The 56,436-nt window shown below is 30.8% G+C and carries 49 protein-coding genes and 8 tRNA genes; 52 read left to right on the top strand and 5 right to left on the bottom strand.

The genetic code is table 11. The features are described from left to right. Window positions 1-203: 203 nt before the first annotated feature. Window positions 204-1,379: a class I SAM-dependent rRNA methyltransferase gene (locus LQK79_RS14325; RefSeq protein ID WP_053241315.1), complete on the bottom strand. Its 1,176-nt coding sequence runs from the start codon at window positions 1,377-1,379 to the stop codon at window positions 204-206. 415 nt (window positions 1,380-1,794) lie between these two features. Between LQK79_RS14325 and LQK79_RS14330 the strand changes: the two genes are divergently transcribed. The 11 genes from LQK79_RS14330 to LQK79_RS14380 all read left to right on the top strand — a co-directional run bounded on the left by LQK79_RS14330 (window position 1,795) and on the right by LQK79_RS14380 (window position 10,729). Beyond that, on the top strand, window positions 1,795-3,351 hold the full coding sequence (locus tag LQK79_RS14330) for an ABC-F family ATP-binding cassette domain-containing protein (RefSeq protein ID WP_231017002.1): 1,557 nt from the start codon (window positions 1,795-1,797) through the stop codon (window positions 3,349-3,351). Between the two features lie 121 nt (window positions 3,352-3,472). Next, window positions 3,473-4,000, top strand: coding sequence for a hypothetical protein (locus LQK79_RS14335; RefSeq protein WP_053241317.1), 528 nt, complete (start codon window positions 3,473-3,475; stop codon window positions 3,998-4,000). A gap of 40 nt (window positions 4,001-4,040) precedes the next feature. Then, a complete protein-coding gene (locus LQK79_RS14340; protein WP_231017005.1) occupies window positions 4,041-4,247 on the top strand; it encodes a VOC family protein in 207 nt (68 codons plus the stop codon). A 66-nt stretch (window positions 4,248-4,313) separates the two neighbouring features. Beyond that, a complete protein-coding gene (locus LQK79_RS14345; RefSeq protein WP_053241318.1) occupies window positions 4,314-4,565 on the top strand; it encodes a hypothetical protein in 252 nt (83 codons plus the stop codon). Further along, on the top strand, window positions 4,562-4,942 hold the full coding sequence (locus LQK79_RS14350) for a retropepsin-like aspartic protease (RefSeq protein WP_231017006.1): 381 nt from the start codon (window positions 4,562-4,564) through the stop codon (window positions 4,940-4,942). The genes LQK79_RS14345 and LQK79_RS14350 overlap by 4 nt, the downstream gene beginning before the upstream one ends. A gap of 387 nt (window positions 4,943-5,329) precedes the next feature. Continuing rightward, window positions 5,330-7,573 (top strand): RNA polymerase recycling motor HelD, encoded by a 2,244-nt coding sequence (helD, locus tag LQK79_RS14355; protein ID WP_053241320.1) that lies wholly within the window; start codon window positions 5,330-5,332, stop codon window positions 7,571-7,573. Window positions 7,574-7,812: 239 nt separating this feature from the next. Beyond that, complete coding sequence (locus tag LQK79_RS14360; protein ID WP_053241321.1) at window positions 7,813-9,060, top strand: serine/threonine-protein kinase; 1,248 nt, start codon at window positions 7,813-7,815, stop codon at window positions 9,058-9,060. Window positions 9,061-9,198: 138 nt separating this feature from the next. Continuing rightward, window positions 9,199-9,516 carry a hypothetical protein gene (locus LQK79_RS14365; protein ID WP_053241322.1) on the top strand — a complete coding sequence of 106 codons (318 nt, stop codon included), beginning with the start codon at window positions 9,199-9,201 and terminating at the stop codon, window positions 9,514-9,516. A gap of 154 nt (window positions 9,517-9,670) precedes the next feature. Continuing rightward, window positions 9,671-9,877, top strand: coding sequence for a hypothetical protein (locus LQK79_RS14370; RefSeq protein WP_053241323.1), 207 nt, complete (start codon window positions 9,671-9,673; stop codon window positions 9,875-9,877). Window positions 9,878-9,893: 16 nt separating this feature from the next. Beyond that, the gene (locus tag LQK79_RS14375) at window positions 9,894-10,187 is read left to right on the top strand and encodes a spore coat protein (RefSeq protein ID WP_053241324.1); all 294 of its coding nucleotides are present in this window, start codon (window positions 9,894-9,896) and stop codon (window positions 10,185-10,187) included. Between the two features lie 131 nt (window positions 10,188-10,318). Then, entirely contained in the window at window positions 10,319-10,729 is a 411-nt protein-coding gene (locus tag LQK79_RS14380; protein WP_053241325.1) for a hypothetical protein, read from the top strand. A 164-nt stretch (window positions 10,730-10,893) separates the two neighbouring features. Here LQK79_RS14380 and LQK79_RS14385 read toward each other — a convergent pair whose 3' ends face one another. From LQK79_RS14385 to LQK79_RS14395, 3 genes are all read right to left on the bottom strand, one after another. Further along, a complete protein-coding gene (locus tag LQK79_RS14385) occupies window positions 10,894-11,541 on the bottom strand; it encodes an HAD family hydrolase (RefSeq protein ID WP_053241326.1) in 648 nt (215 codons plus the stop codon). A gap of 35 nt (window positions 11,542-11,576) precedes the next feature. After that, on the bottom strand, window positions 11,577-12,101 hold the full coding sequence (locus LQK79_RS14390; protein ID WP_231017010.1) for a phosphatase PAP2 family protein: 525 nt from the start codon (window positions 12,099-12,101) through the stop codon (window positions 11,577-11,579). Between the two features lie 216 nt (window positions 12,102-12,317). After that, a complete protein-coding gene (locus tag LQK79_RS14395) occupies window positions 12,318-13,670 on the bottom strand; it encodes a [Fe-Fe] hydrogenase large subunit C-terminal domain-containing protein (protein ID WP_053241328.1) in 1,353 nt (450 codons plus the stop codon). A gap of 240 nt (window positions 13,671-13,910) precedes the next feature. Here LQK79_RS14395 and LQK79_RS21090 point away from each other — a divergent pair, with 240 nt between their 5' ends. The 5 genes from LQK79_RS21090 to LQK79_RS14420 all read left to right on the top strand — a co-directional run bounded on the left by LQK79_RS21090 (window position 13,911) and on the right by LQK79_RS14420 (window position 16,861). Further along, the gene (locus tag LQK79_RS21090) at window positions 13,911-15,092 is read left to right on the top strand and encodes an Ig-like domain-containing protein (protein ID WP_053241329.1); all 1,182 of its coding nucleotides are present in this window, start codon (window positions 13,911-13,913) and stop codon (window positions 15,090-15,092) included. A gap of 102 nt (window positions 15,093-15,194) precedes the next feature. Beyond that, window positions 15,195-15,270: transfer RNA gene (locus LQK79_RS14405), tRNA-Pro, on the top strand. Between the two features lie 54 nt (window positions 15,271-15,324). Beyond that, a tRNA-Pro gene (locus tag LQK79_RS14410) sits at window positions 15,325-15,399 on the top strand. Between the two features lie 382 nt (window positions 15,400-15,781). After that, a complete protein-coding gene (locus LQK79_RS14415) occupies window positions 15,782-16,102 on the top strand; it encodes a hypothetical protein (RefSeq protein ID WP_231017012.1) in 321 nt (106 codons plus the stop codon). 327 nt (window positions 16,103-16,429) lie between these two features. Then, window positions 16,430-16,861, top strand: coding sequence for a hypothetical protein (locus LQK79_RS14420; protein WP_231017014.1), 432 nt, complete (start codon window positions 16,430-16,432; stop codon window positions 16,859-16,861). 313 nt (window positions 16,862-17,174) lie between these two features. Here LQK79_RS14420 and murC read toward each other — a convergent pair whose 3' ends face one another. After that, window positions 17,175-18,554 carry a UDP-N-acetylmuramate--L-alanine ligase gene (gene murC / locus LQK79_RS14425; RefSeq protein ID WP_231017015.1) on the bottom strand — a complete coding sequence of 460 codons (1,380 nt, stop codon included), beginning with the start codon at window positions 18,552-18,554 and terminating at the stop codon, window positions 17,175-17,177. A 549-nt stretch (window positions 18,555-19,103) separates the two neighbouring features. Here murC and purR point away from each other — a divergent pair. From purR to murD, 36 genes are all read left to right on the top strand, one after another. After that, the gene (purR, locus tag LQK79_RS14430; RefSeq protein ID WP_053241331.1) at window positions 19,104-19,919 is read left to right on the top strand and encodes a pur operon repressor; all 816 of its coding nucleotides are present in this window, start codon (window positions 19,104-19,106) and stop codon (window positions 19,917-19,919) included. 112 nt (window positions 19,920-20,031) lie between these two features. Further along, window positions 20,032-20,319 carry a septation regulator SpoVG gene (gene spoVG, locus LQK79_RS14435; protein WP_053241332.1) on the top strand — a complete coding sequence of 96 codons (288 nt, stop codon included), beginning with the start codon at window positions 20,032-20,034 and terminating at the stop codon, window positions 20,317-20,319. Window positions 20,320-20,531: 212 nt separating this feature from the next. After that, window positions 20,532-21,902: a bifunctional UDP-N-acetylglucosamine diphosphorylase/glucosamine-1-phosphate N-acetyltransferase GlmU gene (glmU, locus tag LQK79_RS14440; RefSeq protein ID WP_231017016.1), complete on the top strand. Its 1,371-nt coding sequence runs from the start codon at window positions 20,532-20,534 to the stop codon at window positions 21,900-21,902. A gap of 22 nt (window positions 21,903-21,924) precedes the next feature. Beyond that, the gene (locus LQK79_RS14445) at window positions 21,925-22,884 is read left to right on the top strand and encodes a ribose-phosphate diphosphokinase (protein ID WP_231017017.1); all 960 of its coding nucleotides are present in this window, start codon (window positions 21,925-21,927) and stop codon (window positions 22,882-22,884) included. A gap of 279 nt (window positions 22,885-23,163) precedes the next feature. Next, window positions 23,164-23,850, top strand: a complete 687-nt coding sequence (locus LQK79_RS14450) for a response regulator transcription factor (protein WP_053241334.1) — start codon at window positions 23,164-23,166, stop codon at window positions 23,848-23,850. Window position 23,851: 1 nt separating this feature from the next. Beyond that, window positions 23,852-25,276, top strand: a complete 1,425-nt coding sequence (locus LQK79_RS14455) for a sensor histidine kinase (RefSeq protein ID WP_053241335.1) — start codon at window positions 23,852-23,854, stop codon at window positions 25,274-25,276. An 86-nt stretch (window positions 25,277-25,362) separates the two neighbouring features. Continuing rightward, a complete protein-coding gene (locus LQK79_RS14460) occupies window positions 25,363-26,586 on the top strand; it encodes a S1C family serine protease (RefSeq protein WP_231017018.1) in 1,224 nt (407 codons plus the stop codon). A 38-nt stretch (window positions 26,587-26,624) separates the two neighbouring features. Then, window positions 26,625-27,188, top strand: coding sequence for an aminoacyl-tRNA hydrolase (gene pth, locus LQK79_RS14465; protein WP_231017027.1), 564 nt, complete (start codon window positions 26,625-26,627; stop codon window positions 27,186-27,188). A 19-nt stretch (window positions 27,189-27,207) separates the two neighbouring features. After that, the gene (mfd, locus tag LQK79_RS14470; RefSeq protein WP_231017019.1) at window positions 27,208-30,735 is read left to right on the top strand and encodes a transcription-repair coupling factor; all 3,528 of its coding nucleotides are present in this window, start codon (window positions 27,208-27,210) and stop codon (window positions 30,733-30,735) included. Window positions 30,736-30,821: 86 nt separating this feature from the next. Then, a complete protein-coding gene (locus LQK79_RS14475; protein WP_231017020.1) occupies window positions 30,822-31,826 on the top strand; it encodes a peptidylprolyl isomerase in 1,005 nt (334 codons plus the stop codon). A gap of 126 nt (window positions 31,827-31,952) precedes the next feature. Then, window positions 31,953-32,504, top strand: coding sequence for a stage V sporulation protein T (spoVT, locus tag LQK79_RS14480; RefSeq protein ID WP_231017028.1), 552 nt, complete (start codon window positions 31,953-31,955; stop codon window positions 32,502-32,504). A 69-nt stretch (window positions 32,505-32,573) separates the two neighbouring features. Further along, window positions 32,574-34,109 carry a putative polysaccharide biosynthesis protein gene (locus LQK79_RS14485; RefSeq protein WP_231017021.1) on the top strand — a complete coding sequence of 512 codons (1,536 nt, stop codon included), beginning with the start codon at window positions 32,574-32,576 and terminating at the stop codon, window positions 34,107-34,109. Window positions 34,110-34,135: 26 nt separating this feature from the next. Continuing rightward, complete coding sequence (gene yabN, locus LQK79_RS14490) at window positions 34,136-35,596, top strand: bifunctional methyltransferase/pyrophosphohydrolase YabN (RefSeq protein ID WP_231017022.1); 1,461 nt, start codon at window positions 34,136-34,138, stop codon at window positions 35,594-35,596. Between the two features lie 95 nt (window positions 35,597-35,691). Further along, window positions 35,692-35,967, top strand: coding sequence for an HU family DNA-binding protein (locus LQK79_RS14495; protein ID WP_053241336.1), 276 nt, complete (start codon window positions 35,692-35,694; stop codon window positions 35,965-35,967). A gap of 374 nt (window positions 35,968-36,341) precedes the next feature. Next, the gene (locus LQK79_RS14500; protein ID WP_053241337.1) at window positions 36,342-36,596 is read left to right on the top strand and encodes an RNA-binding S4 domain-containing protein; all 255 of its coding nucleotides are present in this window, start codon (window positions 36,342-36,344) and stop codon (window positions 36,594-36,596) included. Window positions 36,597-36,655: 59 nt separating this feature from the next. Then, complete coding sequence (gene yabP / locus LQK79_RS14505; protein ID WP_053241338.1) at window positions 36,656-36,952, top strand: sporulation protein YabP; 297 nt, start codon at window positions 36,656-36,658, stop codon at window positions 36,950-36,952. Between the two features lie 10 nt (window positions 36,953-36,962). Beyond that, a complete protein-coding gene (gene yabQ, locus LQK79_RS14510) occupies window positions 36,963-37,346 on the top strand; it encodes a spore cortex biosynthesis protein YabQ (protein ID WP_231017023.1) in 384 nt (127 codons plus the stop codon). 93 nt (window positions 37,347-37,439) lie between these two features. Next, window positions 37,440-37,721 carry an FtsB family cell division protein gene (locus tag LQK79_RS14515; protein ID WP_053241339.1) on the top strand — a complete coding sequence of 94 codons (282 nt, stop codon included), beginning with the start codon at window positions 37,440-37,442 and terminating at the stop codon, window positions 37,719-37,721. A gap of 56 nt (window positions 37,722-37,777) precedes the next feature. Next, the gene (locus tag LQK79_RS14520) at window positions 37,778-38,188 is read left to right on the top strand and encodes a S1 domain-containing RNA-binding protein (RefSeq protein WP_053241340.1); all 411 of its coding nucleotides are present in this window, start codon (window positions 37,778-37,780) and stop codon (window positions 38,186-38,188) included. Window positions 38,189-38,496: 308 nt separating this feature from the next. After that, window positions 38,497-38,586 (top strand) — tRNA-Leu (locus tag LQK79_RS14525). A 10-nt stretch (window positions 38,587-38,596) separates the two neighbouring features. After that, window positions 38,597-38,672, top strand: a tRNA-Met gene (locus LQK79_RS14530). Window positions 38,673-38,685: 13 nt separating this feature from the next. Beyond that, window positions 38,686-38,775, top strand: a tRNA-Leu gene (locus tag LQK79_RS14535). A gap of 10 nt (window positions 38,776-38,785) precedes the next feature. Further along, a tRNA-Met gene (locus LQK79_RS14540) sits at window positions 38,786-38,861 on the top strand. 4 nt (window positions 38,862-38,865) lie between these two features. Continuing rightward, a tRNA-Met gene (locus LQK79_RS14545) sits at window positions 38,866-38,942 on the top strand. A gap of 646 nt (window positions 38,943-39,588) precedes the next feature. Beyond that, window positions 39,589-41,979, top strand: a complete 2,391-nt coding sequence (gene spoIIE / locus LQK79_RS14550; RefSeq protein ID WP_053241341.1) for a stage II sporulation protein E — start codon at window positions 39,589-39,591, stop codon at window positions 41,977-41,979. 333 nt (window positions 41,980-42,312) lie between these two features. Next, window positions 42,313-43,701, top strand: a complete 1,389-nt coding sequence (gene tilS / locus LQK79_RS14555; protein WP_053241342.1) for a tRNA lysidine(34) synthetase TilS — start codon at window positions 42,313-42,315, stop codon at window positions 43,699-43,701. Further along, entirely contained in the window at window positions 43,701-44,237 is a 537-nt protein-coding gene (gene hpt, locus LQK79_RS14560; RefSeq protein WP_053241343.1) for a hypoxanthine phosphoribosyltransferase, read from the top strand. The genes tilS and hpt overlap by 1 nt, the downstream gene beginning before the upstream one ends. Window positions 44,238-44,320: 83 nt before the next feature. After that, on the top strand, window positions 44,321-46,129 hold the full coding sequence (gene ftsH, locus LQK79_RS14565) for an ATP-dependent zinc metalloprotease FtsH (RefSeq protein WP_053241344.1): 1,809 nt from the start codon (window positions 44,321-44,323) through the stop codon (window positions 46,127-46,129). 347 nt (window positions 46,130-46,476) lie between these two features. Next, window positions 46,477-48,147 carry a formate--tetrahydrofolate ligase gene (locus LQK79_RS14570; RefSeq protein ID WP_053241345.1) on the top strand — a complete coding sequence of 557 codons (1,671 nt, stop codon included), beginning with the start codon at window positions 46,477-46,479 and terminating at the stop codon, window positions 48,145-48,147. Window positions 48,148-48,162: 15 nt separating this feature from the next. Beyond that, window positions 48,163-48,945 (top strand): type III pantothenate kinase, encoded by a 783-nt coding sequence (locus tag LQK79_RS14575; RefSeq protein WP_231017024.1) that lies wholly within the window; start codon window positions 48,163-48,165, stop codon window positions 48,943-48,945. A 4-nt stretch (window positions 48,946-48,949) separates the two neighbouring features. Beyond that, entirely contained in the window at window positions 48,950-49,915 is a 966-nt protein-coding gene (dusB, locus tag LQK79_RS14580) for a tRNA dihydrouridine synthase DusB (protein WP_053243279.1), read from the top strand. Window positions 49,916-50,062: 147 nt separating this feature from the next. Next, the gene (greA, locus tag LQK79_RS14585; RefSeq protein ID WP_231017025.1) at window positions 50,063-50,542 is read left to right on the top strand and encodes a transcription elongation factor GreA; all 480 of its coding nucleotides are present in this window, start codon (window positions 50,063-50,065) and stop codon (window positions 50,540-50,542) included. Between the two features lie 15 nt (window positions 50,543-50,557). Beyond that, window positions 50,558-52,108: a lysine--tRNA ligase gene (lysS, locus tag LQK79_RS14590; RefSeq protein ID WP_231017026.1), complete on the top strand. Its 1,551-nt coding sequence runs from the start codon at window positions 50,558-50,560 to the stop codon at window positions 52,106-52,108. Between the two features lie 162 nt (window positions 52,109-52,270). After that, a tRNA-Asn gene (locus tag LQK79_RS14595) sits at window positions 52,271-52,345 on the top strand. 248 nt (window positions 52,346-52,593) lie between these two features. Next, window positions 52,594-53,985 (top strand): glycine--tRNA ligase, encoded by a 1,392-nt coding sequence (locus LQK79_RS14600; protein ID WP_053241346.1) that lies wholly within the window; start codon window positions 52,594-52,596, stop codon window positions 53,983-53,985. A gap of 580 nt (window positions 53,986-54,565) precedes the next feature. Continuing rightward, window positions 54,566-55,948 carry a UDP-N-acetylmuramoyl-L-alanine--D-glutamate ligase gene (gene murD / locus LQK79_RS14605; RefSeq protein WP_053241347.1) on the top strand — a complete coding sequence of 461 codons (1,383 nt, stop codon included), beginning with the start codon at window positions 54,566-54,568 and terminating at the stop codon, window positions 55,946-55,948. The last annotated feature ends 488 nt before the right edge of the window (window positions 55,949-56,436 follow it).

Consider the following 56,436-nt stretch of genomic DNA (forward strand, 5'->3'; position numbering starts at 1 on the left):
TTTGCTATACACTTTTTTATTTTAAAAATATTTCTAACTTTTTTTCTTTAAACTATTGACTATTACTAGCTGGTCTTTGACAAGCGTAGCTATGTCAAACCCTTCACTTTTCACATAGTGAAAAAGTTAACCTTTTAACGTGCAAAGCATCGTTAAAAACTTTCACTTGAGTTGCTTCGCAACATTTATATATATTGAATTAATTAAATTACCTGGAATATGTAAAATTTAAGATAGTAGGATTCATCATCAGTCCAAAGTATTGGATGATCTGGTGCCTGTGTTCTAAATTCTACCTGTCTTAGAGTTCTTCCAGCATCAAAGGCTGCAGAAGCTATTGCATCTTTAAATAATTCTGGACTCATAAAATGTGAACATGAGCAGGTAACTAAAAATCCGCCTGGTTTAACAAGCTTCATTCCTCTAAGATTAATTTCTTTGTAGCCCTTGGAAGCACTTTTTATAGTAGTCCTTGATTTTGTGAAAGCAGGTGGGTCCAGTATTACAACATCAAAGGTTTTACCTTCATCTGACCATTCTCTAAGTACATCAAAGGCATTATGACATTCAAATTTCACTGTATCAGATAAATTGTTAAGCTCAGCGTTTTTTCTGCAGAAATTAACTGCATGCTGAGATATATCTACACCAAGAACGCTTTTAGCACCGGCAATTCCAGCATTAAGCGCAAATGACCCAGTATGGGTAAAGCAGTCTAGTACAGTACTGTCTTTGCATATTTTATGTATTGCTTTTCTGTTTTCCTTTTGATCAAGGAAGAAACCTGTTTTTTGACCCTCTGCAATGTCAACATAATATCTAACACCATTTTCTGTTATTTGAACCATAGTATTAAAAGGTTCGGATAAAAATCCTTTTGTTTGTTTTAAGCCTTCTTTTTCTCTTACAGCTGCATCGCTTCTTTCATAAATTCCCTTTGCACCGTAATCTTCTTGTAGAATTTTAACGATAGTATCTTTGTATTTATCTATCCCAAGAGCCAAAGATTGAATTACATAATAGTCTTCAAATTTATCTATTATAAGACCAGGTAGAAAATCAGCTTCACCAAAGACAAATCTACAGCTTGAAGTGTCTATAACTTTTTTTCTGTATTCCCATGCAGCTTTAAGCTTTCTTCTAAAAAATTCTTTATCTATTTCTTCATTTATGTCTCTTGTTAAAATTCTTATTGTTATTTTAGAATTGTCATTTACATATCCTTTACCTATAAAATGATTATTATGAGCATATACTTCAACTATGTCACCATTTTCATATGTACCATAGTAGCCTTCTATGTCAGATGAGAACACCCATGGATGACCGAATTCTGCTAAAAGGTTTTTTCTCTTAATTAAATAAAATTTGCACGCCACTCTTACTACCTCCAATAATTTGAATGTATTACCTGGAAACTTTAAATTGACTAAAAGTTTTTGATAACATTTAATTTATGTAAAGTTAGTTCACAGTGCACAATTCACAGTTCACAATGAATGACAATTTTCTTCCGTTTCACTACGGAAAATTTTTAGATTTATCTGACCATAGGAAAGATAAATTATCCTTAACTGTGAACTGTGCATTGTGAATTGTGCACTGAAAAAATATTACTTGTAGAACTAATATTTTCGCTTTTTCAAGTATTACATTTATATTTAAAGTTTATTACCTATAGAATTATACCATACAGTAAAATTATGTGTTAAAAAGAAATAAAAATGCTTTGACTTTCGAGTATTATTAATTTAATATTTTATTATATATTTTAAAAAATTACGGAGGTAAGCGATGAGCATTTTAACAGTTAAAAATGTAAATCATGGTTTTGGGGATAGAGCTATTTTTGAAGATGTATCCTTTAGACTTTTAAAGGGAGAACACGTAGGTCTTATAGGTGCTAATGGTGAAGGTAAGTCTACATTTATGAATATAATTACAGGTAATTTAATGCCAGATGAAGGTACAGTTACCTGGTCAAATAAGGTTAGAGTTGGCTATATGGACCAGCATGCTAAATTAACTAAGGGAATGAGCATTAGAGATGCTTTAAAGGGTGCATTTAAGTATCTTTTTGATATGGAAGCTGAAATGATGCAAATTACGGACAAGATGGCAGAAGCTTCTCCAGAGGAATTGGAAAAACTTATGGAGGATATGGGTACTATCCAGGATACTTTAGATAACAATGGTTTTTACACTATAGACATAAAAATAGAAAGCGTTGCAAAGGGACTTGGACTTACAGGTATAGGCCTTGATAAGGATGTTTCTGATTTAAGTGGTGGACAGAGAACAAAGGTACTTCTGGCAAAATTACTTCTTGAAAATCCTGATATTTTATTACTAGACGAGCCTACAAATTACCTTGATGAAGAGCACATTGAATGGTTAAAAAGATATTTGAAGGATTACGAAAATGCCTTTATTTTAATATCACATGATATACCTTTTTTAAATGAAGTTATAAATCTTATATACCACATTGATAATAGAAGACTTACAAGGTATGTTGGAGATTATGACAATTTTCAGAGAGTTTATGAAGCCAACAAAAAGCAGATTGAAGCTGCATATGAAAGACAGCAGCAGGAAATTTCAAAACTTGAAGACTTTGTTGCAAGAAATAAAGCTAGAGTTGCTACAACAGGTATGGCTAAATCAAGACAAAAGCAGCTTGATAAAATGGAAAGAATAGAATTAGACAAGGAAAAACCAAAGCCAGAATTCAATTTCAAGGAAGCAAGAGCAGCTGGAAAACTTATATTTGAAACAAGGAAACTTGTTATAGGTTATGATGAACCGCTTACAAAACCATTAAATCTTATGATGGAAAGAGGACAAAAAATAGCTTTAGTTGGCGCAAATGGTCTTGGAAAAACTACACTTTTAAAAAGTCTTCTTGGGAAAATTCCTGCCTTATCTGGTGAAGTTGAACTTGGAGATTATCAGTATTTAGGTTACTTTGAACAGGAAATAAAAGAAGCAAACTACAATACTTGTATAGATGAACTTTGGAAAGAGTTCCCTTCCTACAATCAATATGAAATAAGAGCAGCCTTGGCAAAGTGCGGACTTATGACTAAGCATATTGAAAGCAAGATAGCGGTATTAAGTGGAGGGGAGCAGGCTAAAGTAAGGCTTTGTAAACTTATTAATAGAGAAACCAATATATTAATACTAGACGAGCCTACTAACCACTTAGATGTAGATGCTAAAGATGAATTAAAAAGAGCATTGCAAGAATACAGGGGAAGTATATTGCTTGTTTGCCACGAACCTGAATTTTATAGGGACGTTGTTACGGATATTTGGAATTGTGAGGATTGGACAACGAAAATTGTATAATTGATATTGAGTAAAGAAGTCATAAGAAATGGCTTCTTTATTTTTTGTTAATTGTAATAATATACAAAATGTAATAATATATAGAATATAAATGATAATAAATGATGAAAGAGGGAGAATAATGTTTTATCATAAATTTGAGGCAATTGCATCATGGTACGGTTATGATTATCAAGGTATTCTTTCAATATATTATGCTATAAAAAAAATTAACAATTTGATTGATAGTATGTATGATGTCAAAAAAATGGAGATTAAAGATATATATAAGGCAATAGATGGATATAGTATTGAATTGGAGTATATGGAGGATTTTTCGATAAAATTTAATAAGAAATATGTATCAATTCATCAAGTTAAGAGTGGAGAAGGAAGTCTTAAGGAAAGTGATGTAAGAGATACATACTTAAAGCTATTAGAAGAATATAGTGAAGATAATAGAGACATAGTTGGTTATTTTCATGTAAATAAAAGTGGAAAGTTAAATGGTATTAAAGCGACATTACAGAATGGTATAGAGAGTTATTTTAATAGTTTAAAAATAGAGTTATTAGAGTTAAAGAATAAAGAATTAGGTTCAAAGAAGGGTGAAAAAGGTAGTGCAATACAAATTCTAAGATCATATATGGTAGAGAATAATTCTAATTGAGATAGAAGCACTGCATATAGCACCATTTACAGGAATTCACATGTTTAAAGGGAAACCTATTCAAACAATGGTTGGATTTATGCTAGTACAGGGCATTGACCAATTGTATGAGTTTGTGAAAAAAAGTGGATGGAATCAAATTGCAGAGGTTATTACTGAACCATGGGGTGGAAAGACCTGTGAGGTTATTACAATTGATGGGAGTATTCTAAGGTTCTTTGAAATAAATGCGTGCATACAAAAATAAACATGTATTTTTAATATCTTTATGATAATATATATTATATAATTCATCTTAAGGAAGTGATGTTCTATGAATTGGAAAGAAGTTAGAACTTTGTATCCAGAACAATGGGTTAAATTGCATATAGTTAAATCACATAAAGAAAATGACTATTTATATATTGATGAAATGGATGTTATTCAAGCAATTTCAAATGACAAAGATGCTACTCATGAACTTGCTAATTGCAAGGGCAATTATATTGTATTTCATACGAGTCATGATACTATAAGAACTAAAATAATAAATAACATGGGGCTATTTAGGAGGATTCCAAATTGAAGCTTGAATATAAAAACGGATTATTGTATACGTCAATTAAACTCAAATATGGCAGCAAGATAGTTGAAATAAACAATATTGTGGTTGATACAGGAGCTTCATTTTGCATTATTGAACCTTCAGCTATTGAGATGCTTGGAATCACAATAAGTAAAGATGATGAGATTGAAACGTTTTACGGTGTAAATGGTGCTTATAGTTATGTGAAAAGAATAGCTGAGAGTATTATCATAGATAAAGTAACCTTAAATAATGTAGAATTTTATTTAGGAACAATTGATGAAAATATTAATGGATTATTAGGACTTGATGTTTTAATTAAATCTAAGTCTATCATTAATCTCAATAAAATGGAAATTGAGATTAAGTACAACTAAATTACTATTAGGCGTTTAGTTTAATATTTAAATTATTGGATAACGAAAATAGTTTAATGCAGCATAGTTAATAAGATAGCTTAAACAGCAGTGTTTAGGCTATTTTTGTTTTAAATAGATATTTTATTTAAAGAAAATGCCATAATGCAGGAAAAGGTAATAAGAGTTTATTTAAAAATGGCTAAGATATGCATTAACACAAAAAGACACTTGTTCACTGACAAATGTCTCTATATTGACATAACGAAATAAAAATGATACACTAAATTAGAATTACTCACAATACTATATAATATAATCTTACAATTAAATTATACAGTATTGCGATGCTGATGTCAATAGTACTGCGAAAAGTATTTCATTATTTATGAAAATAGGGGGTATATCATGAACAGAAACGATGTTGAATGGAAGCTTGAAAATGAATGGCTGCAGGGGGTTCTTAAAGAAGTTCAAAAACAGTATAATGAAAAACGGGATTTTAAAGAAAAGTTTAAAAAAGACGGTATTGAAACACAAAGGGAACTTTGGCAGGAGATAGGGTCAGTTTCTGTGAGCAATGGACTTGAGCAAATTGTAGACTTTATGCAGTATATTAATACGATGAAAATGGAGAAGAGAAACTATGAGTTCACCAGAAAACTTGAGGAAAAATATGAGAGAATACTTTTATCACCCTATTTTGGAAGAATTGATTTCCTTGAAAAGGGAGATAAGAAAGCTGAAAAGTATTATATTGGAATCTCAAATCTTATTAATGATAATTATGATATTCTCATATATGACTGGCGCGCACCTGTTTCCAGTATGTTTTATGATCACGAAATTGGAGAGGCTAGTTACGAATGTCCCGAAGGAATTGTAGATGGGAAGCTTACAATGAAAAGACAGTATAAAATTAATAATGGTAAGCTTGAGTATATGTTTGACAGCAATCTTAAGATAGACGATGAAGTGCTGCAGGATATCTTGAGTAAAAGCACTGATAGCAAGATGAAGACAATAGTAACAACTATTCAGAAAGAGCAGAATAAAGTGATTCGCAATGAGGAGTACAAAAATCTGATTGTTCAGGGCCCTGCCGGAAGTGGGAAGACCTCTATTGCTCTTCATAGAATTGCCTATCTCTTATATAAACATAAGGATAAAATAAAACCTCAAAATATAGTAATATTCTCTCCAAATAATATTTTTAATGATTATATTTCTAATGTATTGCCGCAGCTTGGAGAAGACAATATGTACCAGACTACTTTTAAGGAATATATGCATGCAGCATTAGGAAATGGTTTTATAAAGGAAAATTATTGCGAGATGATGGAATATATCCTTGTCTCTAAGAAGCAAGATTCTTACCAAAAGAGGATTAGCAGTATAAAGTTTAAGTCTTCCATGGAATTTGTAGATATACTAAAACGATATGTATCCTATTTGGGAAATATGGATATAAATTTTAGAGATATCATTTTTAGAGGTAATTTGATAATTTCCTCTAAGGATATACAAGAATTATTTTTTAAAGATTATGCACAGCTTCCATTGAAAAGGAGGCTTGAAAAGATAAGGAAAAGAATTTTGTTCCTTTTAGAGTCTTATAAAGAACTACGGATAGAAGAAGTGGCTAGCGACCTTAAGGATTCAGATTCCTATATGGATAAAGTGGAAATTATGAGACGAAGTATACTTATTGTAAAGGAAGAAATGAAGAATATTTATTATGAAATCAATAGAGCCACAGAACTTGATTTGATGGATATTTATAAAAAACTTTTTGAGAAACTTGAGTTTTTTTGTGCAAGTTCAAATGTTAAGCACAGCAAGACTGAAATTGATGAAATTAAAAAGTATACTTTAGAAAACCTAAAGAATGGAATACTTAATTATGAGGATCAGCTGCCACTTTTATATCTAAAGGGGGCGATTGGCGACCTTCCAAAAGCGTCAGAAATCAAATATGTTATTATTGATGAAGCACAGGACTATACACCGTTACAGTATGAGATATTTCATCAACTTTTCGGGTCTGCCAATATTACAATATTGGGAGATTTGCATCAATCCATCAATCCGTTTATGAATGTAGGAGATTATAGTAATATAGCCAGTATATTTTCAAAAGATAATACCTGCATAATAAACTTAACCAAAAGTTATAGATCAACAGTGGAAATCACTAAGTTTTCAAGAAGGTTGCTTAATAAGGAGATTTCTGCTGAATGTGTAGAAAGAAGTGGAGATGAGCCTTTACTCCTTGGCTTCATAGATGAAGAGGCTATAAAAGAAAGACTTCTTGAGGATATAAAAATGTATAACGAAAAAGGTTACAAATCAATTGGTATTATAACAAGAGACGTAAACGAAGCAGAGGAGGTATACAGTTTCTTAAAAGACAAGGTACATGTTAAAGCCATAATAAAGGATGATGATGAATATGTAAGTGATACATTGATAATTCCGTCTTACCTTTCTAAAGGATTAGAATTTGATGTGGTACTTATATATAATGCAGGAGATGGAAATTATAGTTGTGAGGAGGAAAGACTGCTGCTTTATACTGCTTGCACCAGAGCACTTCATGTTTTATGCATATACTATTCCGGTAAGAGTACACCATTACTGAAAGGAATTTAATAAATGTAATAGTGTATTAAAATATTATTTATTCCGATGCATCCTTATCCTAGGTTGGAAGGTTTATCAAATTGATATTCAAATAACTTATTTATTTAAGTACAAATTTGTGAATTATTGATACATCATACCCCTCTAAATAATTTATATTATGCGTATAAACTTATGGCATCTTATATGCTGAGCAAGGAAGACGTAAAAATATATGTAGACGAGTTTTATAAGTTGGTGGTGAAAACATGCTAAATCAAGGACAGATACTAGAAGGAAAATACGAAGTGATAAGGATTTTAGGACAAGGCGGTATGGGAACAGTGTACCTCTGCAAGAATAATAGACTAGGAAATCTTTGGGCAGTTAAAGAAGTAAATAGTGAGTGGAAGAATAAAGTTGATCTTCTTGCTGAGCCTAATATACTAAAGAATTTAAATCACATAGGAATCGTACGAATTATTGATATATTTTATGAACATGATAATTTATATATTGTGGAAGATTATATTAAGGGGAAGAACCTAAAGGAGTATGTAGATGCTGATGGCCCTCTGTCTTCAGAATTGGTGATAGATATGTCATTTCAGTTGTGCAGTATATTAGATTATCTTCATAGCCTTAATCCACCAATTATATATAGAGACTTAAAGCCATCTAATATAATGATAACACCAAGCAACAAGGTAGTGCTAATCGACTTTGGAATAGCACGAGTCTATAAGGAAGGGCAGGAAGGCGACACTATGGTTTTAGGTTCTAAAGGATATATAGCACCGGAACAGCTTATGAATAATCAATCTAATGCAAAAACTGATATTTATTCTCTTGGTGTAACTATGTTTTTTATGCTCACAGGAAAAACCATAAGTTTAAATGCGGATGCAATGTGTAAAGAAAATTATCCTACACATGCAGCTGAAGGTTTAGTTAAAGTTATTCAAAAGGCTTTAACTGTAAATGCTGAAATCCGTTATAGTAATGTAAAGCTGATAATGTCTGAACTTAGTACTATCATGTCTGATAAGGAATGTAATAAAACAAAGTTAATGAATTCTAATAAGTCTTATGCCAAAGATGATAAAACAGTTCTTGTACAGAATAAAAAGCATAGTAAGAGAGTTAAACTAACCATAATAGCAGTGCTTGCGTGTATAATAATTTTGTCTATTTTTCTAATATCAATTATTAGTAAAAAAGAATCTGATAAAAAAGATTTTGAAGCTCCTGCTGTTCATAAAACATCTGTGAAGACTGAATCGAAACAGTTGAATAAGGCTTACGAGAAATCAGGAGAAGAGCAAAAAAATCAAGAGCAAAATTCTAGTGATAAACTGAAAAGTCAGAAACAAAATTCAAATGAGCAATTGAAGAATCAAGAAGAGCAAAGAGAAGAACTGAATAATGTGGAGGAGAAGCGAGGGCAAGGGCTTAAAAAGTCAGAAGAGAAACAAAACAAGAAGCAAAAAAAGTCTAAAAAAAGCCAAAAAAGTTAAGTATGATTACAAAAAGGATAAGGATTATTGAATAAGGTATTAAATGAACATTAAGAAATCTACATTGTAAGCTCCTTTATAAAATCTTCATATGAATAAGGTAATATATAATAAAGTTAAAAATCTGGAGGGATTTATATGAATTGTCATGGAGGTAATGAAGGAAAACAAGGTACTCATAACCATAGTCCACTTAAGCACATGTTTCATATGATTATTTGCTGCGGTTTACCAGTAGTTATTATAGTACTTTTACCAACTATAGCTAGATTTAGTCCTGGAGCAAGTAGAGTATTAGGATTAATAACACCGTTTTTGTGTCCATTAATGATGATTGGAATGATACCGATGATGATGAAGAGTATGAAGGGTGATAAAAAGAAAGATTGTTGTGATGATAAAAATAATGAGATAGAAAATGGAAAAGTGCCTAAATTAAATAAAACTATTAAATAGTAATAGTGTGATATTATTAGTTGTTTAGAAATGCTTTTAATTTAGGCATTTCTTTTTATTTATATTCATTTTATTTTTTAAATGTTTAATATGCATACAAGTTGCACATACTAGCTTAGAAAAAATATATAAAGAATAAAAAGGAGGAATGAAGATGAGAAAGCTTTCAGAAGGAGAATTGATTTCCTTGACTGGAATATTAAAGCTTGAGAGTGATGGTTTAGCAGTTTCAAGGACAATGCACCCACTTATAAAGGACGATGAATTAAAGAAACAAGCAGAAGCAGGCATATTAGCTGCGGAAGGTAGAGTTAAAGGATTACAACAATTTATTAATGAGAACAGTGTTACAAGATCATAAAAAGGAGGAAAAAGATATGCCAAGTATTTTAGACAATATAGTTAGAAGCACTACAGATATAAATGATGAGGTTATATGTGCAAATATGCTTGCATCGGCAAAATGTGCGGCAGATGCATATTTAAATGCAATGATGACAAGTACAACACCAGAATTAAGATCACTTTATTCAGCAAGTCTCAATGAAGTTGTTGCTGGTCATTCAGCACTTACTGAGTTAAGTGTAAATAAGGGCTGGGCTAAACCATATACTCCACCTGTGGATCAATTGACAGAAGTTATAGATAAGTCTCAAAGAGTAGTTGAATAATTTTAGAGTTTTAGAAAACGGGGTTGCCGCACTAAATGCAAAAAATTCATAAATCTAGTAGGTAAGTTGTAAATAATTACTGATAAGCAGACATATTATATAGTAATAAATTGATCATTAAAGGAGTAACTATGTTTGTATTTATTCTTTTTCTTATAATTATAGGTGTGTCTGCTTATTTTATATTAACCTATAGCAAAAAAATAGAAGAACAGAAGCGAAAGATTATGGTTTTGTCTAGACAAAATAAAAAGTTAAAAGCATCAATAAAGGGAAACCCTAAGGTTTATAAAGAAATAGATAATATTATTGTAAAATATATCTCTAGTAACTACTCAATTGGAATCGTAAATTGCGATACTTTATTATATATAGCACCTATAGAGAATACTTTTATTTTAGGTAAAATAATGGAGGGCTTAAATGTTGAAGTACTAGATGAGTGTATTGTTAATAATGAAAATTGGTATGAAATTAGATTTCATTCAAATCAAAATATAAATAATAAAGGCTGGATACAGGAAGACTATATAACCTTTTAAGATGATTGAAATTTTTAAAGATTTTCTCCGAAGATGCTTTGCACGTCAAAGGTGAACTCTTTGGCAAAACCAAAAGTTAAGGTGATTTTTCTTCCGCTTTGCTACAAAAAAAATTATTAATTTAAATTAAAGATTTTCCATAGAAAAACGGAGAAAAATCATCATTATGCTGTGAGTTCCTCAAAGCTCAAAATAAATTTATCTGCTTCTTTTTTTAGACGTTCTATTTCTGTTATTGAGTATTTATCATGTACGGCTATTACCTTCATTCCTGCTTTTTTAGCAGAAAGTACAGCAGCAAGTATATCTTCGAATACAACACATTCACTTGGATCTGCACCGAGCTTTTTTGCTGCAAGCAGGTATACGTCTGGAAAGTCCTTGCATTTTCCGGTTTCATCAGTTGTGGTAATTGAATCAAAAAAATCATATATACAAAGTCTTTTTAAAACGGTATCGATAAGAAAGGTACAATTGCTTGTAGCAAGACCTATTTTTATGTTTTTAGACTTTAAAAATTTTAAATATACTTTAACGCCGTCTTTTAGTTCTACGTCATTTAAGTAATGTTTATATGCCATTTCGTTCCAATCGTTCATAATGTCATCTATAGAATCAGGTATGTTAAATCTATTCTTGAAATATTTTGCTGTTTCAATAAAGTTGAGATGCTCAATATCCCTTCTAAGGTCTTTTGGAATTTCTATACTAAACCTTTTTAGGTATTCTACATCTATTTGTTCCCAAACCCACATGGAATCAATTAAAGTTCCATCCATATCAAAAATAGCTGCTTTTATTTTATTGCACATAATTATTCACCTCAATTATAATTTTAGCACAATTACTATATTAATTTAAATACAAAAAAAGAGCATAAACTTCCGAGGAGTGTCCCAAAGGCTACATCTGTAGGATAGTGAACACCTAGATATATTCTGGATACTCCAACAAGAGTGCTTAAAACTAAAAATAGCAATGAGAGCTTGGGAAAAAACAGGCTAATCATTGTTGACATTGTAAATGCAGAAGTTGTATGACCTGAGGGAAAAGAATAGTTGTCCACGTCTATTTTTATGACATTCAGGTTGGTAAGTTTTATATAAGGTCTTATTCTATTAACGCTTTTCTTTATTATATTAGATAGAAGAGTACTTAATATCATTGCAGAGGTTAATTTGAAGCCAAGTGAGTTTATAGAGAATTTAGTTAATGCTAATGCTGCAAGACAAGATGAAACTCCAAATATAACTGAACCAATGTAAGTTACGCAGGTCATAAGTTTATCCAGAGCAGTACATCTTATTTTTAGATTAAGTATTTCTAAAATATCTACATCATGTTTCTTAATATTTAACAGAAAATTACCCATAATAATACAACCCCTTTGTATGGATATACTACCTCCAAGTTTTAAATTAATAAATATACTTTTGCCAGCATTTAACTTTTATAAGGTCAATGCACTGTGAACTAAACCAACATTATTTGTGTAATGTTGGCATTTTTATTTTTTAGTTTGGAGGTAGTTTCATTATATATTAGTTATAGTATACATTTGCATTGTTAAGGGTGTATTAAATAGGGTTTAAAATTCTCTTTCAAATATTTCTACCTTATGATGATCTTTAAAATCTTCTTCTGAATTTATGCCGATTTTAGCTAGAATGTCTTTCATACAGCTGCTATTAAGGGAAATTTTAATTTCTGAGTTTTCTGCTGTTCTGTTAGCATGAAATGTTCCTTTATCTATTGGAATTATGGCTTTGGGTCCACCGACACATCCACCAACACATCCCATGCCTTCTAGAAAATTGGCTTTCATTTCTCCGTTCTGAGCTTTTTCAAGTATAGCTTTGCAATCTTTGACGCCATCAACATGTAGTGATTTAAATAAATTTTTTTTATTTGGAAATAACTGAGCAACAGCTTCATTTACTGCTGTAGATACTCCACCTGCACGGGCATATAGTCTTCCTTCTCTTGAAGCATAGCTTTTTGTAGGCTCAGGGGTTAATTCCTCAGGATATACATTTAGAGTATCAAATATATCTTTTAATTCTTGAAATGTAAGTACAAAATCTATAGCTCCTAAAAGATCCTTTTGTTTAATTTCAGCTTTTTTTGCTATACAAGGACCCACGAAAACGACTTTGCAGTCTGGATTTAATTCTTTTATTACTCTACCAGAAGCAATCATTGGAGAAACTGATGGAGATACGTATTTAACTAAATCTTTATAGGCTCTTTTTACCATTCCAACCCATATAGGACAACAACATGAGGTTATAAGTAGGTCGTCTTTTGAATTTACATGTTCATCGAATTCAACAGCTTCTTTTAAAGTAAGCATATCAGCAAAAAAAGCAACCTCAACCATGTCAGAAAATCCAATTTTCTTAAATGCAGCTCGTAATTTATCAAGAGTTACATTTTCGCCAAATTGACCTGCAATTGCTGGGGCTACTGCAGCAATTACAGTCTTATTATTCTTCATTAGTTCAAGAATTGGTAGAAATTCGGTTTTGTCTAATAAAGAATCTGACGGACAAACTTCTACGCATTTTCCACAATCTGTGCATAAGTCAGCATCTATGTATGTGTTTTGCTTTTGTTTATCTAATAGTATAGCATCAAATGGGCAAGATTTTTGACATGCAGTTTCTTCACCATCATTTGTACACTTAGTAGAACAATCCTTTATTTTTTCAACAAGCTTTATATCTGGATTATAGTTTTTAATTGCTTTTTTCAAAGCATCAGTAAATTCATCTATAGTAGTAAATTTTATATTTGTTCCACATAAAGATGATATTACTTTAGCAAGCTCCTCTTTGTTCACAGAATCATCTGAAAGCACATGGTAAACGAAAGAATCAAAGGTATCTGAATAATAAGAGTCAACTAAAGATTTAAATAGCTCTGTATATTTGTCAATCAAGATAATCACTCCTTTATTTTGAACTGTGTTTTAAAAGTGTTGATATTATATGTTAAAGTCTATTAACAATATTCTTTTAGATATAGTCTTATTTTTAGTATATCCAATTTTATATGTATCTATTTTGCAAAATATTATTTTAAAGATAGACAAAAAAAATTTATTGTTATAAAATTTATTATTATAGGCAAATAAATAGCTTAGTTGAAATAATTGTAATAATTTAAGGGGGAAATAGTAGTGAAAGATGTTGTAAAAAAGATACTTCTATGTGCAGCGATAGTTGTTTTAATTCAGGTATTACCAGCTGGAAAACTTATTTTTGCAGAAACAAATAGTGGACAAACTAGCTCTGATACTTCAGTTCAACAAACAACAAGTTCTTCAAATGCAACTGAAGTTAATAAGATTGATGAAAAGACAGGTGTAGCTCTTAATAAAATATGGACTATTAAATTGTCAAAACCTGTAAATTTTTCTACGGTTACTAATGACATAATTAAAGTTATTGAAAAAGATACTGGCAATTCTTTTCAAATAAACTTACATATTCAACAGTCTGATCCAAGTTGTATAAACATAATTCCAGTAAATGATTATGCACCTAGTAAAGAATATTCAATTGTTATTTCAAAGAATTTAAAATCTCAAGATGGTTCTAATCTAAAAAGTGATGTTACAATGGATTTTAAGACGCAAGATTTGCCAGTATCTGCGGATAATATAAACATTTCAGTTATGCAATTTAATGATTATACTCTTCCAAATGAGGTTCAGGCTAAGATGCCTGATGGAACCACCAAGCAATGGGATGTTCAGTGGAATAATAATAGTATTGATACGAGTATCGTTGGAACATATACTTTTACAGGTACGTTGAATGGAACAAATGTGAGTGTTAATTTAAATTTGAATGTAACACCATATCAAATAACATCTGCAAGCAATGGGACAAGAAATCAATCTGCTCTACAAATAAGTCATCTTAATTATTTAATGGCAAGTAAAGCAAATAGAGATTCTGTTGAAGATGCAGCAGCAAAGCTTAATGGCAATAGCGAAACAAATACGTGCGTTTATTTTGCTAGTGAATCTTATAGAAGAGTTGGATTTGCTATACCTACTTGGGTTTGTAATACTCACAAATTTAGCGATTTGCTTACAAGCTATGGATGGAAAAAGGATTATAATAAGGATAATTTGATTTCAGGAGATCAGGCTTTTACTAAAAATGATTCGACAGGGTATCCTAATCACACATATACTTTTGTAAAATGGGTTAATGATAATGATCATTCATGGGCCTATATAGTTGATAATCAAAGAAGTATTTTTAATGACGGGCTTCATAAAAGAGATATATTACTTGTTGATACAGATCAATTTACTGCTTTTCAATATTTTATGTACAAGCCTAATTAACAGTTGAATTAGTGCACAGTTCACAGTGAACTGTGAATTGTGCACTTTTTTAAATTTACTATTGATTTTTTATTAAAGTTTGTGTATAATAGTACATGTTTGCGGGGTGTGGCGCAGATGGGAGCGCGCGTGGTTTGGGACCATGAGGTCGCAGGTTCAATCCCTGTCACCCCGACCAGTATAAAACCTCATATTATATGAGGTTTTATTGTTTTATTCAAAAGTAATTTCACGGGGTGTAGCGCAGTGGTAGCGCGCATGCTTCGGGAGCATGATGTCGCAAGTTCAACTCTTGTCACCCCGACCAAATTAGTTAACAGTAGATGCGAAGTAACATTGCTGAAGGAACGGTTTAAAAAAATTCTAACAAATCTTAGTAAAAAAATCATAAAATATTTAGATATTTCAATTTGTATAAGCTATAGCGAGTTATTGAAATATCTTAGGATTTTATGATTTTTTTACCTTAGATTTATGGAATCTTTTTAATGTGACGAAGCAATGTTACTTCGCATTTTTGTTTAAAAAAGCTTATTAAGGGTAAACTATAAGTGATTCACTGAAGTCTATATATTATGGTTTTTAAAATATATTTTGCAGGTTGGCTTTATATCGGTATTTTAGGAAGCAAAATGTAATAGATTTATAGTGTTTGGTTTTATTAAAATTATAGGTAGGGAGTGTTTTTTATGACGAATTTTTTGATTTCAGCAGTAGTTGATATAGTCCTTATTTTTGCATCGTATTTTATATTTAGAAGTGTAATAAGTGGTCCTACAAGACATAAAATATATGAAAAATTTATCAGTTCCTTTGGTAAGTTTGTTATATATATTTTTGTGGTTTCAACTGTTATAACAGGTCTGGCTGCCTTTATACTATATAGAACAAGATATGTTGGATATCTTAATATAGCAGCTCCAGCATTAGTTTCAATATTTATAGGATTTGTTGTATCTACTGTGCCAACAAGAGGAGTAAATGAAAATAAAAAAAATCATGCGCATTAACTTTTTTCAGTACGTTAAATAAAGTTTATAAATCTAAAGCCTGAATTTCAAGAGAATCTAAGAACTTTCAATAACTTGTTTCACTTAGGCATATTGAAAGTTCTAAGTTTTTTTGAAATTAGGACTAAGATTTATTGGACTTTATTTAAAGGATGATTTTCTTAAGTGTAAGAAAATCTAAAACTTATGCTGGTGTCAAATTGTTTATTTCAATGATCACATTTTAAAATTAAATAAGGTATAGGATGATTTTTCTGCAATTCGATAATGGACAAGTTATACATAAAATTAGAGAGAAGTATGTTAATAAGAAAGGTGGACGACAATATGAAAATACACTCAAAATTATTAATGACCATTATCAAGAGTCAATTATTGAGTATTATATATGCACTTATTAGTAGAATTAAAATAGATTTAATTACAGCATATACGTATATGTTTAAAGATATTATAGTATTATCTTTAAGTCTTATTCTTTTTACGGCATTTTGCATAATAACAAGTATTATATTTTTAAACAAAAGTATAATAAATGTTTTTTTGATATCTATAACTTACATAATATATTGGAGAATATTTTTGTCCATATCGTTTATTCACACTAGCAATCCAAATGATTATGGCGTTGGAATTTTAGGATTATCATTAGAAGTAATTTGGGGACTATTTGACTATTTTATTGTAATTCTATCCAGCGTAATTGCTGTGTCAATACACATAAACCGCATAGATAAAGTAACAAGGCTGCCACGGTAATATTTTGGAGCTAGTTTAACTATATATTTGATATGCAATTTAAAAAGACTGCGAAATAATTTAATCAATGCACAATGAAGGTTGATTTATCCTCCTTACGTCAGATAAATCTATAGTTATATAAAAAACTCAGTATGATGTTCAGCTAGCTGAACGAACATAGCAAGGTATTATTTTGAAATGGCGTCAGCAACAAGTTTTATATTTTCTGTAGTGAAACGGAAGAAAATCATCCTTCATTGTGAACTGTGCATTGTGCATTGATTTAGTTCGCAGTATTTAAAAATTACGATTGAATCTCTCTTTAGAGTTATTACTTCTGTTCTAAGAACATCTCGCCTACTTTGTACACGTCTCCTGCCCCTATTGTGAATAGAACGTCTCCTTCAGTTAAATTTCCTTTGAGATAAGTTACTATATCATCAAAACTGTGGAGGTTTTTACATGGAACACCATTTTTTCTTATCTCGTCTCCAAGCATATTGGAGCTCACAACACCTGTATCTTTTTCTCTTGCTGCATATATATCTGCTAAAACTAATGCATCAACATTTGAAAATGCATTAGCAAATTCATTAAATAAACTTTGAGTTCTTGAATAAGTATGAGGTTGAAAAACACAGAATATTCTTTCATGAGGATAATTTTGTGCAGCTGCAAGTGTAGCCTTTATTTCAGTTGGATGATGTGCATAATCATCTATAACTGTAACACCATCCTTGGTGCCCTTTATTTCAAAACGTCTGTGAGTACCATTGAAACTTTGAATTCCAGCTATTATTGAATTAGCATCAATGTCAAGTACAAGAGCAGTAGCTATACTTGCAAGGGTATTTAAAATATTGTGTTTACCAGGTATATTTAATCTTATATTAAATAAAAATTTATTTCCATTGTAAACATCAAATACTGCACAGCCATGATCATCATAACCTATATTTTTAGCAGTTATTTTACCATTTTCTATACCATAAGACACTATATTGCATTTTGCTTTTGAGGCAACACGAGCGGTTCTTTCATCATCATAATTTGCTATCAAATATCCATCTTCAGGTATTAAATTTGAGAACTTTGTAAAAGTCCTCTCAATATCATCTATATCCTTATAGTAATCAAGGTGATCAGCATCAATATCCAATATGACACCTATATAAGGGAAAAATTGAAGGAAGGATGCTTTATATTCACAGGCTTCTGTAATAAAATAATCACTTTTGCCAGCACGTACATTTCCACCTATTATATCTAAATCTCCTCCTACCAAAATTGTTGGATCGAGATTTGCTTTTAATACTATGTGGGAAATTATAGATGTTGTAGTCGTTTTTCCGTGAGTTCCAGATACTGCAACGTTAAATTTATGATCTTTCATTAGGGTGCCTAGAAATTCAGCCCTGGTTACAAGGGGGATGTTCAATTCTTTTGCACGTATTAATTCAGGATTATCATTAGGTATTGCAGCAGTATACACTATAAGATCTACATTATTTATATTACTGCTGTTATGACCTATATATATTTCAGCACCATTTTTTTCTAGTTTATCTGTAGCAAGGGATTTTTTTGCATCAGAACCAGAAACTTTATAATTGTGCTCAAGTAGGATTTCAGCAAGACCACTCATACTAACTCCACCTATTCCTATAAAGTGGATTTTTTTATTTGAATCATGTTTAAAATTAAAAGACATAAGCCATTCACTCCTAATATTTATAATATAGATGTTACCTGAAAGGTTGAAACTGCCAATTTAATAGTTTTATACAGGTAACTTGTAAAGATTAAGAGTAGAGAGTAGAGAGCAAAGAGTGGAGTGAAGGTGGATTTTTCTACGTTTTACTATGAAAAATCTTTAATTATTAAAACACAATGAAGCTTAGCAAACATAAGCAAAGCGATTTGAAAAAATTGGCAAAAGCATTAAGTTTTAAGATTTTCTGTGGTAACAGAAAATCATCCTTCACTCTACTCTCTACTCTGTACTCTTTACTCTATAATTTGACAAAATTAAATGTTACCAAAAATATTATAGTCAATTTAAAAATTCTCAGTAGTTTCATATGGTATTCAGTTTTAATTATATACGAATATGCATAAAAACAATACATAAATTCAAAAAAAGTTTAAAGTTTTAAATATAACTATTGCTTAACAATAGAAATAAGAATAAAATATGAATAATAGCAAAAAATAATTTGCTATAGTTCGTATACAGAATTTAAATAGAACAGGTGGTAAAATGGAAAAGTTCAGCAGAAATAATAGAGTTTCAGCTATAACTAAAATTTTAATAGAAAATCCAAATACTATCATTAATCTAAATACATTTACTGAAAAGTTTAATGCAGCAAAGTCTACTATAAGTGAAGATATTGTGATAGTAAGAGATGCAATGGAAAGACTAAAATGTGGAAAAGTAGAAACAATTTCCGGAGCAGCAGGGGGAGTCAGATATATCTGTGATATATCTGATGAAGAAGTTGAACGATTTATAACAAGTTTATGTTTAATTTTGAGACAAAAGGAGAGAATAATACCAGGGAACTTTTTATACATGACAGATATAATGTCTGATCCTAAAATAATACGCTCAGCTGGATTGATACTTGCTAAACAATTTAATCATATTGACATTGATTATGTTGTTACAGTTGAAACAAAAGGTATTCCTCTTGCGTATGAGGTTGCGAAGCTTTTGGGAGTTCAACTTGTTGTTGTTAGAAGAGGTAACAAGGTCACAGAGGGACCAGTTGTTACTATAAATTATGTAACAGGTTCATCTAAAAGAATTCAAAGCATGTCTTTATCTAGAATGTGCATGAATAAAGGAAGCAAATGTATATTTATAGATGATCTTATGAAAGCTGGAGGGACAGCATTTGGAATAGCAGATTTACTTAAAGAATTTGATAGTGAACTAGTGGGAACAGGTGTACTTGTAGATAATATGGAAAACCCTCAAAAATTAGTTCAGGATTATTATTCAATGGTTCAATTTAAAGGCATCTCAGAGGATAATTTTCCAATTGTTGAGCCTTCACCAGAACATAAATAATAAAATTTTCAAAAAATTTAATTTTTTTTAAAAAAATTAGAAGGAAAAACATAAGTTATAGAGAATATTATATTTAAATCATAAAGGTAAAGCATCTTTGGAGGTGTATTGTATGCAGATTACAGATGTAAGAATAAGAAAAATTACTTCAGAAGGAAAAATGAAGGCAATTGTTTCAGTAACTTTTGATAATGAATTTGTTGTTCATGATATAAAAGTTATTGAAGGACAAAATGGTCTCTTTATTGCTATGCCTAGCAGAAAGACACCTGATGGTGAGTTTAAGGATATAGCTCATCCAATAAACACATTGACTAGAGAAAAGATTCAGACAGCAATATTGGAAGAATATGAAAAAGTAAAGAATGAAGAAGAAACAAAAACAGAAACAGAGGAATAAAATAAAAAGGAGTTTAAGAACTCCTTTTTATTTTTTTGAAATATTACACTATTGAAATTATGTTTACAATAAAATATAATAAAACTTGTTTAAAGGTTTTATTATATTTATATAGAAAAAATACAATGTTTAAAACTTTTATGTAGTTTCAACATATATAGTATGTGAAGGGAGTTGAAAATCGTTAGCTGTGTAAGCTGAACGATGTTAAAATGTATAATTGTGCGTTGATATTAGCAGCAGGTAAAGGCAAAAGAATGAAATCAGATTTGCCTAAGGTGCTGCATAAAGTATGTGGTAAAGAAATGGTTAATATAGTTATAGATACTATGAAAAAATCTGGAATAGATGATGTAAATGTAATAATAGGAAAAGGAGCAGAACTGGTAGAGGAAGCAACAAAAAAGCAAAATGTATCTTATTCTTTTCAAAAGGAACAATTAGGGACAGGCGATGCGGTCAAATGTGCTAGGGAGTTTTTGAAAGGAAAAAAAGGTACTGTTGCTATATTTACAGGTGATGCTCCTTTAATTACGGAAAGTACTGTAAAGAAGACCCTTGAATTTCATGAGGTTGGTGGATATGCAGCTACTGTCTTGACTTCTATAGTAGATGATCCGGAAGGATATGGTAGGATAATAAGAAATAAAGATGGTTCTTTAAAGAAAATAGTAGAACATAAGGATTGCAATGAAGAAGAACTTTGTGTTAAAGAGATAAACTCTGCGATGTATTGTTTTGATATTGAAAATCTTCTTAATAATTTGGATAAAATAAATAATAATAACGCTCAGGGTGAATATTATTTAACTGATGTTATAGAAATTTTAGAAAGCCAAGGAAAAAAGGTAGGAGCCATTTCAGTTCCATTTGAACAAACTTTGGGTATAAATTCAAGAGTACAGCTTTCAGAAGTTGCTCAAATAATGAAAAAAAGAATAAATAATTTTCATATGGAAAATGGAGTTACAATTATAGATCCGAATAATACATATATAGGACTAGATGTTGAAATTGGTTCAGATACCATAATATATCCTGGTAACGTTCTTGAAGGTAATACAGTTATTAAAGGAAATTGTACATTATATCCTAATTCTAGAATAGATAATAGTGTTATTGAAAAAGGTGTAACAATTCAAAGCTCAGTAATACTTGACAGCCATGTTGGAGAAAATACAACAGTTGGACCTTATGCGTACATAAGACCAGAAAGCAAAGTTGGAAATAATGTTAGAATTGGTGATTTTGTTGAAATCAAAAAGTCTACAATAGGAGATGGTACTAAGGTATCACACTTGACATATATAGGGGATGCAGAAGTAGGTGGAAATTGTAACTTTGGATGCGGAACCGTAGTTGTAAATTATGACGGAAAAGAAAAACATAAAACTATTATAGGAAATCACTCATTTATAGGTTGCAACACAAATTTAGTATCTCCAGTTACTGTAGAAGATAATACATATATTGCTGCTGGGTCAACTATAACAGATAAGGTTCCAGAGGGAGCGTTTGCAATTGCTAGAGCAAGACAAGTAGTAAAAGAAGGATGGACTAAAAAAAAGGGATTAAGTAAATAAAGTTAGGGAGGAATTTTTATAAATGATAAACCATGGAAAAAATATAAAAATTTTTACAGGAAATTCTTATCCTGAGTTAGCACATGATATTGCGGACATAATTGGAGTTAGTGTTGGAGATTCTAAAGTGTCTAAATTTAGCAATGGAGAAACGTCTGTTGATATTAATGAAACTGTAAGAGGAACAGATTTGTTTTTGGTTCAAACTTTATGTGAGCCAGTTAATGATAATATTATGGAACTTCTAATTATGCTTGATGCATTTAAAAGAGCATCGGCAGGAAGAATTACAGCTGTTATTCCTCACTATTCATATGCAAGGCAAGATAGAAAGGCTAAAGCAAGACAGCCGATTACAGCTAAATTAATGGCTGATTTAATTCATACCGCAGGTGCAGACAGAGTTCTTACCATGGATTTACATGCCCCTCAAATACAGGGCTTTTTCGATATACCTGTTGATCATCTCGAAGGAGTTCCTATAATAGCTAAATATTTTAAGAATCTAAATCTTGGTTGTGAAGATGTTATTGCTGTTTCACCAGATATAGGAGGGGTAAAAAGAACAAGGAAGTTTGCAGAAAAACTTCATATACCTATAGCTATAATAGATAAAAGAAGACCTAAGCCTAATGTTTCAGAAGTAATGAGCATAATAGGTGACGTTAAAAATAAGAAGGTAATACTTGTTGATGATATGATAGATACTGCTGGTTCAATTGTAAATGCAGCAGAAGCTCTTCTTAAAATGGGGGCAAAAGAAGTTTATGCTTGCTGTACCCACGGAGTTTTGTCAGGACCGGCAATTGAAAGATTAGAAAACTCTCCAATAAAGGAAATTGTAACGTTAAATACGATTCCTGTTGAAGCTGAGAAAAAAATAGATAAAATAAAAGTTTTATCTGTAGCACCTATATTTGCTGAAGCTATAAGAAGAATATATGAAGACATATCAGTAAGCAAAATTTTTCAAGAGGAATAAAAACTGCGAAGTAACAATGATTTATCACCTAAGATTTATAAAGCTCTATTTAAACTGTTTTTTCATCACTATTACTTCGCTTTCACGGTAGTGTAAGGAAAAAGTTTCTCCGTTCCTATGGAATTTTGGGTATTAACTTATGCAATCAATTATTGGCTTATTTAATAAAAAAGGCGGTTTTAAACCGCTTTTTTAGTTAATAATGTATAATGATGATGATTTAATTAAAAAAGTGTGCTAAATTATAATTATATAATATTTGGAGTTTGGAGTGAGTATATGGATAATACATTAGGTAAGGTACTAATAGTCGATGATGACGAAAATATAAGTGAAGTAATAAAGCTATACCTTGACAGCAGTGGATATTCAACTAGAGTATGTAATGATGGAAAAGAAGCTGAGGATAACTTTTTAGAATATAAGCCAGATATAGTGCTTTTGGATATAATGCTGCCTAAAATAGATGGAGTAGATGTACTTAAATGGATAAGAAAAGAATTTAACACTCCAGTTATAATGCTTACTGCAAAAGGAGAGACATTTGACAAAGTCCTTGCACTTGAACTTGGAGCCGATGATTACATAGTTAAGCCATTTGAACCTAAAGAACTTATAGCAAGAGTAAAAGCAGTGCTTAGAAGAACGAGCATGGAAGATGTATCAAAAAACGAATTAAGTTTTGAAGATTTAAAAATAGATATGAGTTCTTATACTGTAATTTATAAGGGCGAAGAAATAAAGATGCCTCCTAAAGAGTTTGAACTTTTATTTTACCTTGCTAACAATAAAAATAAAGTTTTTACAAGGGAGCAGTTACTCTGTGAGGTTTGGGGTTATGATTATCCGGGAGATTCAAGAACTGTTGATGTACATGTAAAGAGACTAAGAGAAAAGTTAAAGGGTGGAGCCAACTGGCAGATAGAAACTGTGTGGGGTGTAGGATACAAATTTGAGGTTAAGTAGCATGAAAAATGGATTGTTTTCTAAAATGATAGCAGCCTTTACCATAATTATTTCACTTAGTTTTGTAGTGACTTCAGCTATTTTATCATTTTGGTTTCAAAATTACTACTTAACTCAAAGAAGAAATCAAATAGTAAGCCAATCTCAATTTGTGAGGACCGTAGCCCTTCAATATTTTGCAGGCAATATATCACAGGAAAGAACCAATGATACTCTTGAAGAGTTATCAGGATACTTAAGTGCAGATATAAAAGCAGATATGTTTATTATGGATATGTATGGTTATATTCATGCAACATCCAATCCCCAGTATGATAAATTGATAGGAAAGCAAATTGTAAGTAAGGATATAAAGGATATAAAAAGCGGTAAAATGGTGGAGAATACTAATGTCTATAACGGGATATTTGACAAAGCTGTTCATACTTATGAAATTCCTATAACTTATAATGGTACATTTGAAGGAATTATAATGATAAATACCTCCGTTACTGACATTAAGCATCCACTTAGAAGAGTATATATAATAATATGGATATCAGCTATATTGGCAATAATCGCAGCATGCTTTGTAATTTATTATTTTTCTCAAAAAATTATAATTAAACCTTTAGGAGAAATTAATAGTGTTGCAAGAAAAATAGCAAAAGGTGAAGTTGACAAAAGGGTAGGTATTGAATCAGATGATGAAATAGGTGAACTTGCGGAATCCTTTAATTTTATGGCAGATTCTCTTGAAAAAGTAGAAAATAATAGAAGAGAATTTATATCAAATGTATCTCATGAGATTAGATCACCTATAACCTCTATAAAAGGATTTATTGGCGGTATACTTGATGGAATAATACCTCAGGACAGAGAAAAATATTATTTATCTTTAACTTATGATGAAATAAATAGGCTTACAAGGCTTGTAAATGATTTACTTGATTTATCTTCTATGGAGGCTGGGCATTTAAAATTAAATATTGTAAAATTAAATATTAATGAGATGATAAAGAATACTGTAATTAAATTTGAAACAAAAATAAATGAAAAGAAACTAAAGGTTGATGTATGCTTTAATTCTGATGCCTTGTATGTTTTAGGTGATGAAGACAGAATAAATCAAGTTTTAACTAATCTTATAGATAATGCTATAAAGTATGTAAATGATGATGGAAAAGTAGTAATAACCACAAGAGGAAAGTCAAATAAAGCATATATATCAATTTATAATAATGGTCCCCAAATTAATGAAGAGGATTTTAAGCATATATGGAATAGATTTTATAAATCAGATAAATCACGTACTACTAAGATGAGTACTGGTCTTGGACTTCCTATTGTAAGAAGTATACTTACACAACATGGTGAGGATATACATGTTGAAAATAAAAAAGAGGGCGGAGTTGAGTTTACTTTTTCACTTAAATTAGTAACTTAATTTATTGAATTATAATAATTTATTCATAATTCTTTAAACTACTAAGCTTATAATATAATAAATAATCCTATATGGGGGTGCACTAATTGCCAAACGATGATAATGAAATAAAGGATGTTGACTGGAGAGAAGTGAATATAGAAGACAGCGATAGCAGTTTGGGTCAAATTAAGTTCAAGAAAAACAGAAATAAGACTAGGTTAAGATCAGCACTAAAATTTGTTTTTATGATAGCTGTTGCGTCTATTTCTGGTGCTGTTACGGCTGCGTATATTGTTAATGTTAAGTACTCAGATTCTTTGGTGAAAAGCAATACTCCAATATTTCAGAAAAAGAAAGCGTTAAGTAGCAATAATACTAATAGTGATACTTCGGTAACTGAAAATTCAATAAATAAAGTTGCACAGGAAGTAGGACCGTCAGTTGTTGGAGTAAAAAATAGTTTAAATGGATTTGATGGAAAAAGCCAAGAGTATGTAGGTTCTGGAATAATAATAAGGTCAGATGGGTATATTGTAACTAATTACCATGTTATACAAGATCAAAGTGCTATAACTGTTAAATTGCCTAATGGAAAAAACGGTAATGTATTTAAGGCTAAACTCATTGGATATGATAATTTGTCTGATTTAGCTATAATTAAAATAGATTCACGTAATTTGCCTGCAGCAGTATTTGGAGATTCTTCAAAGATTAAGATTGGAGATAGTGCTATTGCTATTGGAAATCCCTTAGGACAAGAATTTCAAGGCTCTGTTACATCAGGTGTTATAAGTGCTATAAATAAAGATATAAATTTGCCAGACGATACAAATGGGGAGATTTCAAAATATAAAATTATTGAAACAGATGCGGTAATAAATCAAGGTAACAGCGGTGGAGCGTTATGCAATGAAAACGGAGAAGTAATAGGAATAAATAGTCTTAAACTTGGAGATAAATATGCTGATTCTGGCATGAGTGTTGCAATATCAGTAAATGAAGCAAAAAAAATAATAGATGAAATTATAAAGAATGGAAAAGTAACAAGGCCATTTCTTGGAGTAGTTGGAGGAACAGCACTTGCTGATAAAAACAATGGAATTCAAGGAGCTTACGTAAAATCAGTTGTTAGTGGAAGTGGACTCGCAAAGGCTGGAATAAAAGCAGATGATATAATAGTTGAACTAGATGGAGTTAAAGTAACAAGTATTGATGATATAAGAGATATAATTCAGGATAAAAAGATTGGAGATAAAATACCATGTAAAGTATATAGAAAGGGTAAATATATAAAGTGTGAAGTTGTATTATCTGAAAATAAAGAATAAATTTAATAATTTAAGTAATGAAAGTAGTGATAAATAATATGTTTTTAGTAGTTGGACTTGGAAATATTGGAGAGGAGTATGCACACACTAGACATAACATTGGTTTTGATGCAATAGATGCCTTAGCAGATAAGTTCAATGTTTCTATAAATAAAGCTAAGTTTAAAGGAATGTATGGAAGCTTAAATATAGGAGAAAATAAAGTTATACTTTTAAAGCCGTCAACATACATGAATTTAAGTGGAGAAAGTGTTGTAGAAGCTGTGAATTTTTACAAAATAAAGAAGGAAAATATCATAGTGCTTTATGATGATATAAGCTTTGAGGTTGGTAGGTTTAGGATAAGAAGAAAGGGAAGTGCTGGAGGGCATAATGGAATTAAAAATATTATACAGAATTTATCTTCAGATGAATTTACAAGGGTGAAAATAGGTGTTGGACAGCCTAAAGGTGATCTTGTAAAACATGTTCTTGGGCATTTTTGTGATGAAGATAGGAAAAAAGTGGAAAAAATTTTTAAAATAACTTGCGATGCAGTTGAACTTATTATAGACAAAGATGTTGAAAGTGCTATGAATAAATTTAATTGCATTGAAGTTTAATAAATTTAGAGGTGTTAAGATGAGACTTAAAGGGCTTATGCAGCCTTTGAAAAGTGATAAGAGATTTCAAGATGCTGTTCTTAATATAAAAAATCGTGAGTTCCCTATAGAGCTATGTGGAATCTCCGAATCAGGAAAAAGCTATCTTATAAGCGGGCTGTATGAAGAAACAGATAGCCCATTTTTGGTGATTACAGATAGTGATATTGAGGCTAAAAAAATATATGAAGATTTGTCTTTGTATATGTCAAATGTTTATTATTTTCCTACTAAAGAGATAGTTTTCTACAATATATATGCAATATCTGGTGATTTGAGATGGGAAAGGTTAAACGTTATAAAGCACATGCTTTCTAAAGGGAAGAAGATAATAGTAACCTGTGCTGAAGCTTTAATTTCTACATATATACCAGTAGACTTATATAGAAAATATACTTTTAAACTTTCACTTGGAGCAAACTTAAATCTAGATGATTTTATAACAAAACTTGTTCAATCGGGATATGATAGGGTTGAATGCGTAGATGCCAAAGGTCAATTTTCTGTAAGAGGAGGAATACTTGATGTATACCCACCAACGTCTGTAGTACCATACAGAATTGAACTTTTTGGAGATGAGATCGATTCAATTAGAAGCTTTAATACCGAATCTCAGAGAAGCATAGAAAAGGTTAATAAAATAGAAATTTTTCCGGCAAAAGAAATAGTGCTTCCAGATGAAAATATAAAATATGGATATGAAAAAATAGAAAAAGAACTACAAACTTCATTAAAGGCATTTTTAAATAAAGATGAAAAAGAAAATGCAGAAAGGCTAAAAAAGACTATTGAATATAATCTAGAAAGTCTTAAAGAAAAAGGTGGATTTGAAACTATAGATAGTTTTATGCCTTACTTTTTTAAGAGCACATCGTCATTTTTTGATTTTATGAAAGATGCGGTTATCTTTATAGATGATTTTGAAAGATGTAGAGGCAAAATTGAAAGTGCTTATTATGAATTTGAAGAGAATTATAATGGATTTTTACAAAGAGGTGATATACTTCCAGGACAAGGTAATATGGTTATTTCTAAAGATCACCTATGGATTATGCTAAATGAAGAAAAAGTTGTGAAAATGTTTTCTCTTGAAAATTCAACTGATAAAAATTTAACAAGCAAAAGCTTTTATTTCAAGGAAGTTACTCTTTTGAGTTATCGTGGGCAAATGGAACTTTTAATAAATGATATAAAAGAAAAAAAGAAAAATAATTATAGAATATTAATACTTAGTGGTACTAAAGCTAGAGGGCAAAGGTTGGTTGATACTTTAAGGGATTTAAAAATTGAAAGTGTATATCGGGATGATGTTTCTGAAATAAATTGTGGTGAAGTTGTAGTTACGTATGGCAGCCAGCTTAAGGGATTTGAATATCCTGAACTTAAGCTTTGTTTAATAGCAGATAAAGAGGTATTTGGAGAGTCTAAAAAGAAGAAAAAAAATAAAACAAGAAAAAATCAAAAAGGTGTAAGCAAGATAAAGAGTTTTACTGAACTTAAACCAGGAGATTATGTTGTACATGTTAATCATGGAATAGGTGTATTTAAGGGAATAGAGCAGCTTGATGTTCAAGGACATAAAAAAGACTATCTTACACTTAGCTATGCTTTAGATGATAAACTTTATGTTCCAGTAGAACAGCTTGATTTAGTTCAAAAATATGTTGGAAGTGAAGGAAAGGCTCCTAAAGTAAATAAACTTGGCGGAAATGAGTGGAATAAAGCTAAAAATAAAGTAAGAAAATCAATAAATGAAATTGCTGAAGAACTTGTGAAATTGTATGCAGTAAGGTCTACGGTAAATGGATTTAAATTTTCCAAGGATACTGTTTGGCAAAAGCAATTTGAAGAAGAATTTCCTTACAATGAAACTCCTGATCAAATGTTTGCTATAGAAGAAATAAAAAAAGACATGGAAACTGGAAAGGTAATGGACAGATTAATTTGCGGCGATGTTGGTTATGGAAAAACAGAAGTGGCAATAAGAGCTGCATTTAAATGTGTAATGGATGGTAAGCAGGTAGCGTTTTTAGTTCCAACCACAATTTTAGCTGAACAACATTATAATAACTTTGTAAAAAGGTTTTCAGATTTTCCAGTTAAGGTTGATATGATAAGCAGATTTAGAACAGCTGCGCAGCAAAAAGTTACATTAAAGGCGCTTAAAGAAGGAAATGTAGATATAATAATTGGAACTCATAGGATACTTAATAAGGAAATAAAATTTAAAGATTTAGGACTTTTAATAATAGATGAGGAGCAAAGATTTGGAGTGACTCATAAGGAAAAATTAAAACAGTTTAAAAAGAATATAGATGTACTTACTCTATCTGCGACACCTATTCCAAGAACTCTTCATATGTCGCTTACTGGAGTTAGAGATATAAGCGTTATTGAAACTGCACCAGAGGAGAGATACCCTGTTCAGACATATGTAGTTGAATACAATGATCAGCTTATAAGAGATGCTGTAATGAGAGAAATAAGCAGAAAAGGACAGGTATTTTTTGTTTATAATAGGGTTGAAAATATAAAGGAAATGAGTTCTAATATTTCAAAATTGATACCAGAAGCAAGAGTTGCTATAGCGCATGGGCAGATGACAGAAAGAGAACTTGAAAAAGTTATGATTGAATTTGGAAATAATGAATATGATTTACTGCTATGTACAACAATAATAGAGACAGGTATTGATATTCAAAATGTAAATACTATGATAATATATGATGCAGATAAAATGGGGCTTTCACAGCTTTATCAACTTAGAGGAAGAGTTGGAAGAACAAATAGAATGGCATATGCTTACTTCACTTATAGAAAAAATAAAATCTTAACAGAAGTTGCAGAAAAAAGGCTTAAAGCTATAAAAGAGTTCACAGAGCTTGGTTCAGGATTTAAAATAGCTATGAAGGATCTCGAAATAAGAGGAGCAGGAAATATAATGGGTTCTGCCCAGCATGGTCATATGGCATCAGTAGGATATGATTTGTATTGTAGAATGCTTGAAAATACTATAAAGCAAATAAAGGGAGAAATAGATGAAGAACCTGTAGAATCAACCGTTGATCTTAAAGTGGATGCATATATTCCTTCTTCATATATACAAGATGAAACTCAGAAAATCTCTATTTATAAGAAGATAGCAGCTATAGATTCATACGATGAAATGATGGAGGTTCAAGAAGAATTACAAGATAGATTTTCAGATATACCAGAGGCGGTTAATAATCTTATAGATATAGCATATTTAAGAAGCATCGCAAGCAGCCTTGGAATACTTGAAGTGAAGGATAAGAATACGCAAATAGAACTTCAATTTGAAAATAATGAAAAAATTAACGAAAGTTTAATAAAAGGGTTACTTCAGAATTATAGCAAGGAAATTGTGTTTAAAATGGGTGAAAAGCCGATAATATTGTATAGTTTGAAGAATATAAAAAGAGATGAGATGATAAAAAAATTAAAAGAACTTTTACAATATATGAAGTCCATAGTTGAAACAAAGTAATTTTATGATAAAATAAAATTTGTGCATAATAAAGTTATTAATATGAAACTTAATTAAATAAATAATTAGAAAAGCGAGGTAAATTTATGAAAAGTGCTAAAAAGATCATAAGTGCATTAATGCTAGGAATGTTTGTATTTTCAGCTGCCGGATGCGATATGATAGAAAAGACACCTGAAGGAATTTCAAAACAAGTGGTAGCGAAAGTAAACGATGAAAAGGTAACAAAAGGAGAAATTGACAAGCTTGTAAAGCAATCTGGAGTAATTGCAAGTATTGAGCAGCAGTATGGAACTAATTACACAAGTAATGAAGAAGCAATGAATGCATTAAACCAGCAAAAAGGGCAATTGCTTGATAGTAAAATAACTGAAGTGTTATTTTTACAGAAAGCAAAAGAGCTTAAGTTAATGCCAAGTGATTCGGAATTAAATAAACAAGTAACGTCTCAATATAATTCAGCTAAGAAACAATATAAAACAGATACTGAGTGGAAATCAGCATTAAAGCAGGCTGGTTATACAGAAGATGAGCTTAAAGAACAAATGAAAAACGGTATAATAGAACAAAAAGTCCTAAATTACATATATAAGGGAATAAGCATAAGTGATTCAGCTGCAAAATCATATTATGAAAAGAATCAAAGCAGCTATACAGAAAAAACAAACACAATTAATGTATCACATATTTTACTTAAAACTGAAGATGAAGCTAAAAAGGTTGAAACAAGAATAAAAAATGGAGAAGATTTTGCTAAAATAGCTAAAGAGGTATCCACTGATACTGGCTCAAAGGATAAGGGTGGAAGTTTAGGAGATATACAACAAGGTGATACAAATTACGATGCAACTTTTATGGCAGCAGCATGGAAATTAAAAGCTGGAGAAGTTAGTCAGCCAGTTAAAACTCAATTTGGATGGCATGTAATAAAGTGTGTAAAGAAAACAGAGTATCCTGTAAAGGCATTTGATAAAGTTAAAGCAGATATAAAGAGCACTCTTTTAAAACAAAAACAACAAACTAAGTTACAAGATACTATTACTAAATGGAAAAAAGCGGCTAAGATAACTAAATACGAAAAAAATCTATAAATAAAAAAATCCATAGAAGGTAACTTCTATGGATTTTTTTATAAAGAAAACTATGCATATATGCATAAAATTTCAAAATAAGTTGGATACTATAAATGTAAAAAAAATTTAGGAGGGAAACAAGTGATGAAAGCAACAGGTATTGTTAGACGTATAGACGATCTTGGAAGAGTTGTAATACCAAAGGAAATAAGAAGAACTCTTAGGATAAGAGAAGGAGATCCTTTAGAAATATTTACAGATAGAGAAGGGGGAGTTATTTTAAAAAAATATTCACCTATAAATGAGCTTAACGATTTTGCAAAGGAGTATGCAGAATCATTAAATTCTTCAATAGGGCAAATGGTAGCAATTTGCGATAAAGATGCAATAATATCAGTTAGTGGATCAGCTAAAAAGGAATATGTTGATAAGAGAGTAAGCGACGAAATTGAAAGCTTAATGGATGAAAGAAAGTCATTTAATATGGCTGAGGAAGGAAAGCCAATGCCATTATATGATGAAGATGAGGCAGAAGGAAAATATACGGCACAAGTTGCTGCTCCAATAATAGCAGAGGGTGATGCTGTGGGTGCAGTAGTTATTTTTTCAAAGGATGAAGATGCAAAATTTGGAGAGATGGAAGAGAAAATGGCGGAAACAGCAGCACTATTTTTAGGAAAACAAATGGAACAATAATATAATATAGTAATAATACCTCTAAAATTTAAATATTAATACTTATAGAAATTTTGGAGGTATTTTAATATGAAAAAACAATCTTTAATAAAAGGCACTTTTATATTAGGTATAGCAGGCATAATTGCGAAATTCTTGGGATTATTTTTTAGGTTTCCCCTTGTTATGCTTATAGGTGATGATGGAATAGGATATTACCAAATGTCATATCCGTTGTATACATTTTTTATTGCTGCAGCATCTGGAATACCTGTAGCTGTGTCTAAAATGGTTTCAGAGAGAAATGCAGTTGGAGATACAGAGGGAATAATATTAATACTTAGAAAAGCCATTATTCTTATGGTTATGCTTGGAGGAGGATTTACACTATTCCTTTTAGCATTTTCTAAAGAACTTGTAAGATTTCTCAATTGGGACAGCCATGCATTATATTCACTGATGGGGATAGCTTTTGCACCGCTATTTATATCTATAGTAAGCCCATTTAGAGGCTTCTTTCAAGGACTTCAGAATATGACACCTACGGCTATATCTCAAATACTAGAGCAAATTGGAAGGGTAATTGTAGGAGTTGGACTAGCATATCTATTTTTAAATAAAGGAGTAGAGTATTCGGCAGGTGGAGCAGCTTTTGGGGCAACTTTTGGAGCTATAATGGCTGGAATATATTTATTTTACAAGTACATTAAAGCTGAAAAACAATTGGGAAAAATAAAAATTAAAAATGATAGTTCTATTTTAACTAAAATAATATGTATAGCTATTCCAGTGTCACTTGGTTCCGCAGTAGGAAGTATAATGAGTCTTTTAGATTCTATTCTTGTACCTCAAAATTTGCTTAAAGCAGGATTTGATTATAGGCAGGCTACTGAGCTATATGGACAACTTACAGGAAAAGCATTTGTGCTTGTTAATGTTCCTCTTACATTATCAATGGCGCTTTGTATCTCTATTGTGCCAATGATTTCAGAAGCGTTTATTTTAAAAAGAAAATTTCAACTAATAAGTAAAGTTGACACAGCATTAAGAATGTCAATGGTAATAGCAATACCATCTTTTTTAGGGCTATTTTTTATGTCAAATCCAATAATGAGATTAATATTTCCAGGACACTCAGCAGGAAGCGATATTTTAAAATATTTAAGTATTAGCATACCATTTATAATTTTATTTCAAACAACTACAGCGATATTGCAGGGTGTAGGAAAGTATTTATTGCCTGTAATAAATTTATTTATAGGCTGTGTGGTTAAGGTATTTATAACTATACATTTAGTGCCATCACCCAATATAAATGTTTATGGAGCTGTAATAGGGACTATAATTGGATATTTTGTTGCTACTATATTAAATGTAGCAGCGTTCAGTATAAAGTTAAAAATTAAGCCTAAATACTATGATATTTTAATAAAACCTGCTTATGCCTCAATTATTATGATAATAAGTGTTGTATTTATTTATACGTATGTTTATAATAAAACAATGAATAATATAATAAGTTGTGGCATATCTGTGCTTTCAGGTGTTATAATTTATTTTATATTAATTATTGTTTTTGGAGTATTTAATTATAGCGATATTAAACGAAGATTTGTTAAAGGATAAATAAAGGAAAAGAGGTAGAAGTTTTAGTGATTAAAATTGTTGGACTTGGACCTGGATCGAAGGATGCAATTACTTTTGGTACCTTAGAACTGCTAAAAAGCAGTAGTAATGTTATTCTAAGAACAGAAAAACATCCTACAGTAAAGTATCTAAAAGAAATGGGCATAGCATTTCAAACTTATGATGAAAAGTATGAGAAAAGTGAAAGCTTTGATGATGTGTATAGTTCTATAGCTGAAGATATAATAAAAAGATATTCCGAAGCTGGAGAAGTGGTTTATGCGGTCCCAGGGCATCCTCTTGTTGCAGAAAAGTCTGTCGAGATATTATTAAAATTATGTAAAAAACAAAACATAGAAGCAGAAGTACTTCCTGCAGTAAGTTTTATAGATGTTGTCATGGAAAGACTTCAAATAGATCCAGTTAGAGGTCTTAAAATAATAGACGCGTTTGATATAAAAAATCAAATTTTAGATAAAAGAATAGGACTAATAGTAACTCAAGTGTATAATAAGTTTATTGCATCAGATGTAAAATTAGCGCTGCTTGAGTATTATAAAGATGATACAGAAATATATTTTATAAGAGCCGCAGGAGTAAAAGATACAGAGAGTATACGCACAATGCCTTTGTATGAGCTTGATAGGCAGGGAGATATAGATTATTTGACATCGATATATATACCACGTGATGTAGAAAACAATAAAGATTTCTATGACTTACTTGATATTATGGAGAAGCTTAGAAGCAGTGATGGTTGTCCATGGGATAGAGAACAAACGCATGAATCTATAAAGAAATCTATGATTGAGGAAAGTTATGAAGTTGTTGAAGCTATTGAAAAAAATGACGATAATATGGTTATTGAAGAACTTGGAGATGTACTTTTTCAGATAGTTTTTCATGCTCAACTTGGAAAAGAAGAAGGAATGTATAATATCAATGATATAATATCTGGTATATGCAGTAAAATGATATATAGGCATCCCCATGTATTTGGAGATTCAAACTGTGAAACATCTTCAGACGTAATTAAAAAGTGGGATGAAATAAAGAAAAATGAGCAAGGATTAAAATCTCATACTGATGAATTAAAACATGTACCTAAAATTTTGCCAGCACTTATGAGGGCAGATAAGGTTCAAAAGAAAGCTGCAAAAGTTGGATTTGATTTGGACAGCATTGAAGGTGTATTTAACAAGGTTTTAGAGGAGTTTTATGAGGTAAAAAATGAATATAATGCTAGCAAAAAGGATAGAATATTAGAAGAAGTTGGAGATTTAATATTTTCTGTAGTAAATGTTGCTAGATTTCTTGACATTGATAGTGAGTTTGCATTAAATTATACTATAGATAAATTTATAAAACGCTTTGAGTACATAGAAAACGAAGCTTGTAATAATAACTTGAGATTAGAGGACATGACATTAAAGCAAATGGATGATCTTTGGAATAAGAGCAAATCAATTGAAAAAGACAAAATTTAATAAAAATATCTTTCGAAAGAAGGATTTTTATAATTAATGCAGAATATGCTAATGTATAGTTAAGCATACTCTTAAAATTTAAGGAGGTAACAAAAGTGAATAAAGCAGAATTAATAGCTAGTATAGCAGAAAAAGGAAATTTAACTAAGAAAGATGCAGAGACAGCATTAAAAGCATTTATAGAAAGTATTGAAGAATCTTTAGAGAAAAATGAAAAGGTTCAATTAGTTGGTTTCGGAACTTTTGAAACTAGAGAAAGAGCTGAAAGAAAGGGTAGAAACCCAAGATCAAAAGAAGAAATAACAATACCAGCGTCTACTGTACCAGTATTTAAAGCAGGAAAAGAATTTAAAGAGAGAGTAAATAAATAATAAATTTAGGCACAAATTAAAAATCCCGGTTAATCCGGGATTTTTAAGTATAATCCTACACGAGGTTTGGGCGGAGCCCATTATCCTTCTAGAACAAGAAATAGGCACTCATAAAAATACACGAGGTTTGGGCGGAGCCCATTATCCTTCTTACAGTCAGATAAATCTTAAAACTTAATGATGCTCAGCTTTGCTGAACGAAATAAATATAGGTGATTTTAAAAGTTTGGAATAAGCATTAATAAGATTTTAAATTTTCTATGGTGAAATGAAAGAAAATTATTTTTTATTGCGCATTGTGTATTGTAAACTGAATTAAATATGGTTTCACTGAATATTTGTTTAAATCATATAATAACGATTGGGAGGAAAAAATGAGACTAGATAAATACTTGAAAATTTCAAGAATAATAAAAAGAAGAACTGTTGCTAAAGAAGCTTGTGAAAGTGGAAGAGTATCTATAAATGGAAAGGTTGCAAAACCAAGTACAGAGGTGAAAGAAGAAGATGTAATAGAAATTAGATATGCTTCAAAGGTATTAAAAGCTAAAATTTTAAATATTTCAAGCCATGTACTTAAAGAAGAAGCAAAACAAATGTATGAGGTAATATCAGGTGAAGAAATTTAGGTTATAACTTGCGAATATTCTACATATATATTAAAAAGTAGAATAGGAGGTAATCTGGTATGGAATCAAAAAAAGAATCAAATACTGATAATAGTAAGAAAAGTCTTATGACTATAGAAAATAGAAAAAAGCTTTTATTGACAGGTGTGAGTGAAGTTGTCAGCTTTAATGATGAGCAAATTATACTTAATACTAATGTAGGTTCACTTGTTATTAGAGGAAGAGAACTTAAAATGAATAAATTGGATGTACAAAATGGAGATATAGTTATAATTGGAGTAGTCAATTCCTGCGTATATAACAGCAATGAGGATAAGCATAATAAAGATAGTATTTTGTCAAGATTATTTAGATAGGTAATAAATTATGATTTTGACTATATATGATCAGTTTGTTTTTTTATTATGCAATTTCATAGCAGGAATTGTAGTCGCAGGACTTTTTGATTTATATAGAGTTATAAGAAATATAAAAAAAGTAAATAGAATTTTGGTTTTTATACAAGACATAATATTTCTTATTTTATGCGGATTTATTGTATTTGCATTCTTATTGTATACAAATGAAGCTTACATAAATATTTATGTATATGTATTTATGATATTAGGAATAATTTTTTATGTTAAGGTAATAAGCCGTGGGTATGTAAAGGCTGTTGATACTATAATAAGAAAGTTAATGAAACTTACTAGAATTATTGTAAATTTTATAATTTTCATTTTTGAATCAATATTCTTAAATAAAAAATAAAAATTAGTTAATAAATAGCTTGAATAAATCTAAAAAAGCTTTTAAAATGTATATATGGGTATTAAGTTTTAACTCTAGAGGAGAGTTTTATTTATGAGTAAAAAGTCAAAACTAAAAATTATAATACTTATGGTTTTTATTATAAATATAGGATATATATTTGTTAATCAAGAACTCACTATGTTAAGAATAAAAAATGACATAAAGACTAAACAGGAAACCGTAGATAAGCTTAGCAGTGAGAATAGAAAATTACAGGATCAAATTAAACTTACTAAGACTGATAAATATACTGAAAAGCTCGCAAGGGAAAGATTGGGTCTTATAAAAGAAGGTGAAACTCCTGTAATGGATTCAAGTGAAAAAAATAAATAGCTTAATAAATTATAATTAACATACACAATATAAAATCAAGGAGGAGTCTTTTTAATATGACCTTAAAGGCAGGAAGTATTTTAGAAGGTACTGTTGTTAATATCACCAATTTTGGAGCTTTTGTTGAAGTAGATGGAAAAACTGGACTTGTTCATATATCCGAGGTGGCAGATTCATTTGTTAAGGATATAAGAGAATATTTAAAGGAAAAGGATAAAGTAAAAGTTAAAGTTCTTTCCGTAGATGACAATGGAAAAATAAGTTTATCGATAAAACAAGCTTCTGCACCTAAGAAATCAGCAAGACCAATTGAGATAGATTGGGTAAAGAAAAGTAAGCCACAGCCAACTGTTAATTTTGAGGATAAATTATCAAAATTTTTAAAGGACAGTGAAGAAAAATTTCAGGATTTAAAGAAACATCAAGATTCTAGAGCTAGAGGTTATAGAAAAAATTCAAGTAATTAAGATGGCTTTTAAAGGGAAGCATATCTATTTAAGAGGGTTTAATACCCTCTTAAATTTTGCCTTAAATTAATATATGTATATAGGAGGATGTGAAAAAAGGTATTCTATAGGTTTTACTATACAGCACATAAAGCCTTATGAGCGGCTCGTAAAAAAGAATACCTATATTTTTCACATGCTCCTATAGATGAACAACTTGAAACTTACAATTTTTGGGTTTCTTAATAAATAAATAAAAAAGTTTAAAAATGTTGTTGACAATAGTCTATGTATCATATATAATAAATATTGTCGCTGATGAGTGACATGCCGAAGTGGCGGAACTGGCAGACGCACAGGACTTAAAATCCTGCGATGCTAATCACATCGTACCGGTTCGATTCCGGTCTTCGGCACCAAATAATATATCGCGGGGTGGAGCAGTTGGTAGCTCGTCGGGCTCATAACCCGAAGGTCATAGGTTCAAGTCCTGTCCCCGCAACCATTAGTTTTTATATGCCGAAGTGGCGGAACTGGCAGACGCACAGGACTTAAAATCCTGCGATGCTAATCACATCGTACCGGTTCGATTCCGGTCTTCGGCACCAAGTAGCATATCGCGGGGTGGAGCAGTTGGTAGCTCGTCGGGCTCATAACCCGAAGGTCATAGGTTCAAGTCCTGTCCCCGCAACCATTATGGCGGAATAGCTCAGCTGGCTAGAGCATTCGGTTCATACCCGAAGTGTCGTAGGTTCAAGTCCTATTTCCGCTACCAAAAGACTGTTTGAATAAAACAGTCTTTTTTTATGTCCTTAATTAGAAGCACAATATATATGAACAACTTGAAACATAGAAATTATAAGTGCCAAATGTATTCTGTTAAATTAAAATTTAACTCAATGCACAATTCACAGTTCACAATGCACAATGAAGGTAGATTTACCTTTTGCTACGCTCAGGTAAATCTTAGAACTTGATAGTGTCAGTTTCGCTGAGCACTATATTTTAAGCACCTTGAGCATATTAAGTTTTTGGATTTTTCGAAGCATAGCGGAGAAAAATCGTCCTTCATTGTGAACTGTGCATTGTGCATTGTGAATTGCGTCAACTTTCAGTTTAACAGGATTAATTTGGCATTAGTCATTTTAACCTTTCAAGTTGTCTATCTATGTATATGTACTTTAAAATACTAAATTTCACATGCAGCACTGTAAAAAAAGACGTAAAATACAAAAATAAAAAATCATGTTTAGTCATAATGTAAACTTATAGTATTTTATATATAGTAAAAATAAGTAAATAAGTATTGTAGGGATAAATGTCTTAAAAAAACTTTTTGAATAAACATCAATTGACAAACATTTCCAGAACACTTTGATATAATTAACCTAAATTGTTTGTTATGGGTGGTGGATGTTATAATGCAATACGATAGCAATGTATTAACTTATGAGAGGGTTGCTAAGGAAAATAAAAAAGATACTAAAGTTAATAATGTAAACAAAATATTCATGATAAAACTTATACTATTTGCAGTGAGTTCGTTTTTTATAAGTAGGGTTGTAATTGTAGATTCTATGGCTCCGTTTGGAATTGCTTTTACAATTGTAATTTTAAATTTTAAGTTTGATAAAAAGATAGATACGGTATCGTGTATTTCATCTGCACTTGGATATATTTCTATTCATAGTGAACTTAAGGATTTCCATATGTATGTAATATCTATTTTAATTATGGGGGTTATATCCTTTACATTAAGCAAAATAACAAAGATTAAAAAACTGATTTTTATGTTTTCAACTATTTTTATAGAATTTACTATTTTTAAGTTCTTAATTTTAAATTTAACTATTGAGTCTGCCATTTTATTTTCTTTAATACAAGTGGCTTGTACCGTATCATTATATTATATTCTGAATTACTGTATTATATGTTTCGATAATATTAATTCTAGACATCTTTTTTCAAATGAAGAAATCATAAGCATGGCTATAACGATTTCTATTGCCATTTCAGGTACTAAAGGAACTGAACTTTTTGGTGTATCAATAAGAAACACATTATCGATGCTTTTTATACTAATTCTCGCATATGTAAGTGGAAGTGCAGTAGGAGCAGCATCTGGTATAGCTTTGGGTGCAATAGTTGGTATGAATACAGATAATATGCTTGTGTATATAAGTGTATTTGGTATAGCTGCATTAATAGTAGGAATTTTTAAGGAATCAGGAAAGCTAGTATCTGGAGCATCATATGTTATTATTTTGTGTATATTAATTTTATATTGTAAGGATCATGGAGATTTAAATTTTATAGAGGTTTTTTTAACCAGTGCAGCATTTGTAATAATACCAGATAAGGTTTATGAAAGAATTAGAAGTGAAATTAGCTGGGATAAAAAGCAGGAAATTATAAATGATAATTATATTGAGAAAATAAAGAATATTTTTGTGAATAGACTTGATAGTTTTTCTGAAGTTTTGTTTACAATGTCAAATATACTAAATAATTTAGCAGATAATGATAAACTTGCACTTAAAACTAAAAGCTGTGGACTCATTGAAAATCTTGCAGATAGGGTATGTGGAAGCTGTAATATGAGAAGTATATGTTGGAAAAGGGAAACTTATTATACTTATGCAGGATTTGAAGAACTTATCCAAAACTACCAAAATAATATATTCAAAATTCCTAAAGAGATAGAAAAGAAATGTATAAAGAGAACAGCACTTATTAAAAATACAGAAGATATAGTTAATAATTATATTATCAGTGAAATGTGGAGAATGCAATTAAGCAAAGGAAGAGAAATTATGTCCTCACAGATAAATAACATGGGAGGATCTATTAAAGAAATATTATCTGAATTTAAAAGTGAACTAAAAATTGATAGTGATATGGAAAGAAAGCTAATAAAAGCTTTAAGCAAAAATAATGTTGAGTTTAAAGACTTAATATGCCTAACTTCTAAAAATGATAAATTAATGATAAAAATGACTATGCCGGCATGCGGAGGAAGGCAAATTTGTGTTAAGGATGTACTGCCTATTATAAATAGATCAGTAGAGAAAATTATGTGTGTTGGAGATGACGGCTGCAGTATATCTCCTGAAAATAATTTATGTACTGTAATATTTGAGGAAACTCCTAAATATTATATAGCATCATATGTTAGTAGAGTTTGTAAGAATGGTGAAAAACAAAATGGAGATAGTTATAGCTTTGGAAAGACAAAAGATGGAAACTATATGATGATAATAAGCGATGGTATGGGATATGGACCACAGGCACAGCGTGAAAGTAAAGCAGTTGTGGATTTAATAGAAAAGTTTACAATGGCAGGGCTTAATCAAAATACGGCTATAAATGCTGTTAATTCTATTATGACCCTTAAATTTAATGAAGATGAAAAATTTTCAACAGTTGATCTATGCAAGGTAGACCTTTATTCTGGTAATGCTGATTTTTTAAAGGTTGGTGGAGTTAATAGCTTTATAAAGCGTAAAAATAAGGTTCAAGTAATTAATTCAAAGACATTACCCATTGGTGTACTAGACAAAGCAGATATTCAAATTACAAGTAAAAATGTACAAAATGGGGATGTAATAGTTATGATAAGTGATGGAGTAATGGATTGTAAGAAAGAAGATACAGGCGAAGCTAAATGGATTGTAGATTTTTTAAGTAAATGTGACGGATCTAAACCTAAAGAACTTGCAGATGTGATTATAAATAAAGCTTTAGAATTTTGCAATGGAAAGGCAGAAGACGATATGACTGTAATAGTAAATAAAGTATATAATTTATATTAAGTATAAAGTAATTTTTAAAATTGTGGTATAATGAAAAAGCAATATGCATACGTGAAAGTGCATGAAAACTTTAAAAGCTACTTTTGATGTTTTACAGGTAATTTATAAACATTAAGAGTACGGAGTATAGAGTACAGTGAAGGATGATTTCTCTTCCTTACATCAGAGAAACCTAAAATTATAAAAAGATGATGTTAAGCATGTTGAATGAATGCAATTGTGCATTATCTCAAAATGATGTTAGCAGTAAGTTTTAAGATTTTCTGTGTTAACAGAAAATCATCTATCACTGTACTCTGTACTCTCTACTCTGGTTAAGTGGGAGTGTTATTTTTGATAAATAAGGTTATAGAAACTATAGAAAGAAACTCTATGTTTAATAAGGGAGATAGGGTCGTAGCCGCTGTTTCTGGAGGCCCTGATTCTATTTGCCTTCTTCATCTTTTAAATTCTATTAAAGATAGGTTTGGCATAGAAATCTGCGCAGCTCATGTTAATCATTGCCTAAGGGGCGCAGAAGCCGATGAAGATGAAGGGTTCGTAAGAGCGTTTTGTAAAAAACTACATATAGATTTTTATGTAAAAAGAATTGATGTAAATAAACTTGCTAAAGAAAAAAAATTATCTAGTGAACTTGCTGGAAGAGAAGCAAGGTACGATTTCTTTGAAGAAGTAAGAAAAAAGTTTTGTGGAAATAAGATAGCAATTGCACATAATGCCAATGATAGGGCTGAGACAATCCTTATGAGGATAATAAGAGGTACTGGATTGGATGGGATGGTAGGTATAAAACCAATAAGAGATGAAGTCTTTGTAAGACCACTTATAAATATAAGCAGAGCTGAGATAGAAAAGTACTGCTTTGACAATGAGATTTCTCCAAGAATAGACAAGACAAATCTTGAGAGGTTATATACGAGGAATAAAATTAGATTAGATTTAATACCTTACATAATGAGTAATTTTAATGAAGATGTAGTGGCATCCTTGAATAGATTAGGTGATATTGTAAGCATCGATAATGACTATATGCAAAAAATTGCAGATAAAAAATACAATAATTATTGTTATCGTGGTAAGAAAAATATTATAATAAAAAAAGAAGCTTTTTGTGAGCATGAAGCTATTTTGTCAAGGATACTAAGAAGAGCCATAAGTGAGCTGACTGGAAATGTATATAATATTGAAAAAAAACATATATCAGATGTAATTCATATTGAAAAAATAGGAACAGGTAAAAAGGTTGATCTCCCTAATAATATTGTTGCACGCAATAATTATGGAGATATTTGTTTTGAAATTAAAGAAAATGATATTATGGATAGTAAGAAAATATATGAGGCAAGCATAGAAAATTTAGATGTAATATCGTTTGGTGGTTTTAAATTCGAATTTACGCTGCTAAAGAGTAAAGTTAGCGTAAAACTAAATCAAGATGATTATGTGAAGTATTTCGATGTGGATAAGGTAGGAAAAAGTATAAACATAAGATATAGAATTGATGGTGATAAATTTAAGCCCCTTGGCATGAAAAGCTATAAAAAGCTTAAGGATATATTTATTAATCTTAAAATACCACGTGAAGATAGGATAAAAATTCCACTTGTATGCTTTAACGGAGAAATAGGATGGATTGTAGGGCATAAAATAAGTGAAGATTTCAAAATAGATGATAAAACAAAAGCAATTTTAAAAATAAAAGTTGAAAGAGAGGATAACTAATGAGGGAAGACATTGAAAAAATATTGATTGATGAGGAGCAAATAGGTAAGAAAATTAAAGAAATTGGTAACAATATAAGTAGAGACTATAAAGGAAAAGATCTTATACTTATAGGAGTGCTAAAAGGTTCAGTAATGTATATGGCTAATCTTGCTAAAGAAATAGATATTCCATGTACAATGGATTTTATGTCAGTATCAAGTTATGGTAATTCCACAACTTCATCAGGAGTAGTGAAAATATTAAAAGATTTAGATGCTAGTGTTGAAGGAAAAGATGTATTAATAGTAGAAGATATAATAGATTCAGGAATTACTCTTAAATATCTTCAAAAATATCTTAGAGCTAAAAATCCAAATAGTGTAGAAATAACAACACTTTTAAATAAGCCAGAAAGGAGGAAGGCTGATATAGATGTAAAATATATAGGATTTGAAGTTCCAGATTATTTTTTAGTTGGATATGGACTTGATTATGCTGAAAAGTATAGAAACTTGCCTTACATAGGTATTTTAAAGGAAGAAATTTATAAATAATTAATATATATTTTATTGTAAACAAAAATGTGTTGTGATACAATCTTAAAATAACTAACTATACATAGAGAGGGGGGCCTAGAGTGAAAAAAATTTCTAGTGCTACGGTCTGGATTGTAGCAATTATATTGTTTATTGCAGCTATATTTGCGTTGTCTCAACAAGGAAAAAGCAGCAATATAATAAGTTTTAATGAATTTCAAAAAGAATATACTCAGAATAATATAAAGAGCTTCCAAATGAAAGATGATAAGATGACAGTTGATGGAAAACTAAAGGATGGAAGAACTTTTGAAACAGTTGTACCACTTGAAAGATTAGATCAATTTCTTTCAGATCATCCTAATAATGGAGAAGTTGAAGAGTCTTATGTACCTCCAACAAATGTTCCAGCTTGGTTTAGCTGGATACCCAATATACTACTCATATTAATGATGGTAGTACTTTGGGTTATGTTTATGCAGCAAGCCCAAGGTGGTGGAGGAAAAGGTGTCATGGGTTTTGGAAAGAGTAAAGCTAAAATGACATCACCAAATGATACGAAAAAGCGAATAACCTTTGAAGACGTTGCAGGCGCCGATGAGGAAAAGGCAGAACTTGAAGAAGTAGTTGACTTTTTAAAGCAGCCTAAAAAATATATGGAAATGGGTGCAAGGATACCTAAAGGTGTTCTTTTAGTAGGACCACCAGGAACTGGAAAAACTTTACTTGCCAAAGCTGTTTCTGGAGAAGCAGGAAGACCATTTTTCAGCATATCTGGTTCTGATTTTGTTGAAATGTTTGTTGGTGTTGGTGCTTCAAGAGTAAGAGATTTATTTGAACAGGCAAAGAAAAATGCTCCATGCATAGTTTTCATAGATGAAATTGATGCTGTAGGTAGACAGAGAGGTGCAGGACTTGGTGGTGGTCATGATGAAAGAGAACAGACACTTAACCAACTTCTTGTTGAAATGGATGGTTTTGGAGTAAATGAAGGAATAATTGTGATTGCAGCTACTAACAGACCAGATATACTTGATCATGCGCTTTTAAGACCTGGTAGATTTGACAGACAGGTTTTTGTAGGTGCACCAGATGTTAAAGGCAGAGAAGCAGTATTAAAAGTTCATTCAAAGAATAAGAAACTTGATCCTGATATTAAACTTGACGTACTTGCCAAAAGTACACCTGGCTTTACAGGAGCTGATCTTGAAAACTTAATGAATGAAGCAGCACTTTTAGCTGTTAGAGATAAAAAAACTTCAATAGGAATGACTGAACTTGAAGAAGCAGTTAAAAGAGTCATAATGGGACCAGAAAAGAAGAGTAGAGTAATAGATGAAGAAGATAGAAAACTTACAGCTTATCATGAAGCAGGTCATGCAGTTTTAGGAAGATTACTTCCAAATGGAGATCCTGTTCATCAAGTAAGTATAATTCCTAGAGGTATGGCTGGTGGTTATACAATGCATCTTCCAGAGAAAGATAGTTCTTATATGTCTAAGAGCAAACTTCTTGATGAGATGGTTGGTCTTCTTGGAGGAAGAGTTGCAGAAAAACTTGTAATTGGAGATATAAGTACTGGAGCTAAGAGCGACATAGAAAGAGCAACAAGTATTGCAAGAAAAATGGTTATGGAATATGGTATGAGTGAAGAACTTGGTACTATTAGCTTTGGTAAAGATCAAGATGAAGTATTTCTTGGAAGAGATCTTGGAACAAATAGAAACTTTAGTGAGGAAATTGCAGCTAAAATTGACAGCGAAATCAAAAAATTTATTGATGATGCATACATGAGCGCTGAGAAGTTACTTAAGGAAAACATGTCAAAGCTTGATGGTGTGGCAAAAGCACTTCTTGAAAAAGAAAAAATTGAAGCTGATGAGTTTGAGGAGATATTCCAAAACAGTTAATGCAATATAGGACTTTAAAAAATAAAATTCATTTTTCGTATTAGAATGAAGAAAAATTTTTCGTAGATGAAAAAATAGTGTTGAGAGAACAATTTAATAAATTTTAGAGGGTACATTTTAAAAAGACTTAGAAATTTCAATCTGTTTGAACCACAGTGAGTTATTGAAATTTGTTAGGATTTTTAAAATGTACCCCTTTAGATTTATAAATTTTATTTAATGTGATGAAACATTATTTTTTTACACTTATTGTGATATAATTAAAAAGTGATTTTTGATAAAGCTATAAAACGAAGGGAGGTTCCGCTGTTAAATATATATTGTTAGGATAACGGCGGTGTTTATTTATGAAAACTGATATTGAAATAGCTCAAGAAGCTAAAATGGAACCTGTAGTTAAAATTGCTAAAAATATTGGACTCACAGAAGATGATATTGACTTATACGGTAAATATAAATGTAAGATATCACTTGATGTTTTACAAAAAAACAAGGACAAAAAAGATGGAAAGTTAATACTTGTAACAGCTATAAATCCAACTCCGGCGGGAGAAGGAAAATCAACTGTAACTGTTGGACTTGGTGAAGCATTGTGTAAAATGAATAAAAACACTGTAATTGCATTAAGAGAACCATCGCTTGGACCTGTATTTGGAATTAAGGGTGGAGCAGCTGGCGGTGGATACGCGCAAGTGGTGCCAATGGATGATATTAATCTTCACTTTACAGGAGATATGCATGCTATAACTTCAGCAAATAATTTACTATGTGCTGCTATAGATAATCATATTCATCAAGGAAATCCTTTGAGAATAGATCAAAGGAGAATTGTGTTTAAAAGAGTCATGGATATGAATGATAGAGCACTTAGAAGTATAGTTGTAGGCCTTGGCGGAAAGGTTAATGGATTCCCAAGAGAAGATGGGTTTATGATTACAGTAGCATCTGAAATCATGGCAATATTATGTCTTGCAAATAATCTTATGGATCTAAAGGAAAGAATGGGGAATATACTTGTAGCCTATGACCTTGATGGAAATCCTGTATATTGTAAGGATTTAAGGGTTCAAGGAGCAATGGCTCTTTTAATGAAAGATGCTATAAAGCCTAATTTGGTTCAAACACTTGAAAATACTCCAGCAATAATACATGGAGGACCTTTTGCTAATATAGCTCATGGATGTAATAGTATATTAGCTACTAAAATGGCATTAAAACTTGGAGATTATGCTGTAACAGAAGCAGGTTTTGGTGCGGATTTAGGAGCAGAAAAGTTCCTGGATATAAAGTGTAGATACGGCAATCTAAACCCAGATTGTGTTGTTATAGTTGCAACAATGAGAGCCCTTAAGCACCACGGAGGCGTTGCTAAGAATGAATTAAATACGCCTAATGTTGAGGCTCTTAAAAAGGGTATTTCAAATCTTGAAAAGCAAATTGAAAACATTAAAAAGTATGGTGTGCCTGTAGTTGTTGCTATAAATAAATTTATAAGTGATAGTGATGAAGAAGTTAAATACATAAAGGAATTCTGCAGTAAGCTAGGAGTTAAAGTTGCGCTTGCCGAAGTATGGGAAAAAGGCGGAGAAGGTGGACTTGAACTTGCAAAACAAGTAATAGATGTACTTGAAAAAGAGAAGAGCAATTTCAAATGCTTGTATGATGAAAAGCTTAGTATAAAAGAAAAAATGAATATAATAGCAAAAGAAATATATGGTGCTGATAGTGTTGAATATACAACTCAAGCAGAAAAACAAGTAAAAGAAATAGAAAAGTTTAATTTGGATAAACTACCTATATGTGTTGCAAAGACGCAGTATTCATTATCAGATAATCCATCACTTTTAGGAAGGCCAGAAGGATTTAAAATAACTGTAAAAGAAGTAAGGGTATCTAACGGAGCGGGATTTATAGTAGTGCAAACAGGAAATATAATGACTATGCCAGGACTTCCTAAAATACCAGCCGCTGAAAAAATGGATATATTTGAGGATGGTTCGATAGTTGGATTATTTTAAGGAGTGTAAATTATTGTGATATTGGTTTTAGATGTTGGAAATACAAATATAGTTTTAGGAGTATATGATGATAAAAAACTTGTAGCTGAATGGAGACTCGCAACAATGTCTGTAAGAACAGCTGACGAATATGGAATACAGGTTTTAAATCTTTTTCACCATGATAAGCTTAATCCAGATGATGTTGAAGGTGCTATAATTTCTTCAGTTGTTCCTAATGTAATGTATTCTCTCGAACATATGATAAGAAAGTATTTTAAAATTTATCCAATAGTAGTAGGACCTGGAGTAAAAACTGGAATAAATATAAAATATGATAATCCTAGAGAAGTCGGGGCAGATAGAATAGTTAATGCTGTGGCTGCCCATGAATTATATAAAAGATCTCTTATAATAATAGATTTTGGAACAGCTACTACATTTTGTGCGGTTAGAAAAAACGGTGACTATCTAGGTGGAGTAATATGCCCAGGAGTAAGAATATCTTCAGAAGCATTATTTCAAAAAGCTGCAAAGCTTCCTAGGGTAGAGCTTATAAAGACTCCTAGTTTAATTTGTAAAAATACAATATCTAGTATGCAAGCAGGCATTGTCTATGGATATATAGGTCAAGTTGAATATATAGTGGAAAAAATGAGTAAAGAACTTATTGAACTAGGAGAAGAAAAGCCATTTGTAGTTGCAACTGGAGGACTCGCTAAACTTATAAGTGAAGAATCGGATAAAGTTGATGTTATTAATCCTTTTATTACACTTGAAGGACTTAGAATAATTTATGAAAAAAATAGAAGTAGGTGATTTTTTGAAAATATCGGGGCTTGAGTTTGAAAATAATGTATTTTTAGCTCCTATGGCTGGTGTTACAGATATTGCCTATAGAGAAATATGCAGAGAAATGGGATGCGGACTTACTTACACTGAAATGGTAAGTGCCAAAGCTCTATATTACGGAAGCGAAAAAACAGAAGAGCTATTTAGAATATCAGAAGAAGAGGGTACAGCTGCTGTTCAAATTTTTGGTAGTGAACCTCTTATTATGGCAAAATCATGCGAAATATTTAATAAAGACAATAGAATATGTATTATTGATATCAATATGGGATGTCCAGCACATAAGATAGTAAAAAATGGTGAAGGTTCAGCACTTATGAAAAATCCTAAATTGGCAGCTGAAATAGTAAGAGAAGTAAAAAAAGCTACTTTTAAACCAGTTACGGTTAAGTTTAGAAAGGCATTTGATGAAAATAGTATAAACGCAGTTGATTTTGCAAAGATTATTGAAGAAGCTGGTGCAGATGCTGTAACAGTTCATGGGAGAACAGCTGTGCAAATGTATACGGGAAGGGCCGATTGGAATATTATAAAAGCTGTAAAAGATAATGTAACTATTCCTGTAATAGGGAATGGAGATGTATTTTCTCCAGAGGCTGGACTTAGATTGGTTAATGAAACAAACTGTGATGGAATTATGATCGCAAGAGGTGCGCTTGGAAATCCATGGATATTTAGTCAAATAGGGGAAAATATAAAAAATGGAACATATTCGCATCCAAGTGATGCAGAAAAAATAGATATGTGCATGAAGCATTATAAAACAGCCCTAAAGTATTATAATAAGAACAGAGTTGTTCGAGAAATGAGAAAGCAAGTAGCTTGGTACATAAAAGGAATAAAGAACTGTACAGAGATTAAATGTGACATCAATACAGCTAAGACCAGTGAAGAGGCAATAGAAATTTTAGAGGAATACAAACAAAATTTATTATAAATATTGTAATTAAAAATTAAAAATGGAATAAATATATTGTAATATACAAATCAATATTGACAATAATAAGGTGCTGCTTTATAATAACTTAAATCAATATATTTATGAGGGTTTAGACTTTAATCTTATGTAAAGGGGAGAATTATAATGAGTGATGGAAAAAAGTATGTCATTACTTATTCAGGAGTAAAAAAATTAGAAGAAGAATTACAGTATTTAAAAACTACTAAAAGAAAAGAAATAACTGAAAAAATAAAATTAGCTCTTTCATTTGGTGATCTAAGTGAAAATTCTGAATATGATGAAGCTAAAAATGATCAGGCATTTCTCGAAGGAAAAATAGCTCAAATAGAGAACATGCTTAAAAATGCCGTAATTATAGATGAAAGCGAACTTAAGAACGATGTTGTGAGCGTTGGATCAAAAGTTAAAGTAATGGATTATGAATTTGATGAAGAGGTTTTATTTTCAATAGTGGGTTCCGCTGAGGCTGATCCTATGGAAAATAAGATATCAAATGAATCTCCAGTAGGTAGCTCTCTTATCGGCAAAAAAGTTGGAGATGTTGTAGAAGTTCAAGTTCCAGATGGCGTGAATAAATACAAAATATTGGACATAACAAGATAATTTGGAGGTGTAGTAATGTCAAATGAAGAAAAGCAGTTGACAAAAGACGAAATTAAAAGGAGAAAGCTTGAAGCAAAAGCTGAGGCTGAAATGAATGATCTCTTAAGAGAGAGAAGACAAAAGTTAGAAGCGCTTCAGGCACAGGGTAAAGATCCTTTTGATGTATATAAGGTTGAAAGATCACATACGTCAGAACAAATAAGAGATGATTATGATAATTTAGAAGGAAAAGAAGTATCTGTTGCTGGAAGACTTATGTCTAAAAGAGTTCATGGAAAAGCAGGATTTTCTGATATATATGATAGATATGGAAAGATACAGTTATATATAAAAATAGATGATGTTGGAGAAGAAAAGTTAAAAGAGTATAAGACTTTTGATATAGGAGATCTCTTATCAGTTAAGGGTAAGGTGTTTAAAACAAAAACTGGTGAGATAACTTTACATATAACTGATTTTGAATTAGTAGCTAAGTCATTAAAACCACTTCCTGAAAAGTTTCATGGACTTAAAGATCCTGATTTGAAATATAGACAAAGGTATGTAGACTTAATAATAAATCAAGATGTAAGAGAAACATTTATGAAAAGAACAGCAATAATAAAAGCAATTAGGGAATTTTTGGATAATAAGAATTATATAGAGGTAGAAACACCAATATTAGCAACTATAGCTAGTGGTGCATCTGCTAGACCATTTACAACACATCATAATGCTCTTAGCCTGGATATGTATTTAAGAATTGCAACAGAATTGTATTTAAAGAGATTAATAGTTGGTGGATTTGAAAGAGTATATGAAATAGGAAAAGATTTTAGAAATGAAGGTATAGATGTAAGACATAATCCTGAATTTACTATGATTGAATTATATGAAGCATATGCAGATTATAATGATATGATGGAAATTACAGAAAATATGGTTGCCTATGCTTGTAAAAAAGTAAATGGAACTACAAAAATAACATATGAAGGAACAGAAATAGATTTAACACCACCATGGAGAAGAATAACTATGGTAGATGCAGTTAAGGAATATGCTGGAGTAGACTTTAGTAATGTAAAAACTGATGAAGAAGCAAGAACTATTGCAAAAGAAAAGCATGTTGAACTTAAAAAAGAACTGAAAGATTGTACAAAGGGCGATATCTTAAATGCGCTATTTGAAGAATACGGCGAAAAAAATATGATACAGCCAACATTTATATGCGATTATCCAGTTGAAATTTCACCTCTTACTAAGAAAAAGAGAGGAAATCCTGAATTTACTGAAAGATTTGAAGGATTTATATATGGAAGAGAAATATGTAATGCATATTCAGAATTAAATGATCCTATAGTTCAGAAGGAAAGATTTTTACAGCAGCTTAAGGAAAGAGAACTTGGTGACGATGAAGCTTACATGATGGATGATGACTTCATAAATTCTCTTGAAATAGGTATGCCGCCAACAGGTGGTATGGGAATGGGAATAGATAGGCTTGTAATGTTCCTTACAGATTCATCTTCAATAAGAGATGTAATACTGTTCCCTACAATGAAACCAGCTCCAAGTAAAGAACAATAGTGTTTTAATATAGATGGAAAGTTGAAAATTTATGAGAAATTGTGGCTTTCCATCTATGTTTTTGTCTAAACAAGAAAAAAATAAAAAAAACTCAAAAAAAGTATTGCATTTTTTTAGATAGATGGTATAATAATATACGTGGTAAGCAAGACCGCAAAACATTCCGCGATAGCTCAACGGTGGAGCACTCGGCTGTTAACCGATAGGTTGAAGGTTCGAATCCTTTTCGCGGAGCCATTTTATTTTTTGATAATTCAATATGGATACAATGATGAAGATGAGTAGTTGTGTGTTTTTTTAGAGAGATTGTGGTTGGTGAAAACAGTTAAAAATACATAGTGAAGTGGAGTCTTTGGAGTAATGATATAGTATAAAGTAGGGCTATTGCCAAAAAGGGTGGAACCGCGGAATTTTATTTCGTCCCTTTGAGGTGATAGCTTTTTTTGTACATAAAAATAAAAGATAAATTTTAGGAGGTAATTAATATGGCTGTTGAAAAGACTATGGATAAAATAGTATCACTAGCAAAAAGTAGAGGATTTGTATATCCAGGATCAGAAATATACGGAGGACTTGCAAATGCATGGGATTACGGTCCTTTAGGTGTAGAACTTAAAAATAACGTAAAAAAAGCATGGTGGAAAAAATTCGTACAAGAAAGTAAGTATAATGTTGGATTAGATTGTGCTATTTTAATGAACAGAGAAGTTTGGGTTGCATCAGGACACATTGGGGGATTTTCAGATCCACTTATGGACTGTAAAGAGTGTAAAGCAAGATTTAGAGCAGATAAATTAGTAGAAGAAGATTTAATAGCCAAGGGAGAAGAAAATACCAGTGCTGATGGATGGACTAATGAGCAATTAAAAGATTATATAGAAAAAAATGATATAAAATGTCCAAAATGCGGTGCTAAAAGTTTTACAGACATAAGAAAATTTAATTTAATGTTTAAAACTTTTCAAGGCGTAACAGAGGATGCGTCATCAGAAATATATTTAAGACCCGAAACAGCACAAGGAATATTTGTTAATTTTAAAAATGCTCAAAGAACATCAAGAAAAAAGATACCTTTTGGAATAGGACAGATAGGAAAAGCTTTTAGAAATGAAATAACTCCAGGTAATTTTACTTTTAGAACAAGAGAATTTGAACAAATGGAATTAGAGTTTTTCTGCAAACCTGGAACTGACTTAGAATGGTTCAATTATTGGAAAGATTACTCGTGGAACTTTTTACTTAGCTTAGGATTAAATAAAGAAAATTTAAGATTTAGAAATCATTCACCAGAAGAACTTGTATTTTACAGTAAGGCAACATCTGATATTGAATATCTATTTCCATTTGGATGGGGAGAACTTTGGGGTGTAGCAGATAGAACTGATTATGATCTAACACAACATATGAATCATTCAGGGCATGACATGAACTATATAGATCCAGTGACAAATGAAAAGTATGTTCCATATGTTATAGAGCCATCACTAGGTGCAGATAGAGTAACCTTGGCATTTTTAATTGATGCTTATGATGAGGAAGAACTTGAAAATGGAGATAAGAGAACTGTACTTCATTTTAGTCCTGCACTAGCTCCAATTAAAGCTGCAGTATTGCCATTAAGCAAAAAATTATCAGATAAGGCTTCTGAAGTATATGATAAGTTAAGTAAGAAATTTAATATAGAATATGATGAGGCAGGAAGCATAGGAAAGAGATACAGAAGACAGGATGAAATAGGAACACCGTTCTGTATAACTGTAGACTTTGACACATTAAATGATGAGTCAGTTACTTTAAGAAATAGAGATACAATGGATCAAGTTAGACTAAAAATAGATGAACTTGATACATTCTTAGAAGAAAAAATTGAATTTTAATAAGAATTAATTATATTAAAAGCAGAAAGATATTATATTGTTCTTTCTGCTTTTTTATTTATGGCTTTATTTTATGTTTATATATAGATAGCCAACGTAAAACTTGAAAATTTCAATAGTTGAAGCGGTATATCTATAGATAAATACCTTGAAATATAGAAATTACAAGTACCAAGTGTATCCTGTTAAATCAGATACTGTACTTTCTACTTTGTAATTTTACTTTCAATATTTTTTAAAATATAGATTTATTCAAAAAAGAAAAATGCCGGATTCAAAAATCCGGCAAAATAGGGTTTAATCATGGGGATATGTTATATGTTCAATTAAAACTTGGGGAATTATATTAATGTTTTCCTTACGGCACGAATTTATTATATCACAACATGCATTTATTTTTCAATACCCTACACTAAAGTTTTTATATTAATTAAATTTATTAAATTTCGACATGAATAAATTGATGAATCTTGTTAGATTGTAAACCAGTTATACATAAGTTAAATTAAAGAAGCTTTAAGTCCTTTTTATTTTAATTCAAAGTGGTATAATAAAAAATTAGAAATAGGAGGATGGAGAAATGAATAAGAATTTTGAAGAATTTAAACAATTTATTTTAGGAAAGAAAACAGCAGTAGTTGGTATGGGTATAAGCAACAGACCTTTAATACATTTTTTGGTTGAACTTGGTGCAGAAGTAACTGCTTTTGATAAAAAAAGCAAAGAACAATTAGGTGCCGATGTCGTAAGTGAATTTGAAAAAATTGGAGTAGAGTTAGAACTTGGAGAAAATTATCTGGATAGATTAAAAGGATTTGAAGTTATATTTAAAACACCTTCCATGAGAATAGATAGTGAAGCTTTGCTAAAAGCAAAAGAAGAGGGCTCATATATAACTTCTGAAATGAAAGAGTTTATAAAGTATTGTCCTGCAAAAATATTTGGTGTAACAGGCAGTGATGGAAAGACAACAACAACTACTTTAATATACAACATGTTAAAAGAAGAAGGATATGTAACATGGGTTGGTGGAAATATAGGTATGCCTTTATTTTCAAAAATTCAACAAATTAAACCTTCTGATAAAGTGGTATTAGAACTTTCAAGTTTCCAACTAATGACTATAGATATATCGCCAGAAGTTGCGGTTATAACAAATTTAAGTCCAAATCATTTAGATATACACAAAGATATGAATGAGTATATAGAAGCTAAAAAGAATATATTTAAGTTTCAAGGTAAAAATGATATCTTAGTACTTAATACGGATAATGATATAACTAGAGGTATGGTTAAAGAAGCTAAAGGTAGGGTTTTTACATTTAGCAGAAAAGAAAAAGTTGAAGTAGGAGCGTATTATAGTAATAATAAATTATATTTACTTGGAAAAGAAGTTTGTGATAAAGATGAAATAGTTATTAAAGGAATGGATAATGTAGAAAATTATATGACTGCATTTTGTGCAGTTAGTGCTGATGTTTCTATAGAAAGTATGAGGAAAGTTGCAAAAACTTTCTCAGGTGTTGAGCATAGACGTGAATTTGTAAGAGAACTTAATGGAGTTAGATATTATAATGATTCTATAGCCTCAAGTCCAACTAGAACACTTTCAGGATTAAATGCATATGGAAAACCGGTTATATTAATAGCAGGGGGATATGACAAGCATATACCATTTGAACCATTGGCTGAAAAAGGATATGATAAAATTAAAACCCTAATACTTGTTGGAAATACTAAATATAAAATCAAAGAAGTATTTGATAAATTTGAAAAAGAAAAGGGAATTAAAGTTCCTATTATAATGACTGAAACTTTTGAAGAAGCTGTTAATGAGGCTAGGAGAATAGGACAAAAAGGAGACATAGTAACATTATCTCCTGCGTGTGCAAGTTTTGATATGTTCCCTAATTTTGAAGATAGAGGAAAAAAATTTAAGGATATAGTTAATAAGTTAAGGTAGAAGAAATTAGCCTATATAGAGTCAATCTTAAAGATTAAGATCAGAGAGTACAGAGTTGAGTGAATGCATTAAAATATTAACTTTCACCATATTCTGTACTTTTGCATTTTATTTTACAACTTGTAAAAGTTAGAGGATATAAAAAGTTATTTAATTATTTCGAAACTTCAAGGTGACTTTAATATATGAATCAAGTAATGGAGATATAGAGATAAAAATACATCAGATCGAAATAAACTGTACTTGGAGTGTCAGTATAAAAGAAAATGAGAAAAATGAAGAAAAACTTTAATAATCGAATGTAACTTCAATTACTCTGCTATAAGTATAGAAATCATTTATATAAACATGTTATTATATTAAACGTCGTCGCGAGATGACAGTGATTAATGAGTTCTGAAAAGACATAAAAAAAAGTGTTGACAGAGCAAATTAAACATGATATTATAAATAAGCTGTCTCGTGCAGCACATTGAACTTTGAAAATT

Source organism: Clostridium guangxiense, from assembly GCF_021043395.1.
GTDB lineage: Bacteria > Bacillota > Clostridia > Clostridiales > Clostridiaceae > Clostridium_S > Clostridium_S guangxiense.

Bases quoted from the DNA above. Each gene is read 5' to 3' on its own strand.
- LQK79_RS14330 (WP_231017002.1), top strand. From the start codon at position 1,795: ATGAGCATTTTAACAGTTAAAAATGTAAATCATGGTTTTGGGGATAGA.
- LQK79_RS14380 (WP_053241325.1), top strand. From the start codon at position 10,319: ATGTTTGTATTTATTCTTTTTCTTATAATTATAGGTGTGTCTGCTTAT.
- LQK79_RS14375 (WP_053241324.1), top strand. From the start codon at position 9,894: ATGCCAAGTATTTTAGACAATATAGTTAGAAGCACTACAGATATAAAT.
- LQK79_RS14500 (WP_053241337.1), top strand. From the start codon at position 36,342: ATGAGACTAGATAAATACTTGAAAATTTCAAGAATAATAAAAAGAAGA.
- LQK79_RS14445 (WP_231017017.1), top strand. From the start codon at position 21,925: ATGATAAACCATGGAAAAAATATAAAAATTTTTACAGGAAATTCTTAT.
- LQK79_RS14600 (WP_053241346.1), top strand. From the start codon at position 52,594: ATGGCTGTTGAAAAGACTATGGATAAAATAGTATCACTAGCAAAAAGT.
- spoVT (WP_231017028.1), top strand. From the start codon at position 31,953: ATGAAAGCAACAGGTATTGTTAGACGTATAGACGATCTTGGAAGAGTT.
- LQK79_RS14390 (WP_231017010.1), bottom strand. From the start codon at position 12,101: ATGGGTAATTTTCTGTTAAATATTAAGAAACATGATGTAGATATTTTA.
- spoVG (WP_053241332.1), top strand. From the start codon at position 20,032: ATGCAGATTACAGATGTAAGAATAAGAAAAATTACTTCAGAAGGAAAA.
- lysS (WP_231017026.1), top strand. From the start codon at position 50,558: ATGTCAAATGAAGAAAAGCAGTTGACAAAAGACGAAATTAAAAGGAGA.
- yabP (WP_053241338.1), top strand. From the start codon at position 36,656: ATGGAATCAAAAAAAGAATCAAATACTGATAATAGTAAGAAAAGTCTT.
- LQK79_RS14450 (WP_053241334.1), top strand. From the start codon at position 23,164: ATGGATAATACATTAGGTAAGGTACTAATAGTCGATGATGACGAAAAT.
- pth (WP_231017027.1), top strand. From the start codon at position 26,625: ATGTTTTTAGTAGTTGGACTTGGAAATATTGGAGAGGAGTATGCACAC.
- yabQ (WP_231017023.1), top strand. From the start codon at position 36,963: ATGATTTTGACTATATATGATCAGTTTGTTTTTTTATTATGCAATTTC.
- hpt (WP_053241343.1), top strand. From the start codon at position 43,701: ATGAGGGAAGACATTGAAAAAATATTGATTGATGAGGAGCAAATAGGT.
- LQK79_RS14340 (WP_231017005.1), top strand. From the start codon at position 4,041: ATGTTTAAAGGGAAACCTATTCAAACAATGGTTGGATTTATGCTAGTA.
- LQK79_RS14485 (WP_231017021.1), top strand. From the start codon at position 32,574: ATGAAAAAACAATCTTTAATAAAAGGCACTTTTATATTAGGTATAGCA.
- LQK79_RS14385 (WP_053241326.1), bottom strand. From the start codon at position 11,541: ATGTGCAATAAAATAAAAGCAGCTATTTTTGATATGGATGGAACTTTA.
- helD (WP_053241320.1), top strand. From the start codon at position 5,330: ATGAACAGAAACGATGTTGAATGGAAGCTTGAAAATGAATGGCTGCAG.
- greA (WP_231017025.1), top strand. From the start codon at position 50,063: ATGAGTGATGGAAAAAAGTATGTCATTACTTATTCAGGAGTAAAAAAA.
- glmU (WP_231017016.1), top strand. From the start codon at position 20,532: ATGTATAATTGTGCGTTGATATTAGCAGCAGGTAAAGGCAAAAGAATG.
- LQK79_RS14335 (WP_053241317.1), top strand. From the start codon at position 3,473: ATGTTTTATCATAAATTTGAGGCAATTGCATCATGGTACGGTTATGAT.
- LQK79_RS14475 (WP_231017020.1), top strand. From the start codon at position 30,822: ATGAAAAGTGCTAAAAAGATCATAAGTGCATTAATGCTAGGAATGTTT.
- LQK79_RS14515 (WP_053241339.1), top strand. From the start codon at position 37,440: ATGAGTAAAAAGTCAAAACTAAAAATTATAATACTTATGGTTTTTATT.
- mfd (WP_231017019.1), top strand. From the start codon at position 27,208: ATGAGACTTAAAGGGCTTATGCAGCCTTTGAAAAGTGATAAGAGATTT.
- murD (WP_053241347.1), top strand. From the start codon at position 54,566: ATGAATAAGAATTTTGAAGAATTTAAACAATTTATTTTAGGAAAGAAA.
- LQK79_RS14370 (WP_053241323.1), top strand. From the start codon at position 9,671: ATGAGAAAGCTTTCAGAAGGAGAATTGATTTCCTTGACTGGAATATTA.
- LQK79_RS14520 (WP_053241340.1), top strand. From the start codon at position 37,778: ATGACCTTAAAGGCAGGAAGTATTTTAGAAGGTACTGTTGTTAATATC.
- LQK79_RS14420 (WP_231017014.1), top strand. From the start codon at position 16,430: ATGAAAATACACTCAAAATTATTAATGACCATTATCAAGAGTCAATTA.
- LQK79_RS14415 (WP_231017012.1), top strand. From the start codon at position 15,782: ATGACGAATTTTTTGATTTCAGCAGTAGTTGATATAGTCCTTATTTTT.
- spoIIE (WP_053241341.1), top strand. From the start codon at position 39,589: ATGCAATACGATAGCAATGTATTAACTTATGAGAGGGTTGCTAAGGAA.
- LQK79_RS14345 (WP_053241318.1), top strand. From the start codon at position 4,314: ATGAATTGGAAAGAAGTTAGAACTTTGTATCCAGAACAATGGGTTAAA.
- LQK79_RS14365 (WP_053241322.1), top strand. From the start codon at position 9,199: ATGAATTGTCATGGAGGTAATGAAGGAAAACAAGGTACTCATAACCAT.
- purR (WP_053241331.1), top strand. From the start codon at position 19,104: ATGGAAAAGTTCAGCAGAAATAATAGAGTTTCAGCTATAACTAAAATT.
- LQK79_RS14360 (WP_053241321.1), top strand. From the start codon at position 7,813: ATGCTAAATCAAGGACAGATACTAGAAGGAAAATACGAAGTGATAAGG.
- murC (WP_231017015.1), bottom strand. From the start codon at position 18,554: ATGTCTTTTAATTTTAAACATGATTCAAATAAAAAAATCCACTTTATA.
- LQK79_RS14455 (WP_053241335.1), top strand. From the start codon at position 23,852: ATGAAAAATGGATTGTTTTCTAAAATGATAGCAGCCTTTACCATAATT.
- LQK79_RS14570 (WP_053241345.1), top strand. From the start codon at position 46,477: ATGAAAACTGATATTGAAATAGCTCAAGAAGCTAAAATGGAACCTGTA.